The sequence below is a fragment of the Paenibacillus allorhizosphaerae genome (assembly GCF_042659105.1).
GTDB lineage: Bacteria > Bacillota > Bacilli > Paenibacillales > NBRC-103111 > Paenibacillus_G > Paenibacillus_G allorhizosphaerae.
The window spans coordinates 230,566-288,236 of record NZ_JBHSRV010000007.1; the positions used below are offsets into that span (position 1 = coordinate 230,566).

General features: G+C 47.1%; 52 protein-coding genes and 5 tRNA genes (2 of these 57 only partly in view). 17 read left to right on the top strand and 40 right to left on the bottom strand.

Features of this window, described 5'->3' with window-relative positions; all coding sequences use genetic code 11:
- Nucleotides 1-373, bottom strand: partial view of an AAA family ATPase gene (locus ACFQI7_RS24255; protein ID WP_218100138.1) — the 5' portion only. Its footprint begins 170 nt before the window's first position; only the first 373 of its 543 coding nucleotides appear in the window; it begins with the start codon at nt 371-373; its stop codon lies beyond the left edge, outside the window.
- Nucleotides 374-859: 486 nt separating this feature from the next.
- Here ACFQI7_RS24255 and ACFQI7_RS24260 point away from each other — a divergent pair, with 486 nt between their 5' ends.
- Entirely contained in the window at nt 860-2,065 is a 1,206-nt protein-coding gene (locus tag ACFQI7_RS24260) for a YecA family protein (RefSeq protein WP_218100139.1), read from the top strand.
- Nucleotides 2,066-2,110: 45 nt separating this feature from the next.
- Nucleotides 2,111-3,517, top strand: a complete 1,407-nt coding sequence (locus ACFQI7_RS24265; RefSeq protein WP_218100140.1) for an MFS transporter — start codon at nt 2,111-2,113, stop codon at nt 3,515-3,517.
- A gap of 243 nt (nt 3,518-3,760) precedes the next feature.
- On the opposite strand, the gene ACFQI7_RS24270 is transcribed toward ACFQI7_RS24265, so the two are convergent.
- The 4 genes from ACFQI7_RS24270 to ACFQI7_RS24285 all read right to left on the bottom strand — a co-directional run bounded on the left by ACFQI7_RS24270 (nt 3,761) and on the right by ACFQI7_RS24285 (nt 7,067).
- On the bottom strand, nt 3,761-4,588 hold the full coding sequence (locus ACFQI7_RS24270) for a 1,4-dihydroxy-6-naphthoate synthase (RefSeq protein WP_218100141.1): 828 nt from the start codon (nt 4,586-4,588) through the stop codon (nt 3,761-3,763).
- Nucleotides 4,585-5,292, bottom strand: a complete 708-nt coding sequence (locus ACFQI7_RS24275) for a futalosine hydrolase (RefSeq protein ID WP_218100142.1) — start codon at nt 5,290-5,292, stop codon at nt 4,585-4,587. Before ACFQI7_RS24275 ends, ACFQI7_RS24270 begins: the two co-directional genes overlap by 4 nt.
- A gap of 117 nt (nt 5,293-5,409) precedes the next feature.
- A complete protein-coding gene (locus tag ACFQI7_RS24280; RefSeq protein ID WP_218100143.1) occupies nt 5,410-6,603 on the bottom strand; it encodes an MFS transporter in 1,194 nt (397 codons plus the stop codon).
- Between the two features lie 29 nt (nt 6,604-6,632).
- Nucleotides 6,633-7,067 (bottom strand): MerR family transcriptional regulator, encoded by a 435-nt coding sequence (locus ACFQI7_RS24285; RefSeq protein WP_218100144.1) that lies wholly within the window; start codon nt 7,065-7,067, stop codon nt 6,633-6,635.
- Nucleotides 7,068-7,292: 225 nt separating this feature from the next.
- Between ACFQI7_RS24285 and ACFQI7_RS24290 the strand changes: the two genes are divergently transcribed.
- The 5 genes from ACFQI7_RS24290 (at nt 7,293) to ACFQI7_RS24310 (ending at nt 12,074) form a co-directional block, all read left to right on the top strand.
- Nucleotides 7,293-8,864, top strand: a complete 1,572-nt coding sequence (locus ACFQI7_RS24290) for a spore germination protein (protein ID WP_218100145.1) — start codon at nt 7,293-7,295, stop codon at nt 8,862-8,864.
- A gap of 14 nt (nt 8,865-8,878) precedes the next feature.
- On the top strand, nt 8,879-10,078 hold the full coding sequence (locus ACFQI7_RS24295) for a Ger(x)C family spore germination protein (RefSeq protein WP_218100146.1): 1,200 nt from the start codon (nt 8,879-8,881) through the stop codon (nt 10,076-10,078).
- Between the two features lie 4 nt (nt 10,079-10,082).
- Entirely contained in the window at nt 10,083-10,325 is a 243-nt protein-coding gene (locus ACFQI7_RS24300; protein ID WP_230415141.1) for a hypothetical protein, read from the top strand.
- 2 nt (nt 10,326-10,327) lie between these two features.
- A complete protein-coding gene (locus ACFQI7_RS24305; RefSeq protein WP_218100147.1) occupies nt 10,328-11,425 on the top strand; it encodes a GerAB/ArcD/ProY family transporter in 1,098 nt (365 codons plus the stop codon).
- A gap of 91 nt (nt 11,426-11,516) precedes the next feature.
- A complete protein-coding gene (locus ACFQI7_RS24310) occupies nt 11,517-12,074 on the top strand; it encodes a GNAT family N-acetyltransferase (protein ID WP_218100148.1) in 558 nt (185 codons plus the stop codon).
- A gap of 145 nt (nt 12,075-12,219) precedes the next feature.
- Here the strand turns inward: ACFQI7_RS24310 and ACFQI7_RS24315 are convergent, their stop codons facing one another.
- Both ACFQI7_RS24315 and ACFQI7_RS24320 read right to left on the bottom strand, forming a co-directional pair.
- Nucleotides 12,220-12,531, bottom strand: coding sequence for a hypothetical protein (locus ACFQI7_RS24315; protein ID WP_218100149.1), 312 nt, complete (start codon nt 12,529-12,531; stop codon nt 12,220-12,222).
- Between the two features lie 202 nt (nt 12,532-12,733).
- Nucleotides 12,734-12,961: a DUF1128 domain-containing protein gene (locus ACFQI7_RS24320; protein WP_218100150.1), complete on the bottom strand. Its 228-nt coding sequence runs from the start codon at nt 12,959-12,961 to the stop codon at nt 12,734-12,736.
- Between the two features lie 130 nt (nt 12,962-13,091).
- Here ACFQI7_RS24320 and ACFQI7_RS24325 point away from each other — a divergent pair, with 130 nt between their 5' ends.
- Nucleotides 13,092-13,493 (top strand): secondary thiamine-phosphate synthase enzyme YjbQ, encoded by a 402-nt coding sequence (locus ACFQI7_RS24325; RefSeq protein ID WP_218100151.1) that lies wholly within the window; start codon nt 13,092-13,094, stop codon nt 13,491-13,493.
- A gap of 79 nt (nt 13,494-13,572) precedes the next feature.
- Here ACFQI7_RS24325 and ACFQI7_RS24330 read toward each other — a convergent pair whose 3' ends face one another.
- The 3 genes from ACFQI7_RS24330 to ACFQI7_RS24340 form a co-directional block, all read right to left on the bottom strand.
- A complete protein-coding gene (locus ACFQI7_RS24330) occupies nt 13,573-14,160 on the bottom strand; it encodes a TetR/AcrR family transcriptional regulator (RefSeq protein WP_218100192.1) in 588 nt (195 codons plus the stop codon).
- A 66-nt stretch (nt 14,161-14,226) separates the two neighbouring features.
- Nucleotides 14,227-14,868 (bottom strand): YigZ family protein, encoded by a 642-nt coding sequence (locus ACFQI7_RS24335; RefSeq protein WP_218100152.1) that lies wholly within the window; start codon nt 14,866-14,868, stop codon nt 14,227-14,229.
- Between the two features lie 190 nt (nt 14,869-15,058).
- Nucleotides 15,059-16,414, bottom strand: coding sequence for a glucose-6-phosphate isomerase (locus ACFQI7_RS24340; protein WP_218100153.1), 1,356 nt, complete (start codon nt 16,412-16,414; stop codon nt 15,059-15,061).
- A 138-nt stretch (nt 16,415-16,552) separates the two neighbouring features.
- Between ACFQI7_RS24340 and ACFQI7_RS24345 the strand changes: the two genes are divergently transcribed.
- Nucleotides 16,553-17,824, top strand: coding sequence for an NAD(P)-binding domain-containing protein (locus ACFQI7_RS24345; RefSeq protein ID WP_218100154.1), 1,272 nt, complete (start codon nt 16,553-16,555; stop codon nt 17,822-17,824).
- Nucleotides 17,825-17,930: 106 nt separating this feature from the next.
- Here the strand turns inward: ACFQI7_RS24345 and ppnP are convergent, their stop codons facing one another.
- The 4 genes from ppnP to ACFQI7_RS24365 form a co-directional block, all read right to left on the bottom strand.
- The gene (gene ppnP / locus ACFQI7_RS24350) at nt 17,931-18,248 is read right to left on the bottom strand and encodes a pyrimidine/purine nucleoside phosphorylase (protein ID WP_218100155.1); all 318 of its coding nucleotides are present in this window, start codon (nt 18,246-18,248) and stop codon (nt 17,931-17,933) included.
- Nucleotides 18,249-18,360: 112 nt separating this feature from the next.
- Complete coding sequence (gene tkt / locus ACFQI7_RS24355) at nt 18,361-20,367, bottom strand: transketolase (protein WP_218100156.1); 2,007 nt, start codon at nt 20,365-20,367, stop codon at nt 18,361-18,363.
- 389 nt (nt 20,368-20,756) lie between these two features.
- On the bottom strand, nt 20,757-21,647 hold the full coding sequence (gene purU / locus ACFQI7_RS24360; RefSeq protein ID WP_218100157.1) for a formyltetrahydrofolate deformylase: 891 nt from the start codon (nt 21,645-21,647) through the stop codon (nt 20,757-20,759).
- A gap of 36 nt (nt 21,648-21,683) precedes the next feature.
- Nucleotides 21,684-22,811, bottom strand: a complete 1,128-nt coding sequence (locus ACFQI7_RS24365; protein WP_218100158.1) for a deoxyribonuclease IV — start codon at nt 22,809-22,811, stop codon at nt 21,684-21,686.
- A gap of 146 nt (nt 22,812-22,957) precedes the next feature.
- Here ACFQI7_RS24365 and ACFQI7_RS24370 point away from each other — a divergent pair, with 146 nt between their 5' ends.
- On the top strand, nt 22,958-23,392 hold the full coding sequence (locus ACFQI7_RS24370) for a DUF2621 domain-containing protein (protein WP_218100159.1): 435 nt from the start codon (nt 22,958-22,960) through the stop codon (nt 23,390-23,392).
- A 102-nt stretch (nt 23,393-23,494) separates the two neighbouring features.
- On the opposite strand, the gene ACFQI7_RS24375 is transcribed toward ACFQI7_RS24370, so the two are convergent.
- A complete protein-coding gene (locus ACFQI7_RS24375; protein WP_218100160.1) occupies nt 23,495-24,889 on the bottom strand; it encodes an S-layer homology domain-containing protein in 1,395 nt (464 codons plus the stop codon).
- Between the two features lie 141 nt (nt 24,890-25,030).
- A complete protein-coding gene (locus ACFQI7_RS24380) occupies nt 25,031-25,219 on the bottom strand; it encodes a putative motility protein (RefSeq protein WP_218100161.1) in 189 nt (62 codons plus the stop codon).
- 160 nt (nt 25,220-25,379) lie between these two features.
- Between ACFQI7_RS24380 and ACFQI7_RS24385 the strand changes: the two genes are divergently transcribed.
- Entirely contained in the window at nt 25,380-25,658 is a 279-nt protein-coding gene (locus tag ACFQI7_RS24385) for a hypothetical protein (protein ID WP_218100162.1), read from the top strand.
- Nucleotides 25,659-25,842: 184 nt separating this feature from the next.
- Here the strand turns inward: ACFQI7_RS24385 and ACFQI7_RS24390 are convergent.
- Nucleotides 25,843-25,925, bottom strand: a tRNA-Leu gene (locus ACFQI7_RS24390).
- Between the two features lie 146 nt (nt 25,926-26,071).
- Here ACFQI7_RS24390 and ACFQI7_RS24395 point away from each other — a divergent pair.
- The 4 genes from ACFQI7_RS24395 (at nt 26,072) to ACFQI7_RS24410 (ending at nt 29,592) form a co-directional block, all read left to right on the top strand.
- Complete coding sequence (locus ACFQI7_RS24395; RefSeq protein ID WP_218100163.1) at nt 26,072-26,434, top strand: DUF2500 domain-containing protein; 363 nt, start codon at nt 26,072-26,074, stop codon at nt 26,432-26,434.
- A 260-nt stretch (nt 26,435-26,694) separates the two neighbouring features.
- A complete protein-coding gene (locus ACFQI7_RS24400) occupies nt 26,695-27,525 on the top strand; it encodes an AraC family transcriptional regulator (protein WP_218100164.1) in 831 nt (276 codons plus the stop codon).
- Nucleotides 27,526-27,667: 142 nt separating this feature from the next.
- Nucleotides 27,668-28,693, top strand: coding sequence for a MerR family transcriptional regulator (locus tag ACFQI7_RS24405; RefSeq protein WP_218100165.1), 1,026 nt, complete (start codon nt 27,668-27,670; stop codon nt 28,691-28,693).
- 203 nt (nt 28,694-28,896) lie between these two features.
- Complete coding sequence (locus tag ACFQI7_RS24410; protein WP_218100166.1) at nt 28,897-29,592, top strand: class I SAM-dependent methyltransferase; 696 nt, start codon at nt 28,897-28,899, stop codon at nt 29,590-29,592.
- A gap of 167 nt (nt 29,593-29,759) precedes the next feature.
- Here the strand turns inward: ACFQI7_RS24410 and ACFQI7_RS24415 are convergent, their stop codons facing one another.
- The 6 genes from ACFQI7_RS24415 to ACFQI7_RS24440 form a co-directional block, all read right to left on the bottom strand.
- Nucleotides 29,760-31,268 carry a sulfatase family protein gene (locus tag ACFQI7_RS24415; protein ID WP_218100167.1) on the bottom strand — a complete coding sequence of 503 codons (1,509 nt, stop codon included), beginning with the start codon at nt 31,266-31,268 and terminating at the stop codon, nt 29,760-29,762.
- 273 nt (nt 31,269-31,541) lie between these two features.
- Nucleotides 31,542-31,624, bottom strand: a tRNA-Leu gene (locus ACFQI7_RS24420).
- 201 nt (nt 31,625-31,825) lie between these two features.
- Nucleotides 31,826-31,897 (bottom strand) — tRNA-Glu (locus tag ACFQI7_RS24425).
- 338 nt (nt 31,898-32,235) lie between these two features.
- Nucleotides 32,236-32,323 (bottom strand) — tRNA-Ser (locus ACFQI7_RS24430).
- A 9-nt stretch (nt 32,324-32,332) separates the two neighbouring features.
- A tRNA-Asn gene (locus tag ACFQI7_RS24435) sits at nt 32,333-32,408 on the bottom strand.
- Between the two features lie 18 nt (nt 32,409-32,426).
- Entirely contained in the window at nt 32,427-32,903 is a 477-nt protein-coding gene (locus tag ACFQI7_RS24440) for a SprT family protein (RefSeq protein ID WP_218100168.1), read from the bottom strand.
- 146 nt (nt 32,904-33,049) lie between these two features.
- On the opposite strand from ACFQI7_RS24440, the gene ACFQI7_RS24445 reads away from it, so the two are divergent.
- The gene (locus tag ACFQI7_RS24445; protein ID WP_218100169.1) at nt 33,050-33,403 is read left to right on the top strand and encodes a hydrolase/acyltransferase; all 354 of its coding nucleotides are present in this window, start codon (nt 33,050-33,052) and stop codon (nt 33,401-33,403) included.
- Between the two features lie 135 nt (nt 33,404-33,538).
- A complete protein-coding gene (gene cmpA / locus ACFQI7_RS24450; protein ID WP_218100170.1) occupies nt 33,539-33,676 on the top strand; it encodes a cortex morphogenetic protein CmpA in 138 nt (45 codons plus the stop codon).
- Nucleotides 33,677-33,759: 83 nt separating this feature from the next.
- Here cmpA and ACFQI7_RS24455 read toward each other — a convergent pair whose 3' ends face one another.
- From ACFQI7_RS24455 to ACFQI7_RS24535, 17 genes are all read right to left on the bottom strand, one after another.
- On the bottom strand, nt 33,760-35,985 hold the full coding sequence (locus ACFQI7_RS24455) for a Tex family protein (RefSeq protein ID WP_218100171.1): 2,226 nt from the start codon (nt 35,983-35,985) through the stop codon (nt 33,760-33,762).
- Nucleotides 35,986-36,223: 238 nt separating this feature from the next.
- Nucleotides 36,224-36,574, bottom strand: a complete 351-nt coding sequence (locus ACFQI7_RS24460; RefSeq protein ID WP_014649298.1) for a type II toxin-antitoxin system PemK/MazF family toxin — start codon at nt 36,572-36,574, stop codon at nt 36,224-36,226.
- 3 nt (nt 36,575-36,577) lie between these two features.
- Entirely contained in the window at nt 36,578-36,859 is a 282-nt protein-coding gene (locus ACFQI7_RS24465) for a CopG family ribbon-helix-helix protein (RefSeq protein ID WP_218100193.1), read from the bottom strand.
- Nucleotides 36,860-37,277: 418 nt separating this feature from the next.
- The gene (gene alr / locus ACFQI7_RS24470) at nt 37,278-38,474 is read right to left on the bottom strand and encodes an alanine racemase (protein WP_218100172.1); all 1,197 of its coding nucleotides are present in this window, start codon (nt 38,472-38,474) and stop codon (nt 37,278-37,280) included.
- Between the two features lie 343 nt (nt 38,475-38,817).
- The gene (locus ACFQI7_RS24475) at nt 38,818-40,167 is read right to left on the bottom strand and encodes an outer membrane lipoprotein carrier protein LolA (protein WP_218100173.1); all 1,350 of its coding nucleotides are present in this window, start codon (nt 40,165-40,167) and stop codon (nt 38,818-38,820) included.
- Between the two features lie 133 nt (nt 40,168-40,300).
- Nucleotides 40,301-42,415, bottom strand: a complete 2,115-nt coding sequence (locus ACFQI7_RS24480) for a sulfatase-like hydrolase/transferase (protein ID WP_377517748.1) — start codon at nt 42,413-42,415, stop codon at nt 40,301-40,303.
- Between the two features lie 7 nt (nt 42,416-42,422).
- Nucleotides 42,423-43,805 carry a hypothetical protein gene (locus ACFQI7_RS24485; RefSeq protein ID WP_377517750.1) on the bottom strand — a complete coding sequence of 461 codons (1,383 nt, stop codon included), beginning with the start codon at nt 43,803-43,805 and terminating at the stop codon, nt 42,423-42,425.
- A gap of 450 nt (nt 43,806-44,255) precedes the next feature.
- Entirely contained in the window at nt 44,256-45,557 is a 1,302-nt protein-coding gene (locus tag ACFQI7_RS24490) for an NAD(P)/FAD-dependent oxidoreductase (RefSeq protein ID WP_377517752.1), read from the bottom strand.
- Nucleotides 45,554-46,486 carry an NAD-dependent epimerase/dehydratase family protein gene (locus ACFQI7_RS24495; RefSeq protein ID WP_218103591.1) on the bottom strand — a complete coding sequence of 311 codons (933 nt, stop codon included), beginning with the start codon at nt 46,484-46,486 and terminating at the stop codon, nt 45,554-45,556. Before ACFQI7_RS24495 ends, ACFQI7_RS24490 begins: the two co-directional genes overlap by 4 nt.
- A gap of 58 nt (nt 46,487-46,544) precedes the next feature.
- Nucleotides 46,545-47,645 carry a CDP-glucose 4,6-dehydratase gene (rfbG, locus tag ACFQI7_RS24500; RefSeq protein WP_377517754.1) on the bottom strand — a complete coding sequence of 367 codons (1,101 nt, stop codon included), beginning with the start codon at nt 47,643-47,645 and terminating at the stop codon, nt 46,545-46,547.
- The gene (gene rfbF, locus ACFQI7_RS24505; protein ID WP_377517756.1) at nt 47,635-48,444 is read right to left on the bottom strand and encodes a glucose-1-phosphate cytidylyltransferase; all 810 of its coding nucleotides are present in this window, start codon (nt 48,442-48,444) and stop codon (nt 47,635-47,637) included. The genes rfbG and rfbF overlap by 11 nt, the downstream gene beginning before the upstream one ends.
- A complete protein-coding gene (locus ACFQI7_RS24510; protein ID WP_218103569.1) occupies nt 48,441-49,430 on the bottom strand; it encodes a glycosyltransferase family 2 protein in 990 nt (329 codons plus the stop codon). Before ACFQI7_RS24510 ends, rfbF begins: the two co-directional genes overlap by 4 nt.
- Nucleotides 49,431-50,426, bottom strand: coding sequence for a lysylphosphatidylglycerol synthase transmembrane domain-containing protein (locus ACFQI7_RS24515; RefSeq protein ID WP_377517758.1), 996 nt, complete (start codon nt 50,424-50,426; stop codon nt 49,431-49,433).
- Nucleotides 50,427-50,445: 19 nt separating this feature from the next.
- On the bottom strand, nt 50,446-52,653 hold the full coding sequence (locus tag ACFQI7_RS24520; protein WP_377517760.1) for a hypothetical protein: 2,208 nt from the start codon (nt 52,651-52,653) through the stop codon (nt 50,446-50,448).
- A gap of 126 nt (nt 52,654-52,779) precedes the next feature.
- Nucleotides 52,780-55,143 carry a glycosyltransferase gene (locus tag ACFQI7_RS24525; RefSeq protein WP_218103559.1) on the bottom strand — a complete coding sequence of 788 codons (2,364 nt, stop codon included), beginning with the start codon at nt 55,141-55,143 and terminating at the stop codon, nt 52,780-52,782.
- Entirely contained in the window at nt 55,140-56,345 is a 1,206-nt protein-coding gene (locus tag ACFQI7_RS24530; RefSeq protein WP_377517762.1) for a glycosyltransferase family 4 protein, read from the bottom strand. Before ACFQI7_RS24530 ends, ACFQI7_RS24525 begins: the two co-directional genes overlap by 4 nt.
- Before the next feature lie 11 nt (nt 56,346-56,356).
- A protein-coding gene (locus ACFQI7_RS24535) for a methyltransferase domain-containing protein (protein ID WP_377517764.1) crosses the window boundary here: on the bottom strand, nt 56,357-57,671 show its 3' portion. 11 nt of this gene lie beyond the right edge of the window; only the last 1,315 of its 1,326 coding nucleotides appear in the window; its start codon lies beyond the right edge, outside the window — the gene reads right to left on this strand; its stop codon occupies nt 56,357-56,359.

The following is a 57,671-nucleotide window of genomic DNA, read 5'->3' on the forward strand; positions in this document are numbered from 1 at the left end:
CTTCTCTCGCTGCAACCACGTCCGCTCTCGGGCACAGGACGACAACATATAACGGCCGGCTCCGGACATAAGCAATAAAGTCATGCAGCAGCGGCCCGATCACGACGTCCTGCATAACGACGGAAAAGCCGTTTTCGCAGTAGGTGTCCGCAGCTTGCGCCGTTAACCGGTACCGCAGACGAAGCTGCTCCAGCTGCCGCTCGTCGGCGTTCGGATGCACCTCTTGCCGATCGTTCACGATCATCTTGCGGAACAAGTCCCCTCTCAAATGAACCGACGAAGCCAATCGTTCCGACAGCAGCTGTGCGACGGTCGATTTCCCGCTGGCCATGATGCCGGTTATGAGCACCATCCGTTGTTCGCTCCATGCCATGCGTTATTCCCCTCCTGCCTCATTTTCTCTAAAGATGTACTTCCTATCAGTATAGTTATTTTTCCCCGCCGGTTGTAGGAATCGTTACGTTATACTTAAACTCTCCGACAGCACCCAGACGCTCCATTCGCAAATAAAGTTCCAAATCGCCGGTACGCGGCTCTCGTTGCAAGCGCTTAGCATCAGCACTGCTGCTCAGCTCCGATGAATCGGGCGTCAGTCAGATGAGCATAACATATTATATAGTAGTAACTTAATGGATGCCGTTTTTCGCAAAAAGAATCAGTAATATTTATCCAATAACTACCTATATAAGGGAGTATATATCCCATCGGCACCTGCAAATCGCGTCAGAAAAGCATTTCCTGTTGGCAAATTGTTCGTTTTAAAGTAATCTTGATAGATGACGGGCGATATATGGATATCCCACCCTATTCGCAGTAATCGCGAATGGGGGTTTTAACTGTTCGGAAAGGATGAGTAAGCATGGTCAAGAGCCTGAATGCAGCCGACCAGAAGAGGCTGCTGGAAGCCTTGGAGAAGGCCAAAGAAACAAGAAAAAAAATGGGGGCTAAGGAAGAGGAGCAGCGCTGGCTGCCGTTCGAAGAACCGCTCGACCTCGCCAATTGCCTTGGGAAATTGACAAAGAACGAATTGTCGACCATTCGGGGCCATTTGGATATAAAAGGAGTAAGCTCGCTGAAGAAGCAGGAGCTCATCGAGAAGCTGGTAGACAAACTGTCGGCCATGCTGCCCGTTCTGCTTGGCAAAATGGATGAAACCCGTTACCGGATTTTGAAGCAAGTCGCAAGCCGCGGCGGTCGTGCCTTGCTTCTCCTTGAACCGCAGCAGCTCGATTACTTCAAGCAGCGGGGCTTGCTCTTCACGGGAACGTATAAAGGAAAACGCACCCTGCTCATGCCCCAGCCGCTCGCAAAGAGCTTCGAAGCAGCGGACAGCCCCTCCCTTCGCGAGACGGTTCACCGAAACACGGAATGGATTCAGCTCACGCAAGGGATGCTGTTTAACTATGGCACGCTCAACATTGCCGAGCTGGACAGCTTGATGAAGCAGCATACGGGCACGAATCTGAATTTGGATGCGTATGTAACGGTCATAGAGGACTCCTTGCCATTCTATAATGGTATCAAGCGAAGCGCTCAAGGGTACTCTCATATTCGCGTTTGGGACGATGAAAAAGTGAAACAGGAGCACCAGTCCAGACCCGATTTGCCGTTCTATCCGTTCACGAAGTCCCAGTTGAAGCTGGCCGGTGAACCCGATTTCGTCGACCGGAATGCTACATTCCAAGCCTTTTTCGATTTCATCAAGAATCATTATGAAATATCGTCCGACGAGGCAGACCATCTCGTGGAAGAATGCGTATATGCCATCCGGAACGGGGAGTTGCCCAATCGGCTGCTCGAATATATGCAATCCCAGATGGACATCAACGACCTGGAACTGCTCAAAGCGTTTATGGCGCATATTATGATGCTTCACAATTCGACCCGGCAATGGGATCTCAAAGGATACGCGCCCGACGATCTCTCCGCTTCCCGCAACGGGAAATCCCCGACACAACCAACGGCCAAAGCGGACGTAATCGATCTGGCGGCGAAAAAAAACGTGGGCAGAAACGACCCTTGTCCTTGCGGCAGCGGAAAAAAATATAAGAAATGCTGCGGATAAGTAATCGATGATTCCTACTAAGGATAGGTGGAGAACAAAATAAATATGCAATCACAAGCAGCCGGCAAAAACAATGAAGACGCGGCGCCGTCAAACCGGCTCGTTCAGGCGCTTTGTTTCGTGCTTTTTTTCTCGGTGATGAACGCTACGATGTTTAATGTGGCTTTGCCGGACATTGCTGCGGAGTTCCGGCTCGCACCTTCTGCGGTAAGCTGGACCGTCACCGGCTATTCCGTTCTGTATGCGCTCGGTTCTTTGCTGTTCGGCAAGCTGGCCGATAAATATCCACTCAAGCAGCTGATTACCATCGGTTTGCTGCTGTTTTCCGGCGCGTCCGCCGTCGGTTTTTTCGCCGATTCGTATGCGCTCGTGCTTGTGTGCCGGCTGGTACAGGCGGCTGGCGCATCCTGCGTCCCGGCTTTGGTGATGCTTATTCCGGTGCGGTTTTTCCCTCCGGAACAGCGGGGCCGGGTCATGGGCGTGATCGCATCGACCATCGCTTTCTCCTCCGGACTCGGTCCGATTGTCGGCGGATTTATCGCAGGTCATTTTCATTGGAACGGTCTGTTTCTCATTTCGCTGCTTGCGCCGGTCGCGCTGCCGTTCATCCGCAAGTCGCTCCCGCACGAGGAAGTTCGTACGGGGGAAAAAGTGGATTTGATCGGGGCGGGGATGCTTGGGGCAAGCGTCGCTTCGTTCATGCTGTCGGTCACTCAGTTTAGCCTGGCTTGGCTTGCCGCAAGCGCCGTTCTGGCGGCATGCTTCTTCTTGCGAGTTCGCAAAGCTCCCCACCCGTTCATCCGGTTGTCTTTGTTTCGTATTCCCGGCTTCGTTCACGGCCTGATTATCAGCTTCATCGCTTTATTCTCGGTATTCGGCATTTTTCTAACGACACCCATGATGTTAAAAGCGATGCATAACCTGGATGCGCAAGCCATCGGCTTTGTTTTGTTTCCAGCGGCCATGCTTGCTGCGGTGATGGGACGGCTCGGCGGCAAGCTGACCGATTCCCGGGGCAGCCGGTTCGTGCTGCTGCTTGCGTTCAGCCTGTTCATTGCAGGTCTAGTGTGCCTTTCGTCGTTTACCGGCTTGTCGCCGTGGATCATCGCTTTTTGTCTGCCGCTGATCAATGTCTCGTTTACGTTCGCACAAGCCGCCTTGGCCAAAATCGTTTCCTCCACGCTGCCGCGCGAGCAAACCGGAATCGGTATGGGCGTATACAATCTGGTCAACTTTTTGTCCGGCGCCATCAGCGGAGCGGTATTGAGCAAAACGGTGGAGTTCGACTGGGCCGCCTTGAACGTGAATGCCGTCGGAGCGTCTTCCACGTACGGAACCGTATATTTGATATTAGCCGGCATTCTTGTCGCCAACATCATTCTTGTAAGCATGAAGCTCGAAAAGCCGATTGACGCCGTTCGGACGATACAGCGGAGCAGCGCCAACGGGTAAACGAACGATACACGTTAACGGCGACCATAACGATTCAAAGCATGGATTCATGCATGAAATAAAAAAATGAGCGCTTCCCGCTATCTTGGGAAGTGCTCATTTTTTTCGTTTATCAACAATCGCTGCAGCCGTAAGGGATCGGTAGGTTCGCCGCAACGCCTTGGCAGAAGCGAGCGGAGTAGCGGCGATCAGCCGTCCGTCGATTGCGCCGCATGCTTACTTCTTCCCACTGCCGTCACCGTATCAGCGCAGCAGCGCCAAATCTACCTTCGGTACAAGCCCTTCCTCTGCAGCCCGGCCGAGCAAAGCCGTTACGGCCGCATATCCGTCTTCGCCCAAATCGGCGGTAAATCGGTTAACATACAGATCGATATGCGCTTGTGCCACTTCCGGAGACAGCTCCTGCGCATGGCTCATCACATACGACCGGGATGCCTCCGGGTTTGCCCATGCATATTCGACCGAGGCGCGAATCCATCCGGCGAGCGCTTCCCGGTCCATGGAACGGCGGGCGATAATCGCCCCGAGCGGAATCGGAAGGCCGGTGTCAGCTTCCCACCAGTTCCCCAGATCCGAGAGCAGCGTCAGCCCGTATGTAGGATAAGTGAACCGGGCTTCGTGGATCACAAGTCCCGCGTCGATTTTTCCATCCCGCACGGCGGGCATAATTTCATGGAACGGCATCACCACAATTTCGCCGACGCCTCCCGACACATTTTGTGCCGCCCAGAGACGGAATAACAGATAGGCCGTCGAGCGCTCGCTCGGTACGGCGACGCGTTTGCCGGACAATGCCGCAGGCTCTGTCGCTTCTTTCGCCAATACAAGCGGGCCGCAACCTCGTCCTAACGCCCCTCCGCAAGGCAGCAGCGCGTACTCGGACAGCACCCAAGGAAGAGCCGCATACGAAATTTTGAGCACTTCCGGTCCGCCCGGTTGAGCCGCCAAATTGTTCGTAATGTCGATGTCGGCGTACATGACGTCAAATTTCGGCGCACCGGGCACGAGCCCGTGCACCAAGGCATGGAATACAAACGTATCGTTCGGACATGGAGAAAAAGCAATATTCATGAGAACACCTCCGCTATGATGGAACTTACCGTTTCCAGCGCGTCCAATGCTTCCTTGATTCGCCATGCGGACCGGTCGCGCGGGCCGACCGCATTCGAGACGGCGCGAATTTCGAGGATGGGCAGCCCGAAGTGGCGGGCTGCGACGGCTGCGCCATAGCCTTCCATCGCCTCGGCCGCTGCGCCCGGCACCCGCCCGGACAGCTCCAAAGCTCCCTCCGCGGTGCCCGTCACGGTCGATACCGTGAGCACCGGGCCGGAGACGGCGGGCAACCCGGCGGCCAGCAACGCCCCTGTCAGGCGAGCCGCCGAGCCGCCGTCGACTTCAGCGCGAGCCGAGCCGAAGCCCAGCTCGTCCAAGCTGATGAAGCCATCCGGCGATTGCGCCCCTAAATCCGCGGCGACGATCTCGCTCGCAATAACGACCGTGCCGATCTCGGCTCGTCCGGCAAACCCGCCGGCAATGCCGGCATTGATCACAAGGCCGTATCCGGCTTTGGACAACGCCAACGCCGCGGCCGTACGAGCCGCGGTCGCCGCCGAACCGACGCCGGACACGATCACGTCAATCCGGTCACACTTACCGGCGAGACCGCGCTCCACCGCCTCTTTCTCCGCGGCAACCGAGGTGACGATCAGGATACGCGTTCCCGCACCGGATAGGCCGGTAACGTCGGTCGTTCCTATTTGTGCATCCAAGCTCATTTTATTCGATTCCCCTTATCGGCGTATCTTGACTCGTTCCTGTAACGATCTAAAGGACCAACGCTTATTAGTAATAAGGTACTCCGAACTTCTCTTCATGTAAAGAGGAACGGCCCGTTAATGCGCCGAACCCGCACGATCGATATGCATCAAGTGCTTGCGATTGATCCAGATGAACAACACCGATAAGAGGACAAAGCCGCCTCCGACAATGAATGGAACATGCGGGTTGAACACTTCGGCAAGCTTGCCTGCCATCCAAGGCGCCGCCGCGCCACCGAGAAAGCGGAGAAAACTGTATGCAGCGGAAGCCGTAGAGCGTTCGACCGGCGCGGATTGCATCACGGCTGTCGTAATGAGCGTATTGTTGTTGCCGAGAAAAGCGCCTGCAATAATGACCGCGGCAATGACGATCCCCTTCGCATCGGTCCAAATCCCCATCGCGAGCAGCGTAACGGCGAACAACAACAGCATGGCGATCATCGATTTGATCGTTCCGAATTGTTTCTCCAATCGGGGCGCCACAAACACGGAAGTCACCGCGAGCAAAAGCCCCCATCCCAAGAACACATATCCAAGCCCGCGTTCCTTCAAGTGCATGACAAACGGCGAATACGCAAGCAAAGTGAAAAAGCCGAAGTTGTACAGCAAAGCCGTCAGGCCGAGCGTCAACAAACCGCGGTATTTCAGCGCACGGAACGGGTCCAGCAGCGAGCTTTTCTTTTTGACGACGTTCTTCGTTCTGGGCATGATAAACAAAAGGAACAAGAAAGCGATAACCATCAGTACGCTTACCCCGAAGAACGGTCCGCGCCACGAAATGGAGCCGAGTTCTCCGCCGAGCAGCGGCCCTACGGATATGCCGATGCCGATAGCCGCCTCATACAATATAATGGCTTGTGCCGTGCCCGCCGTCGACAAAGAGACGATCGCGGACAAAGCCGTAGCGACAAACAGCGCATTGCCGAGCCCCCAGCCGCCCCGCAAACCGACCAATTCCCAAATGCCACTCGACCATCCGCCAAGCGCCGCAAATAAAGCGATAATAATAATGCCGCAGAGCAGCGTGTTTTTCACCCCGAGCCGAGTAGATATGACGCCTGTCACGAGCATGGCTACCGCCATAACAAGATTGTAGCTGGTAAACAGCAAAGTGACCTGGCTTTGCGAGGCATTCATTTTTTCGGCGATCGCCGGCAAGATCGGATCGACCAGCCCGATCCCCATAAATGCGATAACGCAAGCGAAAGCAACAGCCCATACCGCTTTCGGCTGACTTAACATGTTTGTTTTTCCCACTGCTCGTTCCATTGCAACGCATTCTCCTTTTTGATAATCATTTATTGCCCTTCCCCGCTCTCTCTGGCAATGGCCTGTTGAACCCGCAGATGAAATTGCTCCACTTCATCGCGTATTTCAATCATTTTCATTAGCTTTTCGTTAATAAGTCGCAGCTGGTTGCCGACGACCGGTTCAATCTCCAGCAGCTTCTTGAGCTTCTCGCCCTGGTCTTCCGTCTGTCTGTAGCCTTGCCGATAACTATCCAATTGTTCGCTGATCCCGATATAGGTTTGCAGCTCTTGCAAGGAAAACCCCAACACATCGCGAGCGTTAATCAGCCGCTTCAGCCGTTCGATATGCTCGCGCGTGTAGAGCCGTATGCCGCCGTCGCTTCGTTCCGGAGGGGGCAGCAAGCCGATTTCCTCGTAGTAGCGCAGCGTCCGTTTCGTCAACCCGCATTCCTTGGCTACTTCATCGATTTTGTACTTTTCCAAGCGTATCCTGCTCCTTCCGCGCAAATCAACGTTTCTTATCATAATACAACTTAACGTTAACGTCAACGTTAAGTTTTACTTTCGGCTTATTTTCTTTTCGTTTTTTTCTTCGTCGCCGGCATGCACAAAGGATTTGTTTTATTACTATCGTGCACTGTGCGGATATATTTCATTCCGATGGAAATAGTAAGGAAAGTTATATCGGTTGATTAAGGTGGTGGAACGATGAAATCGCTCAGCAAAATCGTGCGATATTTGTTGGATCGCCCCTCGCGGCAATTCGACACGCAGGCTCAAGGCCATGCCGTCAAGCAAACGCTCGCAGCTTCGCTTCGCGACAACTTCGAGCATATTCAAGGCACCTTTGGCGGCAGCACCGATGTCGTTATGCAAGAAATGACCATTAACGATACTCATCCGCATACGATCGGAGTCATATACATTCATGGGATGGTTAGCCCTCAAGCGGTACAAAATTTGATCCTGGACTCGATTCCATCCGATCCTGGCCCGTTCTCGCTGCAAACGCTGAAGAACGCCATGACCGCTCTTGGCAAGGTGCAGGAGATTACCGATCTGCCATCGCTGTGCCGCGCCATTTTGTCCGGTTCCACCGTTATCCTACCGGATGGCTGGGCACTTGGTTTGGCTGCGAATACGCAAGGGGGCGAGCATCGTTCCGTTGAGGAGCCCTCTTCCCAATCGGTCGTCCGCGGCCCCCGTGAAGGCTTCACTGAGCAGATCAACACGAATACGGCGCTGATTCGCCGCAAGATCAAAGATCCGAACTTGTGGCTGGAAACGATGACGATCGGCCGCATTACCCAAACCGAAGTTGCCCTTATGTACATCAACGGCATTGTGAACGACAAGCTAGTGGAGGAAGCCCGAATCCGTCTCGGGCGCATCGATATTGACGGTATACTGGAGAGCGGCAATATAGAAGAACTGATTCAGGACGAAACCTATACCCCATTTCCTACCCTGTACAATTCGGAACGGCCGGATGTCATTGCGTCAGGCTTGATGGAAGGACGCATTGCGATTCTGGTGGACGGCACACCGTTTGTCCTGATGGCGCCCGCGTTGTTCACGCAATTTTACCAATCGGCGGAAGACTATTATCAACGAGCCGACTTCGCTACGCTACTGCGAATTTTAAGATACGTATGCTTCTTTATCTCTTTGCTCGCTCCCGCCCTTTATATTGCCATCACCACGTTCCATCAAGAACTATTGCCAAGCTCGCTGCTGTTCAGTCTGGCGGCGCAGCGCGAAGGGATTCCTTTCCCGGCATTTGTCGAAGCTTTGCTTATGGAAACTACATTTGAGATTTTGCGCGAAGCCGGCGTCAGGCTGCCCAAAACGGTCGGACAAGCGGTTTCCATCGTGGGGGCGCTGGTCATCGGCCAGGCGGCCGTTGAAGCCGGTCTCGTGTCGCCGGCAATGGTCATCGTGGTTGCGATTACGGCCATATCCAACTTTGTCATTCCTTCGTTCAACATGGGCATTTCGATCCGTATTTTGCGATTTTTGCTCATGCTTTTTGGGGCCACGTTCGGGCTATTCGGCATAACCGTAGGGTTGATCGGCATTGTGCAGCATCTGTGCAGCATACGCTCCTTCGGGGTACCGTACATGTCTCCCATGGCACCGTTCATCTCCGAAGATCAAAAAGATACGATTATTCGTTTGCCGCAGTGGGGATTGTTAACGCGGCCGCGATTTATAAGCCAAAAAAACATATACAGGCAAAATAAAGACCGTCCTGAAAAGCCGGAACGAAGAAAGCCGTAAACGAGGTTATGAACATGTGCAAACCCACCGTTGTCTGCTGCCTTCTGATCGTTGTCGCCGCCGCGCTCTCGGGCTGCTGGGACCGGCGTGAGCTTAACGACCTGGCCATTGCCGTCGGACTCGGGCTTGACAAGCAGGAGAACAACATCAGAGTGACGACACAAATTGTAAATCCGGGCGAAGTAGCCACCAAGAAAGGCATGGGAGGATACAGTACACCGGTCAGCACGTTTAGCGCTACAGAACCGACTATATTCGAAGCCATCCGAAGGCTCACGACCATTGCCCCGCGCAAAATCCTTTCTTCCCATCTTCAGGTGCTCGTAATCGGAGAGGCGCTTGCTCGACAGGGCATTGCTAAGGTCATGGACGGCATCTCCAGAAATCACGAGTTTCGTTCCGACTTTTATTTGGTCATTGCCAAGGGAGACCGCGCCGAGAACATTTTGCAAATATTAACGCCCGTCGAAAAAATACCGGCAAGCAAAATGTTCAATTCGTTGGAAATTTCCGAAAAAGCATGGGCGCCTACAGTCAAAATGCCGCTGGACAAGTTTATTTCCGATTTATCGAGCCCGACGAAAGATACGGTCCTGACCGGCGTCCGCATCACCGGAGCCCAGGAAACAGGTAAAACCAAAGGCAACATGAATCGATCCGTTCCGCACGCCAATTTGCAATATGCCGAGCTGGCGCTATTCAAACGGGATAAACTGATCGACTGGTTAAGCGAGCAAGAAAGCAAAGGGTATAACTACATCATGGGCAACGTAAAAAGCACGATCGGCCATTTGTCCTGCCCCCGGGGCGGCGCCATAGCCGTCGAGGTGATTCGGACAAAATCGAAAATCAAGGGGAAGGTCGAACACGGCATTCCGAAAATTACGATCGATCTGTATGTTGAGCAGGACATTGCCGAAGTGCTCTGCAGCATGGATGTGACCAAAACCGAAACGATAGACCAGTTGGAAAACATATCGAAAAAAACATTGGCACATATCGTTCAGTCCGCCATAACGGTGGCCAAAAAAAACAAAGCCGATATTTTCGGCTTCGGAGAAGCCATTGAAGACGCCGATCCCAAAGCCTGGACGGAAATGAAGAAGGATTGGGACCGGCGTTTCGCCGATCTGGATGTTGAAGTCCGGGTCGAAGTGCAAATTCGGCGTCTGGGCACAACGAACAATTCACTGATGGAAGAAGGGGAGGAATAGTCTGATGTGGTCGGTAGCGGGTATTCTCTTGGCTGGAGCGCTTATCGCATTCATCGAGGCTCCCTATCTCCTGAAGCACAATCGGATTAAGGAGCTTGGCGTTTTTGCGGGCTTGCTCTTGTTCGGCATTACGGTGAGCGTACTGCAAAGTATGAGAGTCCCTCTGCCGAATCCGCTGGACTGGATTACGGCAGCCCACCAGCCCATCAGCGATTTCATCTTTCGATTACTGGCCAAGGGGGAGTAAGTATGATTGAAAAAGGCAAAATCGGCGTCCATCAATTTACGATATTAACGGTACTCTTTACGGTCGGCAGCTCGATTCTGATCGCGCCTTCCGGGCTTGCTCACGACGCTAAGCAGGATGCATGGATCGCGGCGGCCTTAGGGCTCGGCGTCGGGCTGCTTACGATCTTGTTGTACAACCGAATTACGGTCCGCTATCCTTCCAAAACATTAGTGGCATGTTGTCAGGAGGCGTTCGGGGCATGGGTCGGCGGGTTCATTTCATTTCTGTACTTTGGCTATTTCTTCATGTTGGCCGCGCTCGTGCTGCGCAATATCGGCGACTTTATGACGACGCAAGTACTGCCCAATACACCGATTCAATTTATTCATGCCCTGTTCCTCTTCGTCGTCATTATGGGACTCCGCAACGGACTCGAGACGATCACCCGGACTGCGGAAATCTTTTTACCGTGGGTATTATTCTTCTTTCTTATTATGGTCGTGCTGCTTCCGCCCAAGTTCGATTACCATAACTTGCTGCCCGTATTCGGCTATGGGATGAAGCCGACCGTGCGTGCGTCCATTCCCTTAATCAGTACTCCTTATATGGAGCTTATCGTATTTTTAATGATTTTCCCGCACGTTTCGAACGCACCTAAAGCGAGGAAAGCGTTTCTGGCCGGTACATTCATAGGAGGAATGCTGCTGGTCGTTATCGCGCTCCTATCCATCCTCGTGCTCGGAAGCGAATTAACGGCAAGACACCTATACCCGAGCTACAGTTTGGCTAAAAAAATCAGCATAGGCAAATTTTTGGAACGGCTCGAGGTCGTCATGGCAGGGATTTGGTTTATTACGATTTATTTTAAGCTCGCCATATGCTTTTATGGTTCCGCGACAACGCTTGCCGAGCTATTCAAACTGAAAGAAGTCAAACAGCTGTATTTGCCGCTGGGCATCATCATCATCGTTTTTTCGGTGGTTGCCTACCCTAATATCGCGTATTTTATGTTATTCGGTTCCAAAATCGACTTTCCATATTCGTTTCCATATGCTTACATAATCCCTTTCGCGTTACTCCTTACCGCCCGGTTTCGTAATAAAAACATGCGTCAATGAACCGCACGTAAAATAGGACTCCAAAGATTCCGTAACGAAACATATAATGAAGAAAGGGTAGGCAGCACAGTGTCAGTGTGGAGGTGTAGCGATGTTCAAGTACAAAATCGATTCCGAGGTTGAGCTCAAGATGTTGGGAATGCAGGAAGCGGAAGCGCTGTTTCGGCTCACGGACGCGAATCGGCAATATCTTCGCGAATGGATGCCTTGGATTGACGAAACGAAAACATCAGAGGATACCCGGTTATTCATCGAGGGAACACGGAAACGCTGGGCGAAGGGACTCGGGATCGCAACAGGGATTGAATATCGCGGAGAGCTGTGCGGAGTCATCGATTTGCACGGGCTTAGCTGGACGAACCGCAAAACCGCGGTAGGCTACTGGCTCGGGGCATCGTTTCAAGGCAATGGCATCATGACAAGAGCATGCCGGGCGATCGTCGACTATGCAGTCCACGAGCTGAAACTGCACCGGATCGAGATTTGCGCGGGAATACATAACGTCAGAAGCCGCGCGATTCCCGAACGGCTCGGTTTTCAGCTGGAAGGGATCGCAAGGGGAGCGCAGCTGCTCTACGGCCGTTATATCGATCTGGCCGTATATAGCGTATTGGCGGATGAATGGAGCGAAAGCGCCAGAAGCCGGTAATGCGCCATGTTCCGGGAATTCCCCGCGGCTGCTACCCTAGCTGGCCTTGTCGGGGTGAGCTTCGCTTCCTACACAAAACAGCCCGGCTCTCGTCAGCAAAAGCTGCGTAGAACGGGCTGTTTGTCATGATTCCGTTTACGAGAAGTTAAATAAAGAATCCCCCGCCGTAACCGTACGGATAACCGCCATAGCCATAGCCGCCAAAGCCGCCATAACCGCCATAACCGCCGTAACCGCCGTAAGCATAAGGGGCCGTTCCGACGGCGAGCAGATCGAACAGTACGAGCGGAAGAATGGCTGACGTCTTTACTTGTTTTCCTTTGCGGGGAGCAACAAACAGCTTGCTGCCGCTAATGCGGACCAGCTTGCCTTGTACGACGGTGCCGTCCTTCTTCACTGCGTAAATTTGTTTGCCGATCAGCATCTGGACATCCTGCTTGCGAACATGGTTTTGCATGCGTGTGCACCTCCAACTTTTAGCGTCGGGCCAGGCCCTTGTAATTGTCGTCACCGATCGATGACGGTCAACGGGTGTTAACGCTATATTGTACGGAAGGCGCGACATTTGTGCCTGTATAGCTGTCCGTAGCAGGCAAAGATGTGCCGCTGTCCTGACGGCTGTGGTCTAGCTAAGAGCCCGGCTATCCGGGCTAAGCGGTTTACGCGCGCCGCAGCCGGCCGAGCTCCATTGTGATCGCTTCAATCTCGCTGATGCTGAACTGATTCTTGCTGGCAACCATTTCGTAAATATCGCGCAGGTCGTCGTACTGCTCGTCGTTGAGCTGCGACGCCTTTAGTGCGGCGCCTGTAGCCATGCGCAGCTTCTTCTTGATCTCCTCAATCATATATTCGGTGTTATCCATTGTGTTCACATTCAAATCCGCCATGTTCCGATCCCATCCCTTTCTCCAGAATTGTTCTGTTTCAGCTTGAATCATTGTACCACGTTTTGTGATTCGGCGCCCTGTACTATATAATGGGGGCACCTGCAATCCGCTTACGACTAAGGAGGTCTATATGATACATACGCTGCAACTTCGAACCGAAGAACGGGATGAGCTAATCGAAATTACGCGAGAAGTGCATGATTTATTGAAAAAAGAAGCGCTGGAGGATGGCCTCGCCGTCATTTATTGCCCGCACACGACGGCTGGCGTCACCATTCAGGAAAACGCCGACCCTGACGTTAAGCGAGATGTGATTATGCGGCTTGATGAAGTGTATCCATGGGAACACCCGAAGTACCGGCACGCCGAAGGAAATACCGCTTCGCATCTGAAGGCGATGACGGTAGGGAGCTCCCAAACCGTTATCGTCTCAGGCTCCCGTCTCCTATTAGGACGCTGGCAAGGCATCTATTTTTGTGAGTTCGACGGCCCGCGGGACCGCATTTGTCTGGTAAAGTTTATGCGCGGATAAGCGGGCAAGCGTCAATGCTTCAAAGCATTGAAGTGTAAGGCTGCGATGATTTCCGAGATTGCGCGTTGTAGGAGAGTAATTATCCTCGCAGCCCCTCGCACAAATATTTGACATGCGACTCGGCAAGCTTTTTCACGTCTTCGTAAGCCTGGTTGTAATGAATGTTATACGATATAAATCCGTGCAGCGACATAAACAAACTCCAGGGCAAACTGTACATTTTCTTTTCGCTCATCGGCTGTTTGGCCACGACCGCCCGTACGACCGTAGCGAACAAATCCAGACTTTGAGCCTGCTCGGTTCGCGAGTAACGCTGAAGTTCCGGATCTTTAATCATGAACATGATTTCGTAATGATTCGGATTTTCAAGGCCGAAACGGACAAACTCGAGCATCAACCTTTCCAACTGCGCCAGATCGCCGAGACGCGTTCGACTCAGCATTTCCCTCTGCCTTTCGAGCAGCATATTGAAGTCATCCGTAACCAAAGCATAGAACAGCTCGGCTTTTTCCTTGAAATGGTAATACAACGCACCGTGACTATAGCCCATCGCCTTTGCAATGCTGCGCATCGTTAAAGCGTGATAGCCGTGCTCGATGAAGAGTTGCCTCGCCTCATCGAGAATTCTCTCACGGCTCAACTCCTGTGCAACCGCTTTTCTCGCCAATTTCCCGCACTCCCCTTTGCGCAAGTTAGCTTCATCTATATTCAAGGCTTTGCCGGCTCCCCTTGCTCAGGGCAGCTCGGCGTGCTCTATATATCGCTCATCACTCGGAACAATGACACCTTGACCGTGGGTCAAATCGGTCATCCAATTTATGAAGGTTTCGGACTCCGAAGCAAGCGGCAGACAGCAAAGCGTCACTTTATCGGTAAATGCCGTTTCCCCCATCAGCATCCTGCGTCCCCTAAGTTCATTCTCGACTTTCCCCAATAGCGTATAGTCGATTTCCACCAGCACTTCTTGATGCAGTACTTTGTAAACTTGCTGCGCCGCCGACAACCCGGCCACCGCGCCGTCCGTATACGCGCGAATCAAGCCTCCCGCGCCAAGCATAATGCCGCCAAAGTACCGTGTGACCACGACGGCGACGTTTTTCAGCCCCTGGTTTTTGATGACCTCCAAAATCGGTTTGCCCGCCGTCCCGCTCGGTTCGCCGTCATCGGACGCCTTCTGGATCTCATCGCGCTCTCCGATCATGTAAGCGGAACAGTTATGCGTCGCAGACCAATGCTCTTTCTTGATGCCTTCAATATACTCGATGGCTTCCTCTTCGGATGCAACCGGCTTCGCATGACCGATAAAGCGGGACTTCTTGATGACGATTTCCGCTTGTCCCGGTCCTTTGACCGTTCGATATTGCATCAGCGCCATCGTCTTGCTCCTCCTTCCTTATCTCTTCTTCAGCTTTCTGTGAAAATTTTGCAAAAAAAGCAGCCACCCGAAGGATGAACCGCTCTTTTCGCTATATGCCTGAAATTCGATTTCAACTCGCGAAACCGTAAGAGAAGCTTTTTTCAATGAACCAGCCTTCCCGCAACCCGGGCTTTGATCGGAAACGTTCTTATTCGGACAATCTCGCCTCAAGCTCCGCTTTTTCTTTCTCGTAACCAGGCTTGCCGAGCAGCGCGAACATATTTTTCTTATACGCTTCGACGCCCGGCTGATCGAATGGATTGACCCCGAGCAGATAGCCGCTGATGCCGCATGCTTTTTCAAAGAAGTACACCATGTACCCGAATGTATACGGGCTGGTGTCCGGCAACGTTACGATCAGATTCGGCACGCCTCCGTCGGAATGGGCAAGCATCGTTCCCTGGAACGCTTTTTTATTGACGAAATCCATCGTCTTGCCGGTTAAGAAGTTAAGCCCGTCCAAATCTTGCGGATCGCTGCCGATCTCGATATGTTCCGTCACCTGCTCTACCTGGATGACCGTTTCAAACAGGTTGCGCGAGCCTTCCTGAATGAATTGGCCCATCGAATGCAGGTCCGTGGAGAAATCGACGGAGGAAGGATAAATGCCCTTGTTGTCTTTGCCTTCGCTCTCCCCGAACAGCTGCTTCCACCACTCGGATACGTAATGCAGCGACGGCTCGTAGTTGACAAGAATTTCGGTCGTCTTGCCCTTGCGGTACAGCGCATTGCGCACGGCTGCATATTGATATGCTTCGTTCTCCTGCAAGCTTGGGTTCGCGTACGCCTGACTCGCATCCGCCGCTCCCCGCATCATCGCTTCGATATCGACGCCCGCCGTTGCAATCGGCAGCAGGCCGACCGCCGTCAGCACCGAGTAGCGCCCGCCGACATCGTCCGGGATCACGAAGCTTTCGTAGCCTTCTTCCGTCGCCAGTTTCTTCAGTGCGCCCTTGGCTTTGTCCGTCGTAGCGTAAATGCGCTTTCGCGCCGCTTCCTTGCCGTACTTCTTCTCCAGCAGTTCGCGGAAAATGCGGAATGCAATCGCAGGCTCCGTCGTCGTTCCCGATTTGGAAATGACGTTGACGGAGATGTCTTTTCCCTCAAGCAGTTGAAGGAGATGCGTGACGTATGTAGAGCTGATGTTTTGCCCGACGAAATAAATTTCCGGCGTCTTGCGCTTATCCTTGGGAAGCAAATTGTAAAAGCTGTGGCTGAGCATCTCGATCGCCGCTCTCGCCCCGAGATAAGATCCGCCGATCCCTATCACCACAAGCGCATCGGAGTCGGATTGGATTTGCTTTGCCGCCTGCTGAATGCGCGCAAATTCCTCTTTATCGTAATTGACCGGAAGGTCGATCCATCCGAGATAATCGCTGCCTGCGCCGGTTTTCTCATGAAGCTGCTCATGCGCTTTCTGCACCGCCGCCTCCAAATAATCCACCTCGTGCTTCGCGATGAAGCCGAGCGCTTTGCTGTAATCGAAACGAAGCTTGCCGCTCATTGAACTAAATCCCCCTAACCTTAGTCTTTTGCTGTATATTCACTTTTCAATAGCATACTTCACTTTACCTCGGGAAAGCAAGTGTCCAATTCACAGTAAAGCGATGAAATGCTACAATCAGTGGAAGAGGTGATATTATTGAAGAGCATCGGTTTTATCGGGCTGGGAACCATGGGTAAACCTATGGCCGCCAACCTATTGAAAAAAGGCTTCTCTGTCGCCGTATATAATCGTTCCGCGGAGAAAGCGGATGATTTGGTGCTCCTGGGCGCAAGGGCGGCTCATAGTCCGGTGGATGCTGCACTGGAAGCGGACGTCGTGATTACAATGCTCAGTACGGAGCATGTTGTTCTGGACACGGTATTCGGGGAGAACGGGATCGTCCACAGCCTGCGGCCCGGACAAACCGTTATCGACTGCAGCACCGTATCGCCGGAAACGAGCCGAAAGCTGAATGACGAGTGCGCCGCACATCTGGTCGATTTCCTGGACGCGCCTGTTGCGGGAAGCAAGCCGGCTGCAGAGAACGGGACACTCGGCTTTATGGTCGGCGGGCCGGAAGAGGCGCTGGAGAAGCATCGGGATGTGCTGGAAGCGATGGGGACGACCATCGTCTACATGGGACCGGCCGGTTCCGGCTCGTATGCGAAGCTTGCGCATAATACGATCGTCGGCATTAACGCCGCAGCGCTCGTAGAAGGACTGTCGATGGCCGTTAAGGCTGGACTCGATCCTGCGAGTTTTCTGAGCATCGTGCAATCCGGAGGCGCCAACAGCAAACAGGCGGAGCTGAAAGGCCCGAAAATCATCGACCGCGATTTCAGCAGCCAGTTCTCCCTCGGCTTGATGCTTAAGGATCTGATCTTGGCGGAGGACGTAACGAACCGGTTCCGCATGCCGGCCCCCATGCTTCGCGCCGCCGCCGGACTGTTCCAGATGGGATACAGCAAAGGGCTAGGCGACGAAGACTTGAGCTCGGTCGTCAAATGCTACGAGGATTGGATTCATGCCGAGATCAGCGGCCGGCTTTCCGGCGGACAAGCCTCCGAGAACGGAGAACGCCGCAAAAGCGCGCGAATCCGGATGAACATCAGGCTCCATCTGTCCGTTTATCAATGGGAGCAAGAAGGTGCCTTCTCCGGGCAGCTGATTGACGGAACGCTGGAAGATTTATCCGACAGCGGCATTCGCATTTTATCGGAAACGCCGCTTGCCCGGGACATGTTCATCGTGATCCATTTCCCGCAGGAAGCCGACCTCCCGCCGGTCACGGCGCGCATCATCCGCATCGATCAGGAAGAGAACCAATTCCGTTACGGCTGTATGCTGTCGGGCCTGTCGCCGCATGTGCGGCTCAAGCTTGAGCAGTATATCCACAGCAAAACCGGAGAACCGGGTGCAGCCTATTAAGTGTTAAGCCTGCATGCTAAAACCCCGCAAGACGAAACGGCGGCACTTCCAGGAGAAGCGCCTTCGTTGTCTGCGGGGTTTATTCATTTCGTCCGGCCCGAATGATTTACTCGGCGATATAAGAGCAGCAGTAATCCGTCACGGTCTTGATCTCGAGCTTGAACTTGCTGTTCGCCGGCACGGTAAATTCACCCGTACCGTTAATGTGCAGCCATTCGCTTGCGCCCGGAAGCAGCACCTTCAGCTCGCCTGCCATAATTTCCATAATTTCTTTGGCATCCGTACCGAACTCATATTCGCCCGGAAGCATGATGCCAAGCGTCTTCTTGCTGCCGTCGGCAAACAAGACGGTGCGGCTGGTCACTTTGCCGTCAAAGTAAATATTCGCTTTCTTCACGGCGGTTACGTTCTCGAATTGGGACATGAAACGGATTCTCCTTTATGCATTAATGAACGCCGGGAAGCTTCGGGCCACTTCGGGCTCCTGTCGTGTTAGCCCGAAGCGGCCGATCGCCATCCGCGGCGTCCTTCCGCAGTTATTTATTCAAAAGCTGTTTCACTTGGGAAACGACATTTTCAACCGTGAAGCCATACTCGCGAATAACGACCGGTCCCGGTGCGGAAGCCCCGAACTTGTTGATGCCGAGCACGCTTCCCTGATCGCCGACGTAACGGTCCCAGCCGAACGAGTGACCCATTTCCACCGCAAGACGCGCTTTCACGTCCGGAAGGATGACCGAATCTTTGTACTCCTGCGGCTGCTTGTCGAATAGCTCCCAGCTCGGCATGCTGATCACGCGAACCGCGATGCCTTCCTCTGCCAGCTGTTTCTGCGCCGCTACCGCGAGCTGCACTTCCGTACCTGTTGCCAGGATTTGCGCTTGCGGCTTGCCGCCTGGCGCATCGGAGAGCACATACGCGCCGCGGTTCACTGCGCCGTTCTTCGTGCCTTCGAGCTGCGCAGCGGCCTGACGGGAGTAGATCAGCGCAACCGGACCGCGCTTGTTCTCCACGGCATAGCGCCATGCGGCGGCCGTCTCGCTGCCGTCCGCAGGACGAATGACCGTCAGCCCCGGGATGACGCGGAGCGCTGCGAGCTGCTCGATCGGCTCGTGGGTCGGGCCGTCTTCGCCGACGCCGATGCTGTCGTGCGTGAATACGTAGATCGCCGGTACGTTCATGATCGACGCCAGGCGAATTGATGGACGCAAGTAGTCGGAGAATACGAAGAACGTACCGCCGAATACTTTCAGACCGCCATGCAGCAGCATGCCGTTCACCGCCGCGCCCATGCCGAACTCGCGCACGCCGAAGTAAATGTTGCGGCCGCTGTAATCTTTGGCCGTCATTTGTCCGAGGCCTTTCATATGCGTCATCGTGGAAGATTCCAGGTCAGCGGAACCGCCTACGAGCGCCGGCGTGTTTTGGGCAATCGCGTTCAGCACGATGCCGGAAGCGGTACGCGTGCCTTTGTCCGCCGGGATGTCGGCCGGAATATCTTTGTCCCAACCTTCCGGCAGGTCGCCCGCTACCGCGGTTTCGAACTGCTTTGCCAGCTCTGGATAAGCACTTGCATAGGCCGCAAACTGCTTTTGCCATGCTTCGTACGTTTGAATGCCTTTTTGCTTCACATCGGCGAAATGCGCGCGCACTTCAGACGGCACATGGAAATGCTGGGCATCGTCCCATCCGTAAGCTTTCTTCGTAAGCGCCACTTCGTCCACGCCGAGCGGGGAACCGTGCGGGCCTACATGACCGCCTTTGCCCGCTTTGTTCGGGCTGCCGTAACCGATAACCGTCTTCACTTCGATCAGTGTCGGACGGTAGTCCGCTTGCGCAGCCAGAACCGCTTTGTGAATCGCGTCCAAATCGTTGCCGTCCTCGACGCGAAGCACTTGCCAGCCGTAGCCTTCGAAGCGCGTCGCTACGTTCTCGGAGAAGGAAAGATTCAGCTCGCCGTCGAGCGAAATATCGTTCGAATCGTACAATACGATCAGCTTGCCGAGCTTAAGGTGGCCCGCAAGCGAAGCGGACTCGGAGGAGATGCCTTCCATCAGGTCGCCGTCGCCGCAAATGACGTAAGTATAGTGGTCGATCACGTTAAATTGATCGCGGTTGTATACCGCACCCAGGTGCGCTTCCGCCATCGCCATACCAACGGCCATGCCGAAGCCTTGGCCAAGCGGACCGGTTGTCGCGTCAACGCCGGCCGTATGTCCTACTTCAGGATGCCCCGGGGTCAAGCTCCCCCATTGACGGAACTTTTGCAGCTCTTCCATCGGAAGATCGTAGCCGCTCAGATGCAAAAGGCTGTACAGCAGCATGGAGCCGTGTCCGGCGGACAGCACGAAACGGTCCCGATTGATCCAGTTCGGCTGATCGGGGTTGTGGTTCATCACTTTGGCGAACAGCTCGTACCCCATCGGCGCAGCGCCCATCGGCATGCCCGGATGTCCGGATTTCGCCTTCTCCACCGCGTCGATTGAAAGCGTACGGATCGTATCCACAGATAATTGTTCGATCGATTTGTTTGTTACCGTCATTGTTATCCTCCTACGTTGTTGTTTTCTCTTAGCACACGAGCCCCTAGTAGTATAAGTATACACGACTTCGTTCATCTGTCGAACAAAGTTATTGTTCACGTGTGCATTGTCGTTTATTTAAACTTGCCTTATTGTACCATTCCCTGTCCCAGTTTGCCATAACAAACCGCTAAACATACGTGAAAATTTGTTCAAATTGTGTGCATTTGTTCAGACTGCTTGCAAGGGGTGGTGCTGCCGCTGGGCGCGCTCGCTTTAAAGCGGCGCAGTCCGCAGCCGCACCAAGCGGCCGGAGCGCCCTCGTGGCAGCGGCGCGCCGTACGCAACAAGCGCAGATCCGCAGGCTCCTGCGAGCATCCTGGATCTGCGCTTCTTGGCCTCGACCGACTCTAGCTGAACACCACGGTCTTGTTCTGGTGCACGATGACGCGATCCTCCACATGCCAGGACACGGCGCGCGCCAATACCGTCCGCTCGATGTTGCGGCCGATCCGTTTCAGATCGTCCACATTGTCGCGGTGACTGACCCGCTGCACATCCTGCTCGATGATCGGGCCGCCGTCCAGCTCCTCGGTCACGTAGTGCGCCGTTGCGCCGATGATTTTGACGCCGCGATTGTACGCTTGCGCGTAAGGCTTGCCGCCGACGAAGGCCGGCAAGAAAGAATGATGAATATTGATGATCCTGTTCGGAAAATGCTCGATGAATTTCGGCGAAATGATCTGCATGTACCGGGCCAGGATGACGGCATCGACTTGTCCGGAAACCAGCTCCAGTTGACGCTTCTCCGCCTCCGCTTTCGTCTCGGCCGTAACCGGGATGTGATGATAAGGGATGCCGAGCGGCTCGACCAATCCCCGCATGTCGTTATGATTGCTGATGACCATCGCGATCTCCGCGTCCAAATCGCCGGACTGCCAGTGCCACAGCAGCTCCAGCAAAGCGTGCTCTTCCTTGGATACGAAGATGGCCAAACGCTTCTTCCGGCTAGCTCTGGTCATGCTCCACTCCATCCGGAACTTGGCCGCTACCTCGGCAAAATCGGCCTTCAGCTGCGCACGGCGCTCGTCCAGGTTGTCCAGGTCGAATTCGATTCGAATGAAGAACAGCCCGCCTTCAGGGTCCATCGTATATTGGTCCGATTGAACGATGTTGGCTCCGTGTTCGAATAAAAACTGCGATACTGCCGCTACGATGCCGGGCTGATCCGGGCACGATACAAGCATGCGCGCCCGGTTGCTCAGATCGGCGCTTTTCGTTGGGGTTACTTTCTGAATCATTGTTTTGTGTCTACTCCTTCAGATGCTATTCCATACTTACACGGTCGCAAGCACATGCTCGCCTGCGAACCAGGCGGTCAAACGTTGATTCACCTGCTCCTCGTTAAGCTCCGGCAGCAGGCTCTCGGCCAGCACCATATCGTACAGCCGCTCCATCGGTTCGCGACCGTCGGCTTTTTTCGCTTTCGCGTCGTTTTTCAGCACATCCCATGTTTGCAGCACGTATTCCCGCGCTCGGATATCCTGTTTGGAGAAGAAGTGCTCGAGCTTCTCCACATCGCTCAGAAACTCATCGCCGAAACGCTCTTTTACCGTACCGCCGAGCAGCGCGATTTCCGCCTCGTACATCGGACGCTGGCTGTTGTCTTCCTTGCCGATCCATGGCGTTTCCAAAATAAACGGCAAGTGCTTCAGCTTCTCATGATGCACGACGCCGTGCATCGCTTTGAAGCCGATCCAGCCCGCTCCCACAGGGGCATGGCGGTCTTTGCCGGCGCCTTTCGGATTTTTGCTGTCGTTCAAATGGACGACCGCCAGCCGGTCAAGTCCGACGGTGCGGTCAAATTGCTCAAGGACGCCGTCCAGGTCGTTCACGATATCGTAGCCGGCGTCGTTTACGTGACATGTATCCAGACATACCGTCAGCTTGCCGTTATCCTCGACCTTCTCGATGATCGAAGCCAGCTCCTCGAAGCTGCGGCCGATCTCGGTTCCTTTGCCCGCCATCGTCTCCAGCGCGATATGCACGCCCGTGTCTTTGACTCCGGCAAGCACCTCGTTCAAGCCCTGAGCGATTCTGGCGATGCCGTATTCCGCATCTTTATCCGTATAGGCGCCGGGATGGAGCACGATCTGCTTCACGCCGATATAATCCGTACGGCGAATCTCTTCCTGAAGGAAGCGGACCGCCAATTCGAACGTATCTTCTTTGTACGAACCGAGATTGATAATATACGGGGCATGGACGATAATTTCGCCGATGCCGTGCTTTTCCATGAGCGCTTTGCCCTCTTCGATGTATTGGTTTTCAATCGGTTTACGCCGCGTGTTTTGGGGCGCGCCGGTATAAATCATGAACGTGCCGGATCCGTAAGTTACGGCTTCCTCTGCCGCATTGAGCAGCCCTTTGTCGGAAAACGATACATGCGAGCCTATCTTGATCATAAGCAAGAATCACTCCTTTTTTATTCACTTTTATTATTTTACTAGGATTGCCGCAAGAAAGCTAGAATAGGAAAAGAATACCTTTCGATTCGGCCGTTTTCGTAATGGCTTGTTTTGAGGTATAATGGGAGCGAGGTGACCTTTCGATGAATTCCGTGCACACCGGGTTTATGTGGTTTATATTTTTTTGGGTATTCGTGCTGCTGTTTATGATGTCGGTCGGCGGCTATTTCATGTTCCGCAAATTTTTCAAGGTGCTTCCCAGAGAAGACGGCAAATCGAAGCTCGATTGGCAAAATCATTACGTCGAAGCTTCCCGCCATTTATGGGACGATGAAGCGAAGGCGTTCCTGGAGGTGCTCGTCGACCCCGTACCCAGCCCGTTCCGGGATATTGCGCGCCATTCCATTGCGGCGAAGATCGGACAGGTCGCCCTGGAAGACCATGCGGACCGCGTCACGCAGGAGCATTGCATCAAGGGATATATTTTGGCTACGCCGAAACGGGACTACAAGAGCTTGACCTCTTATCTCGATAAAAAACAAATCGACTATTCGCCATACAAGCATATGCTGCAATAAGGCAAGCTTCTGACCGACACGTATCAGTTACGTTCGTTCTTGAAAATGCAAAGGCCGTCCGTCCCATATTCCGGGGACGCAACGGCCTTTTCGCATACTGTTCTATTTTTTCTTTTTGACCGGTTCTTCTTCGAGCAGGCTGACCGATAAGGTGACGTTCAGCTCGCCGCGTACGTTCGGGTCCGGGCTCCGTTGCTGCGAACGAAAGCCGACAATCGACACTCCGGCCACCGATAGCGTCAGCGGGAACTCCTCCTGCTTCACGAAAGCGATCTTTCCGTCCAAAATGATATACAGATCCACTTTCTCCTTGGACTTCAGATCAACGGTCAAATACTTTTTCCCTTTTGGCTGCACCGCCGCTTCGAGCTCGCCGTTATTCCGCACATCCTTGACGATGACGCCCTTTTCGTTGAAGTAGTCCTGCACGCGGATGATCGATTTATCGGACCAGGACGAATTGCTCCCGCCCGTTCCCCCTCCGGATCCGCCCCCCGGCGGGATGATCACGTTGCTGTCGGGGTTATTGTTAAACGTTCCGCCTCCGGACGATCCTTGCCCCGCCGTTCCCGGATTGGTTGATCCGCCCACAGGTCCGGTGCCGTCCAAATTAATGGAAGAGTAATCAAACAGCCAGTCGTTTCTTTCCAGGAAATGGTAAGCCCGATCGAGAATCGTTACGGCTTCCGCTCGGGTTACCGGTTCTTGCGGGCGAAAAAATCCGAACTCATCCGGCGTCATAATACCGTTCGCCTTCAGGCTGGCCAGCGCCTTGGTCTGCACGTTCGAAAGCGGGTCGCTGCCGAGCGTGCATTCCTCGCTCTCGTGTTCGAGCATCAGCGTAATGTAGAGGTCGTCGCTGTCTACATTCATCAAGCCGTTCGCCATATAGCGACCGTCCGCTGTAGCGGCATCGTACCCTGCCTGGCTCGCGTATATTTTCGTCGGGATATCCTTGAGCTCCGAAACGACCGAGCAGGCGACCGTATTGTCGAGCCGCCAGTCGATCAGCCGGTTATCGAAGAAAGCATACAACAACTGCGCCAGCTGCAGCCGCGTGAGCGGCTTATCGGGGCGAAACGCAAGCTCGCCGCTCCGGTTCAGCCCATAGCCGCCGACGGAAAACGATGTATCATACAGCTCCGAGATTTCCTTATAAGCCCAATATTGCGCAGGGACATCGGCAAAGCCGCCGATTTTCCGCGGACCTTCCACATACAAATTCGGCCGGTATCTGTCAAAAAGCCGGTACACCATCACCGTCCATTCCGCTTTGCTGACCGGCAGCTCCGGGCGAAAGCGGCCGTCGGGGTATCCGGTTAACACTTGTTTATCCGCCATGAGGCCAATCGAGCGAACCGCCCAATCGTATCGCGCGTCCACATCGGAGAAGCTGGCTTCTGCTCGAACGGTCTGTGACGGCCAAAGCGATAGCATAACGGATGCAATAAGCATTGCGACAAGCAAACGTCGCATCGGTAAGGAAAGCCTAATCAAATGAATTCCCTCCATTCTCTCATCATCTATATCGGATGATCGGAAGGAATTTGTTACCTTTCGGAAAACAAAAAAAACAGCCCCGGACAAGCTCGGCGATTCGCCGGCGTCTGTACGAGGCATTGCAGCGCAATGATTCCGCTATATACGTATATCCAAACTTTTTCCCAAATACGGATGCTGAGCCGCCGCAAAATCGCGCAGCAGCGTCGCCGCTTGTGCCGTCTGCACATCCTTCATTGTATCCAACAGCGTTATACCGATCGCCTGCTTAAGCAGATCGCCGCCGTTTACCGCACTTAGTGCCGCGTTCACATTCACGAGTCTCACCTTTTCCCCGATCCTATATTTGATTATAGTATACGAGATATGCCGGTTCGCGGCAAGAAAAAAGGAATACCCCCTTGCTTGCAGAATGTTTAGTAAACGGGTGTTTTGTACGAAGCTGCTCGATCCTGTCGCGAGCAAGCTATATTGCGAGGTGAGTGTGATGGCTTTTTATAGCCGGGAGCTTGTTTACGGACTAGTCGCGGCCGTGATCATACTGGCATTGATCTGGATCGTCGCTTCAAGAAAGCGCAGCCGCAAGGGACCGACTCCTCTGCAACGGAAAAAGCTGTCTTTGCAAAAACAAAGCTGCTCCTATTGCAAGCAGAAAGTGAGTCCCAAGGAGCTCACGTTTTATGCCGGCCCCGTGCACGGCAAAGTCGTCGGCGTGTGCCGAAAATGCAAGCCGCAAGCGGAACGGCAGTCTCTGGCGCGGTTATAAGTCTCGGGATTCGTAACAGAAGCTTCGACCGAAGTCCTTCAAAGCAGCCAGAACGTTTGTATCGGATTTTTTTCTTGGTGCAGACCGCCGCAGCATGCTTTAATGCTTTATCGTACTTTAAACCATTTGCGATAATAATAAAAGACGCCTTATGCAATAAGGCGTCTTTCTGCGCAATGATATATGCGGTTGAGAGGACTCGAACCTCCACGGGCGTAAGCCCACTACCCCCTCAAGATAGCGTGTCTGCCATTCCACCACAACCGCGTAATGTTGTCATTATATCGCGTTCCGGAGCAAGAGTAAAGTGGATGCTTTCGGCAATTTCGATAAGCTCGTTCTTGAGAATCGTGTAACTTTTTTTCCATCCGCGCGTCATTATTATAATGATTCAGATTAGGAGTTGATGAGATATGTCGTTTGGCGGGCCGCCTCCCCTATTTTCTTTCTTTTTCACCCTCATCCCTGTACTCGTTGTTGGCATCTTTGTGTTTGTCATCGGCAGAGGCCTGTTCACTTGGATGAAAAACAATGCCAGCGACCAGGTTGTCACCGCGGCAGAAATCGTATCCAAGCGTACGCTGGTCAGCGGAGGGAGTGGAGATACTTCCGCCCATACCACGTACTATGTGACGTTTCAATTCGATAACGGCAATCGCGTCGAGCTTCGTGTCCGGGGCACGGACTACGGGCTTATGGCCGAAGGTGATCAAGGACAGCTTGCATACCAGGGAACGCGGTTCCTTTATTTCAATCGCGTTGGTACCGGGCTTTAACGAGCGGTTCTGTTACGATTCCCCCAAGCCGCAGCTAGCAGAGCTTCACCGGGCGCCATCATCTTTCCTACGCGCGAATCGTAGCCGGAAGTTACGGCGCTGCACGGTCCGTCGCGCCCGCTCGGTGTACTAGCTGCGCAGCGCCCCTCCCTCTCCATATATCAATATCATCCATAAACCGGATTGCAGATTGCGCGTTTGTCCCATATCATCGATAATATTCAATATATCAACGATCTTGCTATATGGGTGGTGGCAACTTGAAGAAAGAAGTATTGCTGTGCGGCTACTCGTACCACACGAGCAAATTTTATACAAGCCACCGGGGTCAAGGTCTCGGCAGTTATTTGATCCGCCTGCAAACGGAGGGTACAAGCCTTGTAACGGTTAACGGGCGGGAAAGCCGGCTTGCCGCGGGGGATGTGCTGCTGCTGCCTCCCGGAACACTCTACGAATTACGAATCGGCGAAGAGCCGCCGGGCGACGCATCCGCTGCCAAAATCGCCAGCGGCGATTATTATTTATTTTGCTTGAATGATCAGATCTCCGAGTGGTGGAACCGCGCGCCGCGAAAATGGAAGTATCGTATCGAGCCGAACGAGATGCTGCTGTCCTTGTGGAAGCAGCTGATTTTGGAAAAGTACCGGCTCAGTGAGGATAACCGCGAATTGACCGCTCATCTGCTTGGCGCCTTTTGCCTGTACTTGGACCGTGCGATCAACGAAACCGATCCCTCGCATAACCGCCCCTATACGGCCGCCCGCATGAAGCGGTATGTCGAAGCGCATGCGATGGAGACCTTTACGCTGGAGGACGTGGCCAAACACGTCGGCCTGAGCGTTTCGCGAGCCGTTCACTTGTTCAAGGAAAGCTACGACAAGACGATGATCCAGTATGCGATGGACATTCGGTTATCCGGGGCGGTGGACCGGATGAACTATACCTCGATGACGCTTGGGCAAATATCCGACAGCTGCGGGTTCAAGAGTTATACGTTTTTCCACAAAGCCTTTAAGGAGAAATACGGCATATCTCCGGCGGCATACCGCAGTAAAGTGAAAGAGATGCAGCCGGTGAGCCGCGATAAATAAATGATCGTTGTTGGCATGAGATGTTTGGTGGACCTTCCTTTGGTCTGTACATTCACGTTACGGCAAAGTTTACCGTTACGTCATCTAGCTTGCTAGCGATTGACTGATAGGAACGAATCCATGAAAGGAATACATCTCATTCATGCAAATCAAGGAAATAGCCGCAAAGCTGAATATTTCGCCGCGAGCGATCCGTTTTTATGAGGAGAAGGGGCTTATTCATCCGGCCAAATCGGCCGAGAACCAATATCGGTCTTTTACGGAAAACGATGTGTGGAAGCTTCAATGCATCATAGCCTTGCGGGAAGTCGGCATGAGTATAGAGGATATTCGGCTGGCGTTAATCGAGGTCGATGCGGGCAACCAAAGCGAGCTATTGTCGCTGCTGGAGATTCAACGATCGGTGATGTTCTCGCAGTGGTTGGAGCTGAAACAAATGGTCGAAACGACGGATCAGATGATTGCGATGGTTAAGCAGAAGCAAACGCTGCCGCTCGCCGATGTATATACGCTGGCCGAAGGTTCCAAGCGACTTCGCGAGCTGCGCAAAAGCTGGCATGACCGCTGGAACTTCGACAAGCTGGCCCCGCTTCACGATGAACGGGTTGCCAGCGGCAGCGGCGCCGATTATCGCAACTATGACGAAGCGCTCACACAAACGATGCACTGGGTTGCGCCTGCGCAAGGCGAATACGGGCTGGACATCGGCACGGGTACGGGGAATTTGGCAGGTCGGCTTCTGATGCGGGGCATTCGGATGGCGGCGATCGATCAATCCAAGGAAATGCTGAAGCATTGTCTCCGCAAGTATCCCGGGCTCGAGACGAAGCTGGGCAATTTCCTATCGCTTCCCTTCACGGACCGGCAGTTTGACTTCATCGTATCCAGCTACGCCTTTCACCATTTGACCGATGAAGAAAAGATGCTTGCACTCGCGGAAATGAAACGTGTCCTGAAGCCGCACGGCCGTATTTGCATAACGGATCTCATGTTCGAAAATGAAGCGAAACGGAGATACCCTGAGCCGGCCCACCCCGCAGATGAGCGGCACTACGCTGATGTTTCGCGCCTGATCGACTGGTTTGAAGCGAACGGATACCTCGCCACCTATAAGTTGCTGGACGATATGCTTTGCATCCTGTATGCCGTTCCAATTTGGCGGCAGTAGTCGTGTGGTTTGCTATGAAACCTCATACAGTGCCCCGCTGCGACGCACCGTTCGTAGTATCGTTGAATAGCCGTGCCGGGATTATTTGTTTCCCTGACCTCCTCCATCTAGCGCTGCCGGCTCAAAATCGTACTTGACCTTCTCGCTGCGTGAAGCCGTAGGCTGTTTGTTGTAGCGAATAAATAGTTGAGGAGGTCAACACGATGCCTAACCACACTGACATTTATAACACACAAGCCGACACGTACGAGCAGCTCATATCAAAGCAGCGCAGTCTTCTTGATAGGATCGAATCTGTAAGACCGATAGGAGGGCTGGACGTGCTCGACCTAGGCGCAGGTACGGGAAGATTTTCTGCGATGCTGGCGCCAAAAGCCCGGTCGCTCGTTGCGCTGGATGCCTCGGAAGCGATGCTTCGAGTGACGGCAGCCAGGCTGGCTGAGGCCGGACATGCCAACTGGAGGACGGGTACGGCGGATCACCGGAGCTTGCCGATTGCGGACAACTCCATCGACCTGGTCGTGTCCGGCTGGAGTATCTGCTATATTGCGAGCAGCAACGTCCCGAACTGGGAGCGCAATCTGCAGAAAACGATGGACGAAATTGACCGCGTCTTGAAAAAGGACGGGACCGTCATCATTTTCGAAACGCTGGGAACCGGCGTGGAGCAGCCTCAGCCTCCGGACTTCCTGAAAGCCTACTACCGGCAGCTTGAAGAGGCTTACGGTTTCACCCATGCCGCGTATCGGACCGATTACCGGTTCGAGTCGCCGGAAGAAGCTGAGCGGCTGACCCGCTTCTTCTTTGGGGATACGCTTGCGGAAGTGGTACGGCACAACCGGTGGAGCGTCGTACCGGAATGTGCAGGAATGTGGTGGCGGCACCGCGCAAAGCAGTAACACGTTCTGGATCGATAGCTTCTAAAATTGATGAACGGTTGGGAATGCGCTTCGATGAAAATCATTTATTTTAACGGAGGCTCATGTCCTTCGGCTTTACCATCCTGCCGCGAAAAGTTTAACAAAAAGGAAGAAGCTCTTGTGCTTCTTCCTTTTTGGCCGTTCGTTCAAGCATGCCATATCCGCGGCATTGCCAGCGGTTCTTTGCCGAGCTCCGCCCAAACGTATTTGAGCAGCAGTTCCGCTTTTAAAGAGGCATGTTCCGGATCGTCCCACAGATTGCGAAGCTCGCCCGGGTCCTCCTGAAGATCGAATATTTCGCCGTATGTTTGGTTGTAGTACACCGTGATTTTATAACGCTCATCCACATACGTCTTCTGATGGATGGTCGTCGGCTCATGCCGGAACTCGCATATCGCGTGGTCGCGAGCCCGCTCCCGCTCCCCTGTCCAGACGGCGCTTTGATCTACACCGGTCATCGCAGCCGGCACATCGATCCCGCAAAAGCTCAGCATCGTCGGTGCCAAATCAACAAGCGACTGTATAGCGGCAGTTCGCTTCCCTTCCGGCACATGCCCCGGATAGCGCACGAGGAACGGCAGCTTAATCAAGTCCTCATAGTGGAATCCGCCCTTATGCTGAAGCCCGTGCTGACCGAAGAAATGACCGTGGTCGGTTGTGAAGATGACCACCGTATTGTCCGCCAAGCCGAGCTCGTCTAGCTTGTCGAGTATTTTGCCGATATATTTATCCATCAGACTGATCATCGCATAATAGGTTGCTACAATCCGCTTCCGTTCGGCCTCCGGCATCAAATGCGAGCGGTAGCCGTGCACGCCGAAGCCGCTCTCCCGCAAATGGCTGAAGTCCGGCTTTTCCTGCTGCGTCATTCCGAAATGCGGCGGATTGCGATCGTGTTCCCCCGGCGTGATTGCCGGGATCGAGAGCTTCTCCGGGTCGTACATCGTATCCCACGGCTCCGGCACCAAATAGTCCGGATGCGGATCAAAGAAACTCGACCAAAGGAAAAACGGCTGATCCTCTTCCTTATATTGTTCCAGCAGCGCATTCGTCCGCTCGGCAATCCACGTATCGTAATGGTATTGTTCCGGAATCGGCCATTTATGCCGTATTTTCTTATCCATCGTACCGGTCGGCGGCAAAAAATAATCCCGCCAGTTGCTGCAGCCCTTCTCCTCCATCCAAACGGCGTAGTGCTGGCCGACATGAGCTTCGTTCGCATGATTGCGCGCGAGCTCGACATGGTCGAAGCCGTAAAACGGACCGTGGAACGTCCGCCAAAAGTCCAAATCCTGCAAGACCGGATACGATTCCAGCGATGAATATTGCTCCGTTTCTTTCAGCGGCTGAAAATGCGCCTTCCCGATCAACGCCGTCTTATAGCCTGCTGCTGCGAAATCTTCTCCGACCGTATGACGGTCTTCCAGCAGCTTCGTCCCAAGCGTCCAGGCGCCATGCTGGCTCGGGTACATCCCTGTTATGATGGACGCCCGCGTTGGCGTACAGGTCGGATTCGGACAATAGGCGCGGGTAAAGGTCGTCCCTTCCTTAGCCAGCCGGTCCAAGCTAGGCGTGCGTAACTCCGGATTGAAAGCCCCGATCGTGTTCCAGTGCTGCTGATCGCTCGTGATTAACAAAATATTCGGCCGCTTCATTCGAACAACTCCCCGGTTTCCTGGATTTGTGTGCATGCTTCTTTCGATTACTTTTAGATTACCTCGAATTGGTATAAAAGGGAATGTCATAATGTATTTTGCAAAATGTCAGGTCGGGCACCGGTAAGGAGAGTTGAAGCGGAACTGATCGATTCGGGGCGGTAGGCTTCCCGCGGCTATTGCGTGATCGCAGGACGGTCCAGCTATGCAGGTACCTTGTTCGACAAACAGTAAAAAAGCCCGCTCGCGCGGGCTTTCCCAAAAAACAATCTATGCGGTTGAGAGGACTCGAACCTCCACGAGCGTACGCCCACTACCCCCTCAAGATAGCGTGTCTGCCATTCCACCACAACCGCGTATTAAAAATAGCAGGAGGCTGAGACTGGGCAGCTTACGCTTCCGAAGCCAAGCTCCGACGAACCCGTCGGGTTCTCATCCCCTGCTTTTGTAATGACCCGTAGGGGATACTCTCCGTTTCACTCCGAGACTGCGCAGCTTACGCTTCTGAAGCCAAGCTCCGACGAACCCTTCGGGTTCTCATCCCCTGCTTTTTATAATGACCCGTAGGGGATTCGAACCCCTGTTACCTCCGTGAAAGGGAGGTGTCTTAACCCCTTGACCAACGGGCCACGCTTGTTATAAACGCCGTCTTTTTGAGCGGCAAGTGTTATTATATCGGAGTCGACACGGATTGACAACCCTTTTTTCTATTTTTTTTGAAATCGAAATACGAAGTACGGATTTATACTTGCCCCCCTCTCTTACCCTCTTACTCCTGTATACAACAAAAAAAACGCCTTTCGGCGGTTTCTTTATTATACGGAGAGAGAGGGATACTCGCGCTTCGCTCGCGAGACTCCGCAGCATCTACTCACTGCTCCGACGCCCCCTCTTCTCGGGTTCAAACCCCTCTTTTACTCCCGTATATAACAAAAAAACCGCCTTTCGGCGGTTCCTTTGTTATATACGGAGAGAGAGGGATTCGAACCCTCGCACCACTTACGCAGTCTAACCCCTTAGCAGAGGGTCCCCTTGAGCCACTTGGGTATCTCTCCAAGAAAAAATGGCTCCCCGAACAGGACTCGAACCTGTGACAACTCGATTAACAGTCGAGTGCTCTACCAACTGAGCTATCAGGGAATGACAATCTTTAATTTATCATGAATGTTTCTTCAAGTCAAGTTGATGCAGCTTCAATTTGCCCTTGCAATAACCGCACACATATTTCCTTGGATCGGCCTTCCGTTTGCGCATATATTCAGCACGGCAGTTCACGCATACCAGCTTGTAGCGATACGGCTCCTTGCGCTGAAGCGACGACGGAAGCGATTTGCAGTACCGCGTCCCGCCCACTTGGTCGAGCAGCCGCTTAAAATCTTCATCCCGGTGCTGGTACCCCTGCTTGAGCAAATGCAAGTGGTAATGACACAGCTCGTGCTTAATGATTTTCTCCACATCGGCTGCCCCAAACTGTTCATATTGCAGCCAACTGATCTCGATATCGTGCGTCCGGGTAAAATATCGCCCCCCTGTCGAACGAAGCCTTCGATTAAACCTCGCCCGATGTACGAAAGGACGTCCAAACGACGACAGCGAGATTTGCTCCACCCACAGCTGCAGCTGTCGGTCATCCATCAGCTCTCCCACCCTTGGTTTTCTAGTATCTCTCTAATGTTCTCACTTGAATTGTAACCACTGCTTAGGCTACACTGTCAAGTAGGAATCATCAATATCGGACGTTCTAAGACACTTTTCCCCTTATGAGAGGAGCTTTTCCAACCATGTCTAAAAAGTATGCATTGCTCAAACAAAGTGAGACGATTGAATTTGTGGAAATGCCCGCTTCCCATATGTACCAGTTGGCTGCCCTGAATCAGCGTCTTCATAAAGAAGTAAGCAAGTTGACCGCAAGCAGTGTGCCAGCGCTGCCCAGCTTCATTGCGGAATTCGACAACCTGGAGATCGTACATCCGGATTACAAGCTTCACAACGGGTTGGAATACATCAACCGGTTGGAGCAAACGTTTGCTTCGATTCAGGAAAAAGAATACCCGCTCGTCTCCTTGCTCACGGAAATCCGCGCGCTTCAAGCACAGCTGGAGCAGTGGTATGAGGACGAGGAAGAATTCGCGTAAGCTGCCTCTATTCCATTAGGAGCAATCGATTGATTTTGCAAGCAAACCATACCGTTTGGGACCTGCACCGTTATCTTCTGCCGCCCATATGTTATACCAAAGAGAAGGCAGCTAGAACGGAAGGGACTGATCGTCTTGCCACAATGGCTTTGCAACCAGTTAATGCGAGCGTTTTACAATAAAAACCGCCGGCAAATCCGACTGCTTAACGATTGCTGGTTTTTTTACCGGACGAGAAAAAGCGACGGCGAATCGTCGACATCTGAATTGTAATCATAAAAAAACGAATAGAGCATCAGCGCGTCGCAAGAAGGGCAGTGCTTTTCCTGCGCCGGCGCATGCTCTATTTTTATGCGTTAGGAGGGCTTTTTCATCGTAAGCCCTACGCGGCCTTTCTTCAAATCAACATTGAGCACCCACACCGTAACGACATCACCGACGGAAACGACATCCATCGGATGTTTCACGTAAGAATCGCTAAGCTGTGAAATATGCACCAGCCCATCGTTCTTAATCCCGATGTCGACGAAAGCGCCGAAGTCAATGACATTGCGAACGGTGCCCTTAAGCTCCATGCCCGGAGACAAATCCTCGATTTGGAGCACATCCGTACGGAATATCGGCGCTGGCACGTCTTCCCTCGGATCGCGTCCCGGCCGCTGCAGCGAATCCAGAATATCGCGAAGCGTCGGCACGCCAACGCCCAGCTTCGGCGCGAGTTCCTCCGGCTCAAGCCGCTGCAGCATTTCCTTCAGCTGCGCGCTGCCGAGCTGGGACAGCTCGAGCTTCAGCTCGCAAAACAGCTTGTCCACCACGTCGTAAGACTCCGGATGAATCGGCGTATTATCCAGCGGACTGTTCCCTTCGCCGATCCGCAGAAAGCCTGCGCATTGCTCGAACGCTTTCGCCCCTAGCCGCGGCACCTTTTGCAGCTGAGCCCTGCGCTCGAATTTCCCGTTTTCGTCGCGGTATTTCACGATGTTTTTAGCCAGGGTGCTATTAATCCCCGAAACATAGGAAAGAAGCGACGGCGAAGCTGTGTTTACGTCCACACCGACATGGTTTACCGCAGACTCTACGACAAACTTGAGGCTCTCCTCGAGCCTTTTTTGCGTGACGTCGTGCTGGTACTGGCCTACTCCGATCGCCTTCGGCTCGATCTTTACCAGCTCGGCCAGCGGATCTTGGAGCCTGCGCGCGATGGAGATCGCACTTCGCTCAGCTACATCCAGCTCGGGGAACTCGGTCTGGGCAAGCTTCGATGCGGAATACACGCTCGCACCCGCCTCGTTCACGATCAAATATTGCAGCTTGCGTGATTTCACCTCACCGATCAGCTCCGCAACAAACTGCTCCGTCTCACGCGACGCCGTACCGTTACCGATAACGATCAGCTCGACGCTATATTTATCGATCAATTTTTTAAAAGCCGCTTTCGCTTCCGCAACCTTATTATTCGGCGGCGTCGGATACGTGACGGCGATTTCCAGCATTTTGCCCGTATCGTCCACGACCGCGAGCTTACAGCCTGTCCGGTAGGCCGGGTCTACGCCCAGTACCACTTTCCCTTTGACTGGGGGCTGCAGCAGCAGGTTGCGAAGATTTTCGGCGAATACTTCGATCGCCTTCTCCTCGGCTTTCTCCGTCATTTCATTCCGAACCTCGCGTTCGATGGACGAAGCGATCAGCCGCTTGTAAGCATCCTCAATCACAGCTATCAGCGTCTCGCGCACGACGGACGGGCCTTTTATATACTGCTTTGCGATGTAGTCATGGATTCGTTCTGTCGGAACTTCGAGGTACACTTTCAGCACCTCTTCCCGCTCCCCGCGGTTAATCGCCAATATGCGATGCGGCGGCAGCTTGCGGACCGGCTCCTGATATGCATAATACATCTCGTACACGGACTCTTGATCCGCATTTTTAGCCTCCGTGCGAAGGATGCCTTGCTCGTATGTTTGGCGGCGTACCCAAGCTCTCACCTTTGCGTCGTCGGCGATCTGCTCCGCGATAATATCCATCGCGCCCTGTACCGCTTCCTCGGCAGAGCCAACGCCTTTGTCTTCGCTCACATATTTGCCGGCTTCCGCCATTACATCGCCCTGCTTCGGCTGCTTCAACATCCAATCCGCAAGCGGTTCGAGTCCCTTTTCCTTGGCCACGCTTGCCCGCGTCTTCCGCTTTTGCCTGTACGGCCGGTACAAGTCCTCCACTTCCTGCAGCTTGACGGCGCTCTCGATCGCGGAGCGTAGTTCGCCGGTCAGCTTGCCTTGCTCATCGATGAGTCTTATGACCTCCAGCTTGCGGTCTTCCAAGTTTTTAAGATATGTATGTCGCTCCTCGATGTCCCGCAGCTGGTTTTCGTCGAGCTCTCCGGTCATTTCTTTTCGGTACCTGGCGATGAACGGAATCGTGTTCCCCTCTTCCAGCAGTCCGATCGTCGTCCTTACGCGTCCCGCCGGCAGCTGGAGCTCCGCCGCAATCTGTTTTAAAATACGCTCATGGATCGCCGTTTTCATTTCATCCGTCAATTCCACGTGTGCTCTGGCTTCGTCTGCTTGTACCGCTTGTTCTTTGGCCATCCGCTGCTCCTCCTACATTGCAACTGTTACATCAGGGTGCTGATGTCAGTTGTCAATCTTACATTGCAACTGTTACATCAAAGGTGCTGATGTCAGTTGCCAATCAAACATTGCAACTGTTACATCGAGGTAGTGCTGTCAGTTGTCAATCAAACATTGCAACAATGATATCAGGGTTACCGCTATCCATTGTCAAATAAAAAACGAGGGTATCAACCACCCCCGCCTCGAAGATTCATTAGAATTCGATCAGTCCAACGCTAATCTGCAATGCATCATCGACCTTGCGCATGGTTTCTTCATCCAAGTGCGTAATTTTATCGGTGAGCCGTTGCTTGTCAATCGTCCGAATCTGCTCCAATAAAATGACCGAATCCCTGTCAAAACCGTGCGCTTCCGCGTCAATCTCCACATGCGTTGGCAGCTTGGCTTTTTGAATCTGCGCCGTAATCGCCGCCACGATGACCGTGGGACTGAAGCGATTGCCAATATCATTCTGAATGATCAGAACCGGACGAATACCGCCCTGCTCCGAACCGACAACTGGTGACAGATCCGCGAAAAAAACATCGCCCCGTTTGACAATCAATCGTCACACCCCGCTCACTAGACGGTCCAGCGTATGGTCCGCATCTTCCTCCGCTTGAAATGCCTCCGAGGCCATGTGTAGGTTGATCTTCGCCATCTCCATGTACCCGCGCTGCATCGATTCGCGCAAATGACGCTTTTTCCGTTCCAACAGGTAAAGCTTCATGGCTTGACGAATGAATTCACTGCGATTGGAATTTTCTTTCTCAACCAGATGGTCCACTTCCTGCAGCAAATAATCCGGCAAACTGATCATGATACGCTTTGTGTTATGCGCATTGGACACCTGAACATGCACCCCCAAAAACAATACAAACACCTATTACCACCAGTATGGCAAACTCCCAGTAAAAATATACAAAGTGAGTATATGCTTAAAGTATAGCAAGTATGTTATACCGTGCAATGCATTCGCAAAAGTATTTTATATACATATTCGCGGTAAAACAAGAAAATCCTCTCATCGGTTAAAAAAAGTTCGATGGCAATTATACCCAAACGAACGATTCGTTGCCTCTTTCGCCATTTGGCGGCAGCCGGTAGTGGGGTCCGCCATACCACCACCAAATACCAGCAGAGTACTACAACGAGGCGATTGCGACCCTGGAGCGACGTTTGTCAGTATCGGGCAGCACTGTCGGTTTCCCCGTTCCGCATCACTTATCTGCAAGTAGAGACCAAGGTCCCGTTGTTCCATCGATCAACTATTCCGGCTGTTCCCATACGTGATGAAGCAGCGGGTTCACGGTCAGAAATACGCGGCCATCCTTGATGTATACTCGCGGCACTCTGTGCGAGATCATGCAAGTCACTTCGTAATTGATCGTACCGAGCCAAGCCGCGTGATCCTCCGACGTAATCCGCCCGTTCCCCTGGCAGCCGATAATGACTACCTCTTCTCCAATAGAAATATCGTCAAGCCCGGTTACATTCAACATACATTGATCCATGCAAATTCTGCCAACCACCGGCATGCGTCTTCCCCGAACCAGTACTTCCGCTTTGCCGGTCAGCATTCGAGAAAAACCGTCCGCATATCCGATCGGCAGCGTCGCAATCGTCTCTTCCGTAACCGGCCGATATATTGCTCCGTAACTTACGCCGGCACCGGCAGGCACTTTTTTGACCATCACTACGCCTGATTTGATACTAAGCACAGGCTGAAGCTCAATGCGGCGCTTGTTAACTTCCTCCGAAGGGTACATTCCGTACATGCTGATCCCGAGCCTTACCATGTTGAAGGTCAAATCGGGCGTATCGATTGCCGCAGCGCTGTTCCCTGCATGAATATAAGGAAATTCAACGCCTGCCCGCCGAAAATGCTCCACCACTTGCGCAAACTTGTTGTGCTGCTCGTAAGTGTAGCTTTTATCCGTTTCATCGGCACATGCATAGTGCGTGAACAAGCCCTCAACACAGAGCCCCGGAAGCTGCCTTGCCCGTTCAATCAAAGCGATGGCGTCTTCCACATCCGTTAGCCCGATCCTATTCATGCCGGAATCGATCTTGATATGCGCTTTTAACGGGCGCTCATTGCGTTTGGATTGCCCGATCTTCTCCCATGCATTCAGCAGCTCATGCGTATATACATTCAGCGTTATATCGTGCTTCCAGGCCGTCTCCAATCCTTCGGGAGGGGTGTACCCCAGCACAAGGATCGGCGCCGTAATGCCCGCTCTGCGCAGCTCCAAACCTTCATCCAAAAACGCTACCGCAATATAATCAACGCCGCATTGAAGCGCCTCCCGGCTTACCTCCACGGCACCGTGTCCGTAAGCATCCGCTTTGACTACAGCCATCATGTTCACGTGCTCGGGCAGCACTTTCCGGAACTCTCCCAAATTATGCCGCAGCGCGTCCAAGGAGATTTCCACCCGAGTGGGCCGGTAAAACGAATCCATACCCTTTCACCTTCTTCAGTCTCATTGAGCACGACAGTATCGTGGAACGCGCACCACTATCGGTTTTAACCAGCGAATGGGCGCTTCCCTGCGTGCAATATCCCCATGTTAATCCGTTCCGCCGCGCACTGTCAACGAATAAAACAGTAACAATTCCGTTCGTCAGTATTTACCAGCGATTTTGTAACGACGTTTTGTGTGCAGAAGTATTTCGTGTGTCCCTGTAAAAAGCGATTGGTGATCGTTTGTAAATACAAATATTTTCACGCCAAATTGAAGTAAAAAGCCTCGCTCCCCGAATGAAGATTTCTCATCGGAGAGCGAAGCTTTTTCGATTACCTGCTTATTTGCCCATCTCACCTTGCACCGCTTGTGCTACCTTGATCATTTCCTCTGGAGGCAGATCACCCGTCGACAAACGGAACTCTACACCGTCATACGTCCAGGTGAGCGTTTTCTTAGCGTCGCCCGTCACTACGCCCAGCGTAAAACCGAGATCCATAATATCGCCCGGCAAAATCGATACTGTCTGCGCTTGCGGACGCGACTCCGTCAACGTGTAGTTGTATTTCCCGGAATAGCGCAGCATGACCCCTTTGTCCTCACCCAGTTTGATTTCGGTTACATCCTGCTTCTTCACGCCTGTAGGCATATATCTCGGCTCGATAATGCCGAACGATTGCTGTTTCTGCCCCTCGGTAGTCGCACCCGCTGTTGCACCGTTATTGCTGCCGGTTGCTGCGGCAGATCCACCGCTTGTTCCTGCACTGTTGCCGGTTGCTCCGGTGGCATTGCCGTTCGCCGAAGCCCCATTGCTGTTAGTAGCTCCGCTATTGGAACCGGACGTCGTTCCGGCGCTTGCATTAGACTTATTATCGGTCGGCGCGGTTGCGCCATTATTTTTGCTTGTTCCATTGCCCGTGGCCGTCTCTTTGCCTGTTCCCGTGCTTGTTGTAGCTTTGGCGTCCTCTTTGCCTTGTGCCGTTTCATGCGTGCCTGCTGCCGAAGCTGCGCCGCTACCTTGCGCCATCGTCGGCAACGATTTGAGGTTCCAGCTTGTCATATTGCGCTGCATGTCGAAATAATCTTTCTCGAACTTCGTTCCAAATTCAAATTTGTCGAAGTTCACTACCATCATCACGTTGGCATTTTGATCGGAAACTTCCACATGCTGCGGCGCCAAGTTTTTCTTATCGAGCCATACTTTTTGACGTGCCAGGGAGCCATTCTGGTAGTTGGCCACCACATCGAAAATATACGCTTTTTCATCGGATATGAACTGGCGCTCGTTATCCATGATGATGCTTTGTGCCAGCGACTGATATAAGTAGGCTTGCCCTTGGTTCTCCGGCCAGTCGCTTTGGAAACGGAAGCTTTTGTTCAAATGTGGGGTCAAGACAAACACCCCATCATCATTGCGAAGCACAATCTGCGTAATATCCTTCTTTGCGTTCGTGAGCGAAATCCGGTAATACGACGGTGCCTGGAAGCAAACTTCCACCGCATACTCCTGCGGCTCTTGTCCCGTCTTGAGCGTCATTTGACCGATGCCATGATAGCTGGTCAGCTTACTCATCGTCCCGTCCAGATCCTTCACTACCGAGCCGGCGTCTCTTTTCGAGAGGCCGCACCCGCTCACCACTACACTTAAACAAACCATCACTAGGGCCACTACCCACGTGAACCGCCGCATAACTCCATCCCCTCCACCACATGATCAAGCTAACTGATAACATGTCTATGTGGGGACTTGGACAATTATGCAGACAAGGTTTGGGGAGGAAATAAAAACTCCTATAACGGGTAGGTTATAGGAGTTGGATGTATTATTTAATCTCATCAATAACAAGAGATTGTAAAGCTAGTGCAAGAACTCGTTGATCGTCGCTCAGCTTCATATCAAAAGGAGATACGGCATCAAGAAATTCTAAATTGCAATGAATAACATCATCATTTGTCAATTCTTTGGGGATTTTAACTTCCCAGCCCCCTTGCGAAGTTATATCCCACTGCGTTAATAGTTTCCCATCTATTTTTACATTGACTCTTTGATGAGTAACTTGTCCAGCAAGAAAAGGAAATCCAGTGATTTTAAGAATTAAATCTTTATCAGCTTTTTTTACCGGAATGGAAAGGGAAGCCCCTTTTCCATCGGTCCATGTAAAGCCTTGTTCAGGAGTGCTAAAACCCCAAATTTCATACTTTGTTGTGTCGCCACCAATACCAAATTTTGATTGATTCCCATACTCGTAGGTTGGTGGAGGACTAAAATTAAGTCCTTCTGACGAATATTTTCGGTACGTCGGTATCCATGAATCTTTGTTCCAGCTGTAACCGTTAACCGCATATTCCGTCATCGTCGGAAGATATTCTTTATTCCAATATTCATGCTCCCAGGAATAAAACATAAAGCGACGTTGCCGTTCATCATCTTCCTTAAGTGTTAATAACGACTGTCCCGGGAATTTTTCGTTAATCCCTAATTCAGAAACGATGGTACTTGAAATGTCGGATAAAGAAGCCGGTACTTTTGAGATTTTCAGTTGCCCAGTAGCATTCATAGGTTTATACAGCATTAATGGAAGTCCGGATGCAACGACCGAATTATTAGTATAGTTGGCGTCATTTGCCGTCCCTGCATTAACATTAACTTTTTCACCGCCTCCATGGTCCCCAATAATAACAATAATGGAGTTATCATAAACTCCTATACGCTTTAAATCGCCCAGGAATTTTTCAGTGATTTTTAATGCAGCGTTTGCTTTTGTCTTATACCCCTCTCGGCCTTCAAGCTTTACTCGCTCTAGTTTTTCATTAAGGTTATAAGGGGGATGTGCACCTTCCAAATGATAAAATTTAAACGTTGGATTCGTTTCCCCAACTTGTGATTTTTTCTCGGCTCTCTCTACAAAATTAACGTCACGGCCGTGCTGCTCCGGGTCTTTATTTAAAACATCCACTTTGTAAAAATATTTTTTCAAGAAATGAGGTACGTATCTAAAGAAGGTCGTTTGATACAAGTCTTTGACATAAGTCGTGTTGGCTAATGTGAAGGACTTAATTTTTGAAACATTCGATGCCGTCTCCTCAGATGGGTATACGGTCTGAGTAACCATCGGATAAAGTCCTACATTAAAGTTGTGCTTTCTAAGAACTAATGGAATCGATTGCGTTAAGTATTTTTCTTTCACAAACTGTTGCATGGGTACCGAGTTGTCATAGTACTGGCCAGTTAAAATAAAGGGAACCGAAGCATATGTTGTAGGAAATCCGCCTACTGTATTGGGGTAATAAGTAAACCCAGACAACATATTTTTGTATTCCGCGTTCTCACTAATTAACTCAGAAAAAAGATCCGTTTGAAACGTATCCAGCAATAAAACAATTACATTCTCTTTGGCCGAAAATTTAAATTGATTTGTTTCATCGTACACATACTTCTTAAATTGTGGTTCTGGCGGAGCTTGAACCCATGTATAAGTTAATGAGATTACTTGTAATAAAATAAAAAACAAGCTTCCCTTTTTTATTAATTTATAAAAAAAGTCTGTTTTTATAAATACAAGTATTAAAAAAATAACCCAAACTGAAATATCGATTAATCCATTACTCGTATATTTCTCCCAGGGTATTTCTTCACCATTGAAAACACCGTACTTCCAAACTAACACGTTCCCTTGTATCCAAAAAAGAACACTTATCATAAAGAAGACTGTTATTATTTCTTTGTATAATTCTCCCTTTAAATGAGATAATATTAAAAAAATTACTGTTGCAACAATGAAAAATACAAATAAAATAATCGGTATGATTTGCGGTACAGTAAACGCATATTCAATATGATTGGCTTCATATATAGAAAGTGGGCCAACTACAAATAAAGTAAGTGCTAGAAATATCGAAACTAAAATCGACTGGTTTCTATTTTCGACGGAATTCATAATTTAATCAAAATTCCTTTCGCTCTTTCTGAAATAAATATATAGTTCTTTCCGAATCAGGAATCTTGATCGCTTCCTTCATTGTGAAAAATGAACGAAACTCTTTTTCAAAAGAATTCTGTGTATAATCTTCAAAAATATCTTTGCGATTCGTTAACATTTTTTCTACTTGAGAATCGGTTTTTGGAACAAATTCTATTATTAATGAATCACATATGTTATTAAAGAACGTTGCTATTTTACTTAAAGGAATATTTGCACTAATAACTAAATGATGAATTAATGCCAATGCCATAACAGTATCAGGTAATCCTCGGTTGATTATCGAAAGTCTCTCATTATTCGCCCAACCGATGTTCGGGCTAGGGTTTGTTAAGTCAAGCAAAAGCGGCAGTATGTTACTTTCTTTATTATCCTTAACTTGCAGATAGTTTTTGCTCACTGCAATGGGATCAATATCAAATGAAATTGTCCGAACTCCCTTTGAACTTGCGATCCTACTGTAATGTCCGGTATTAGCCCCTAAGTCCCATAGAAATTCGGGTGATATTTCTTCTAAAAATCCTTCGATTACTTTCCCCTTGAATTTGGCTGCTTCATCAGAATAGTTAGTATTGCTATAATAATTGCCCCATTCCGTTTCAACAGATTTACATTCAAGCTTCTTTAAATAACTTTCCAAATTATCTAATAGGGCCAAAAGCGAGTGTTTACTAACTTTCTGTTGATTTATAATCTTTTTATTCGTACTACCGTAATGTTTCTGACTTTTTGCATGCAAATGAATATGGGTTAACACTGTAAAATTAAAATAAGTTTTTTTGGGCAATATCGCACTTGCCAAATCCAATGGTAATCCATCGATATAGTTCTTTAATAAATCGTTTAATCTAATGTCCACTTCGTTCATTAAGACTAGAGGAGCAAAAAAATGTTGGATAAACTGTCTGTAAGCAACCCAAGGATCGCCTTCGTTATATGTTTCGAACGATAGTGTGTCTATAAAAATGGGTTTACCGTTATGAAATTGCACATTATATCCGCTGGCATCTTTTAACGTCATATTATACTGCAATGCTTTTTTTTGTATATTTAATGTTAATAATGCTGCATCTTTCAATTGATGGAAAGACCATTCATATGGGTAAGAAATAAACTCTATTTTTAATGGTTGAATGATTTTATAGCACTTTTCTTCAACCGGTGGTTCCACGGATGATGCTTCTTCATGATGGATAAGCAGATTTTCAGAAACGAGTTCTTGATACAATCCCGAACTCATTAAACGCAAATAATCATTTTCATATATTTTGTTAATTTGTCTATAAACTATTCCATTATTCTGAAATACAAATCCACTTGGATCGCGAAATGAACTAGAAATTATCATTTATATATAGCACCTATTTCTTGAGAAATTTTAGAAAAGATGTGCGAATTTTAAACCACATCATTTTAATGGAGAATGCAATTCCCAACAAAGTAGCTATAATTACCTGTAAAATATAGCTCCCAGTCCCCGGATCAATATATGCATGTGCAGTCTTTGTGCTAATTAAATAAAAACCAATAGAAAATAATGTGAGCTCCGAAATTAAAAAATATTTTTTCATATAGTTCTCTCCTATAATTATCTTATTTATTACTATTGTATTATGAAATCATTAAATTTTCTTTACGACGTCAAAATTCTACACTAATCTTCAGATTCTAGCAAATAGTTTTTAATTACAACATCTCAATGAGTTTAAATAAACGACAAAAAAGGCCAACTAGAAATTCTAGCTAGCCATACATACCGATAAATATTGATATTGAATATAGATTACTAATGGTTATTTTATAATTTTGCCATAATTTCAGATACCTGTTTACCTAATTTCACACTAAAGTTCATGCCCCTATCATTAGGATAAATTTGTGATGTATTAGCTAAAAATAGCCCTTCAATAGGAGTTTTATATGACGGTTTTATTTTAGAATATTTCATTGGCCATATTGGTTGAGCATATCGGTCTCTAGAAACTACAAAATCTTCAATCATTTCTTCTTTAAAGTCCGGATAGATTTTCTTTAGATGCTTAACATACTCAATTGCAATATCCTCATTTTTCATAGTTAATAACTTATCATTAACACTTAAATACTTTGAAAAGTACAAAAGAGTCTTTCCACTGTAATTCTCAGAAGAAATAAAATTGGTGTGCTCGATTAAGCCCCCAAACGGAATTTGATTATCACTGATATTCAACCAATAAATATCACTTAATTTCTTGTTGATTGTCATAAGAGCTACAAGTGCGCAATCGTATTTAATTTGCTTTAAAGGTTCTTTATAACTTTCTGGTGCACCTTTAATTAAGTCAATAAATACTGGTAACGCGGCAGTACATAAAACATAGTTATATTCCAGTAATTCGTTGTCGACTTTCAATCCCTTACATTTATTATTTTGTATAACTATTTCCTCAACATTTGCGTTTAACTTTATGTTTGCGCCCCGTTTTTTTATGACTTCCAACAATTTTTCGTTAAAAGTATGAAAACTACTTTCCATATAACCTAATAATTCCTTTTGGCCACCATTTGTACGAGATCTGAACCGTTGTACAATTCTTTCCCAAATCCAGACTGCAGGAATTTTGTTGTAATTTTCTCCAAATTTAATTCGAAGCATCGGTTTCCAAATTACATTCCAAACTTGCTTGCCTACAATAGGCACCATAAAATCTTCCGTCGTCATATTCTCCATTTTTTCAACATCTTTATATCTTGAAATAATTATAGTTGAAAGACCAAACCTTATTCTACTTAGAAAACTTAACGGATCAAATTTAAGAAGATCAAAAGGAGTTGTAAAAGGATATATTTTTCCATTACTAAAAAATCCAGTTTTTGTTTCTTTCCATATTAACTTATCTTCCAAATTCAATTCATTGACTAAATCCAAATAAAAATTATCATGTGTAAATATGTGATGATAGTATTTTTCAATTAACGTATCACCAACTTTTATTGTACCTGCTAAACCTCCTATATCATTACTTCTCTCGAATATATCAACTTGAGCATTTAAAAATTTCTGAAGGTAATATGCCGCAGACGTCCCTGCAATACCACCACCAACAATCGCTATTTTCATTCGATAGATCCTCCAGTATGATATTCAATAGTTCTTTTGAGCCCTTCCTCTAGTGAGATAATTGGTCTCCAATTAGTCAGATTTAATATTTTTTCATTATTACATGAAAAAGACATTATTTCAGTTTCCCGATAGGGTAATGCACCAATATTTATACTTGACGATGAATTAGTTAACCTTTGGATAAGCTGTATTACTTGTTTTAACGAATATTCTTGCCCGGATGAAACATTAATTATTTCCCCTGCTAATGATGGCATTTTACTAATTTCAATAAGTGCTCTGATCAAATCTTCTATAAAAAGAAAATCTCTAGTTTGTTCACCTAATGACATATCAAAGCTAGTTCCAGCAAGTAAACTTGTAATGGCTTGATGTATAAAAAAACGTTCTTTTTGTCCAGGTCCATAAATTAATGAAGGTCTAACTGTTATTATCGGTATATTATAAAGATTGAAGAACATTTTGCACAGTATTGTTGCAGCAGCTTTGGTCCCAGAATAAATGGATATTGGACTAGGCATTTTTTCTTCAATGAATGGTTGGTCAATGAAGCCATACTCTTCACAACTTCCAATATTAATAAAGCAATCAATGCTTAATTTATTTTTTTGTATCGATGATAAAATATTTGTTGTACCGATAATATTGGTTTCCATTATTTCTTCAAAGTCCAGTATACTTCTACTGGGATTTATATCGGCAGCTAAATGAAAAATAATGTCGGGATTTATTTGTAAAAGGAGTTCTTCAACCATAACTTTATTTTTAATGTCACACTGAAACCAATTTCTTTGACTCTTCTCAGCTCGAGAAGTTGCAAATACATTAGTACAACCTATGACGTTTAATAAATATGAATAGAGTTTTTCCCCGATAAAACCAGAAGCACCTATTATCAATATCTTCTTATTATCATAGTGTTTCATAAATCTCCTTTAAAATAAGAAGACCTGTAACCATAGTTAAAGGCCTCCTCATGTTAATTTATTTTATTGCCCAGTCATTATTATTTCTAATCCCACATTCATTATAAAAACTTATTTGTTCTTTACAAAGTTGATATACATTTTCTGTATTATAATTTTTATACCAATCGCAAGTTAGTTTAATACATTCTTTGATATTCAATGAAGGTTTCCATTTTAAAATAAAATTAGCTTTACTGCAATCAAGATTAAGAAGCTTTGCTTCATGTAACTGACCATTAGAAGATACATCGTCCCAGGTTCCCTGAGGGAAATTAAATAAAACAGTAGATACGACTTCTTTTACCGTGATTATAGATTCATTCGTTGGCCCGAAGTTCCAATTGCCGATAAATTTTTCGGGGTCAGAAAGTAACTTCGATCCAAGACTTAAATAACCGCTTAAAGGCTCTAAGACATGCTGCCAAGGCCTAACGGCATAAGGATTTCTGACCTGAATTGCTATATTTTCTTCAATTGCTCTTATGCAATCCGGTATGATCCTGTCTTTAGACCAATCGCCACCACCAATAACATTACCTGCACGAACAGAAACAACCGCTTTTTTATGTGTTTCGAAATTTTGCGGATTAAAAAATGAGTTGGTGTATGAATTAATAATTAGCTCTGAGCAGCCTTTTGAAGCACTATAAGGGTCGTACCCACCCATAGCGTCGGTTTCTTTATATCCCCATACCCATTCCTTGTTATCATAACATTTATCACTTGTTACGTTTACTGCTACTTTTACAGATTCACACTTTCTGATACATTCCAACACGTTCACAGTACCCATAACATTGTCTTCAAACGTTTCTCTTGGATTTTCATATGACAAGCGTACTAATGGTTGAGCAGCTAAATGAAATACAACCTCTGGTTGATATTTTTGAAAAACGGATTCTAATTTGGCAAAATCTTTAATGTCACCACGGATATCTACAATTTCTTTGTCCAACCCAGCCAAAACAAAATTATCTTTATCCGTATAAGGGTCTAATGCGTATCCAATTACTTCTGCACCTAATTCTTTTAACCAAATCACTAACCAGGACCCTTTAAAGCCAGTGTGCCCAGTAACCAACACTTTTTTGTTTTTATAAAAGTTATTAAAAGACATTCGCGTTCCCCCACTTTTTCCACGGGGCACTTTTTTCTTGCCACAATTTATCAAGGTATTGCATATCTCTTACGGTATCCATACATTGCCAAAAATCATCATGTTTATAAATCATAAGTTCTCCGTCTGACGCTAATCTTTCTAGTGGTTCTCTTTCAAAAATGCAATCTTCATCTTCGGATACATAATTAAACACTTCTTTGTTAAATATGAAAAATCCACCATTAATTCTACCTTCCGATGTTTGTGGCTTTTCACTAAAACTTTTAACCTCATCACCATCAACTAACAATTCACCAAATCTTGATGGCGGTCGAACACCTGTAACTGTGCCGATTTTTCCATGGGATAAATGGAAATCAAGTAATCTATTGATATCTACGTTACATACTCCATCTCCGTAGGTTAGCATAAAGATATCCGATTGAATATACTTCTCGATTTGTTTAATTCTTGAACCTGTCATCGCTTCTTCACCGGTGTTGGCTAATGTAACTTTCCAACTATTCTCTTCATGTGTACTATGCAATCGAATGTTCTCTTTTTTGCCCAATTCCACAGTGAAATCACTATTCATACATTCATAATTTAGAAAAAAGTCTTTAATAACATGTCCCTTGTAACCTAAACAAATGACAAAATTATTAAAACCATGATAAGAGTAGCCTTTCATAATATGCCACATGATAGGCTTTTCTCCAATTCTAACCATGGGTTTAGGAATAGTTTCAGTCATTTCTTTAATTCTAGTTCCTTTACCCCCACACAATAAAACAACAGGAATATCTCTATAATTCATCCTTTCTCCTCCTCTAACGTTGCCGCTGCTTCGAGTATGTGCTGCTCCTTAGGTTGCCTTGTAATTAATTCTCTGACAATGTATCTCGGTCTTCCCTTAACCTCATTAAAAATTCTAGCAATATACTCTCCAATAATGCTAAGAGACAACAACTGAATAGCTCCCAAAAAAAGTATTAAAACAATTATAGTAGAAAACCCATAAGGGGTCTCAGGATAGATAAAATGAAGGACAATATAATAAACTATGCCTAACAATGACACCATGGTCAATATAAGAGACAAAGTAGATATCCACTCTAATGGCTTATATGAAAAGTTATATATCCCCATTTTCGCCCATTTAAAATTCGCAAAAAAAGGAATACTAGTATTTCCCAAATTCCTATCGTCTCTTATATACTCAACACCAATTTGCTTATATCCGATCCACGATCTAATGCCTCTGAAAAAGATTTCGTTTTCTTTTAATTTCTTTATCTCATCCACTACAATACGATCTATGAGACCAAAATCCCCTGCATCTAACGGCATCTCTATATAAGACATTTTCTTGAATATCCTATAAAACATCTTATACCCGATTCGTCTTAGTATAGAACCCTTTCGTTTCGTTCTTACGCCATAAACAACTTCATAGCCTTCTTCCCATTTTTTGATGAACTCCAAAATTAATTCAGGGGGATCCTGGATATCACCGTCAATGATAACAACAGCATTACCATTTGCGTAATGTATTCCAGCCATAGTGCTTGGCTGAGAACTTCCGAAGTTTCGAGCCATAGTAATTCCCATGACTCTTGCATCCAGTTCATTTAATTTTCTTATTTCCATTACGGTGTTATCTTTACTACAGTTATCGACATAAATTATTTCGAAATCATAATCGCATTTATCAAAGGTATTACAAATCCTTTCGTACATTGGTCTAATATTTAACTCTTCATTATACACCGGCACAACAATTGAGATTACTCCTTTAAGCATTTAAGCTTCTCTCCCATTTCCATCTTTACTCATTTTCGTTAATTGAGTTAATGAAATACCTTCTTTTAGTAGAAATAAAAATCCTATTAATGTAATAGGTAAGTATTGAAAGACCCTCAAAATCAAGGCGTAACTAAGAGAGATTTCTTTAGATATTCCAAATACACTAAGTGCTTTAGTAATGAAATATTCAAACGTACCTACATAACCTGGAGATGAGGGAATCATAATACCCAAATTAACTACAACTAGTGTAAAGAAGGCTAAATATACTGCGCTATTAAAATCAAAAGCTTTTGCTAATGCATAAAACAAGTACGCTTCCATAGACCATATTACTATAGAATAAACAGCTATAGGAACTAATTTTTTTTTGTCTTTTATAGTATCAAAACCATCAATAAATTTTTCAATGATATCATCTATCTTTTTGTTGAATTTACCGGGAAGCACTTGGATAAATAAGTTGATAAACGATAATGTTCTTTTTTTAAATACCACCAAACAAAAAATGAACACTAAAGCACAAAAAAAGAATAACGTCGTAACTAATCCTATTTGCTTAACCCAACTTGGAAATGGATACAAAATAGCTGTTACTCCTAAAAACAAAAGTAATGTGATTCCATCATATATTCTTTCTAAGATTACAGTTGAAAAAACCGCTGTAGCACTAATGTTTTCTTTCTTACCCATCAAATAAGCTCTTACAAATTCCCCTATTCTTAGTGGCAATAAATTATTGGCCATATAGCTTATACAAATAATAGGGAATAATCTGTTGACTCTTACCGTTTTTATGTTTTTTAAAATGATAGCCCATCTCATACTTCTAACCCAGTAACTAAGAATTTGGATTATAACTGCTGGTACCAAGATTAAATAATCTAAATTAATTATAATATTCCAAACATCACCAAAATCAATTCCATTCAACACAATATAAATTAATATTACGCTAACCAGTATGCCAGTAAGAAGTTGAATTTTTTTCACGATTTATTCCTCTTTAATTTTAATTTTTTATAGAATAATGGAAATCCACTAAACTAAAACCTAGTTGTCTAGGATCTCCACCCACTTTCACTACCTCTCCTAAATATTTAAGTGTAATTGAACCTTCTCCAGCATCGATAGGAATATTAATATTAATTGGATTTGGAACATTAGGTTGAATATTAATTTTATTTATCAAATTATTTTTATATAAAATCTCTATGTCTTTACTATCTTTTATCGTAGGCGGAAGCCATACTATAAATGTTAGTGATAAAGTTTTTTTCACATCAAGTGTATTGATTGTTTTAATATGAATATCTCCACTACTCCAGTACCATTTATGCTCTTTATTTTGCTCTAATGAGTGGACACCAGAAACTATGTCGACATGAACATTATCCTGTAAAATCTCCATACTCGCTGCACCTGACTGTGAGTTTGGTTTATATATAAGAGTTACAGCGTCTTTTCGTAATTCGGGCGTACGATCATTAGGCGCTAGCATATGATTTATTGAAGGAACTTTAGACCAGTCACTAACTAGAATATGATCCCTAAGTATATAACTCAACACATTTGTATGTGTATTTAAATTATCAGGGACTATTATATTAATTGGTCTCTTCTCATTTTTCAGCATTTCATATAATTTGTAGTATTCATTTAACGGATTAACTTTATTACCAGTATAACTTCTTACTGGAGATGTGTTAACATAGTCAAAATAATATGTCAACATCATGTTTAATGAGATGAAAGTAAGTCCTAGTAGATAAGTCAACTTTCTAGTAATGCCTGATTTATAATAGAAAAACATTATACCTGAGCCAACGAAGGAAGGAACAAGAACAAATAAGTATTGTACAGTTTTATAGATATTCCATGAATGGCCTCTAACTGCCGTATTCCAAGGATTATGGGCAACAAAAATAAAGTAGAATAACATAAGTAAAAAGGAAGACGATAAACAATAGAGAATAACGAATTCTCTAGATAATTTATTTCGACTAAAACCTATAACTATTAGGATAACACATAGCACTGTGAAGAAAGAAAGAATTAAGTTTATTATAGGATATTTATTATATAATGAACCATCATTCATAATCGGATGAAGTGATAGTATAAGTTGTACATAATTCCATAAGGTATAGTCGATATGATGGCCCACTACAGCAGAAAGTTGACCTTTTATTGCTTGAAAAGCTTTAATTAATGCAATATTACTTAAGAGAATAGCACATAAAACAATAACACTACTTTTCAATAGGAGACTTTTAATATCTTTATCTTTATATAATAGATATATAAGTACCGCAAACATACTAATAAATGCGAACGGTACTAACTCACTATACGTAACTACTAAAGCCGCTATGGATATTGAAGATAATAATATGTGTTGTATTCTACCAGTATTGTTAGAATAAGCAATTATCATAAAAGTAAAAACTAAGACAATTATCACCATACCATATGCTTGGGGAAAAAATGCATTAATAGTATTCTGAATAGGTATTCCAATATGGAGTGCAGTAAATAATACAATTATTGTCAACGCGACGTTGCTTAGTTTCATTACATATTTGTTAAATAACCAGATTGCAAGAACCAACATAAATTGCCCAATTGCAAGAACCGAAATGTACAAATCCAAAGAAAAATGCCTACTAAAGATAGCAGTTATTAAAGATAAAAAGAATTGGGAGCCCATTCTATAGCCCATAACTTGATATAATTTCATTTGTGTTAACCATGGGCTATTAGCATCAGGTCGTGCCTCATCGAAGTAGCTATGAGTCAATAGATAGTCAGAGATAGAAAGGTATGTGAAAGCATCATTATAAAGATTTATTGCTTTGAATATTAATACTGGACTAAGGATAACAATTCCAGAAACAAATGCAAGACTGACTAACATTATTATATTTTTTGATGGTTGCCAACTAGACAGGTTTTTTGTACGAATCTCCCATGCTAAAGCTATCAAGCTCAAAAAAATAGATATTCCTAAAATGTAAATAGAGCTTCGTTCAAAGGTTAATCCAATAAAGCTTGACCAAGAACTAACTAATATTAGCCATAAAAATCCCAACAAAAAAGAAAGAACGAGCTTGCTATCTTTAAAAATGCCCCTGCCAAAAATTGAAGCTAACCAAATCCCTGAAATAAAAACAATCAATAAAACACAGACATAATATACAATATAAATCAATAAATTCACCTTCGTCTTTTATCTCTTTATTATCAATATATTCTTAAATAAATCATTAATGATAATAAGTCGGCTGAAAAAAATGACGTATTTAAATCGTCTAGTATGGTATATCATACTAGATATCACTCTCCGCTAAGTTGATGATAGTATTTTACTTAGATTCCCGGCAACTATACCAAAATCATGAGTTTCCTTCATATACTTTTTTGCATAATATCCCATCTTTTCACGAAGCAAATCATTATTCGTGAGTTCCAACAAATAAGCAAGCAACAACTCATTCTCATACTCATCAACGTCGACTTTCCATACACAATCATCTGGATATTCTATATAAGAACCGACATTCGATACTATACATGGAGTGCCATATCCTAAACTCCTTACCAATGTTGCAGAAGTCTCACCAAAAGTAGGCCATCTCAAATTGATACATATATCAGACGCTATAATATATTGTTTGAAGACATCTAATGTTGGGCCTTTAATTAGACTAACGTGCTTATTGAAGTCTAAATGTTTCGCTGCTTTATTTATATGTTGTTCCATCTCGGTACTACAATGACCTACAATATTAACGTGTATATTGTTATTCGTCTTTACTAATTCCGATAAAGCCCTTAGAATTACTTCTATTCTTTTATTTGGAATTACATTTCCAAATATTCCGATAGAAATCTTATTACAATCCAATCCTAAGTTCCTCTTGAACTCTTTCTTATTAACGTTTGATTCGTCCATCAAGATACCACTCGGTATAACAGTAATAACGCCTTTAAAGTCAGATTCAATCTCAATTTTCTCCTTAACCCAATGACTATGCACTAACACTTGATTACTCAACTCTACTACTTTTTTAAACATAGGGAATTCTTGATCATTAGGATAAGAAGCCTGATTTAGTAGTCTATCACCAGCTGCACTTCCATCCTGACCATGACAATAAGTTAATTCATTCACAAAACCGATCTTGTCGCCGCGCAAATATTTAGTATACATGTAGAATCCGTATAAATTAAGATCATGCAAAACTACATACCCTGGATAATCAATCATAGCATTATATATCCAAGAGTGTAGTTCATTATTCCCCATGTGGTACATTCTTAGTTTTATTTTTTCTAATCTTTCATAATTCGTCGTATAATCAAAAACTTCGAAATTTCGGGAAATAAAAGGGTTCTCAGGAGTAATACCATTTACAAATATTTTCACATCAAAAAAATGTCTTAGTTCTGTTAATAATTCCTCGCTATAATCTGAAATTCCTGAAGATTGAGGATTCAAAGGACTAAAGAAAGCTAATTCTAATTTATCTAATAGTTGTGATGCAGATTCAAATGAAGGGTATACAAGGTTATGAAAAACTTTTAGACTATCTAAGGTTGTTTTACTCCAACTAAACATTTCAGCTTGCTTAACGCCTTTAGTTTTATACGTCTCGGCAAATCCCTTTTCTTTAAGAAAAGAGTTAATAGCCGTAGCCATTGATTCATCATCATTAACATCAACTATAATGGCCGCATCTCCTGCTACTTCAGGAAGTGATGAACTGCTAGTTGTTACTACTGGCGTTCCACAACGCATAGCCTCTAGAACTGGCAAACCAAAGCCTTCATAAATAGATGGAAATACGAATACTTCGCATTCTTTATATAAAGCTACTAAACTATCATCACTTACAAAGCCTAAATATATTATTTGATCGGGAGTAATCCCCTTAGTTGTTGCATATTTGATGAGTTCTTCTCTTTCTGCTTCTTGTTTTATACCTGAAATGACCAATTTTATATCCGGAAATTCCCTAACGACTTGAGAAAACGCGCTAATTAAACCCTTGTTATTTTTTCTAGGATCATAACCGGTAAGGGAATATATAAATGGAGAGGAAATACCTAATTCTTTATTTATTAAAATTTTCTCATTCCCAGCACGTGACGCTTCATAAAGCTCTTCGTTTGTAGAAGCGTAAATAACATGAATTCGATCAGGATCAATTCCAAGATAGTTTACAAGATCTTTTTTTGAAGCCTCGGAAATTGTAAGGATACAATCGGCTTCAGCAATTAGTTTGCACCTAGAATCGTACAACCGTTGAATGTGTTGTGACCAATTATTATAATAGTGATCTTTCATTACTAAGGGGATTAAATCATACACTAAATAAGATTTTTTAATATTCACGCTCGTTATGTCTGGAACCTCAATGTCAAACATATGAGGGCTAGTAAAGTGTATAACGTCAATATTCTTTCGCTCCAGAAATTCCTCTAATGAATATACTTCCCAGTTGCGGTCTTCCATAATTCTTTGATCAAAATCAATAAATTGACTTGCGAAAGTAAATTCCCACTGCTCATTTTTTCTTCTCATCAAGTAATATCTATGGCTGCTATCTTGGTTAATAAGGCCTTTAATCCAGTTGTAAGTATAGATTCCAATTCCTCTATTTTTCTCAGGAGTATATAAAGTTTGAATATCAATTAATATTCTCATTTGATAAGACCCTCTCTTTGAAATCCCTTACTTACTAAAAAATTAATTATTCTCTCTGCAGTTTTAGGCCATGTATAATACTCTTCAACATACTTTTTTCCATTCATAGCCATGGATTTTGCCTTCTCCGAATCAGCTAATATGGACTCTAATGTTTCTTTGAAAGATGTATAGTCTTTGTAATATAAGCCCCCTTGACTTCTATCACAATGACCTTTAGTAACAGCGCAATCCTCATGCACGATAACCGGGGTATTACATAACCAACTCTCCATAATAACTATTGAAAAACTCTCCATTAATGAGGGTTGTATCAAAGCTAAAGCACCTGCAATGGAATCATACTTTTCTTCATCACTAACTTCTCCTACATGAATAATATTCTTAGAGGCTTTCATTGTTTCAATAATTTGTTCTTCTCCCTTACCAACAAACACTAATTTAATACTATTAGAGTTATTTTCAGTAAATTGATTAAAAAGTTGTATAAGTTGTGGCACATTTTTACCGGAGACTTGTCTACCTACATATACAAAGTAATCTCCTTGTATTCCATATTTATTCCTGAAATTGTCCGCATTCGGTGAATAATCAAATTCCACACCACCACCTGAAACAACGCAAGAATCAGGATCTAAATTATATAATTTCGAGGAGAATTCTAATTCTTCAATAGTATTTAGAAGGAGCCCCTGTACTCTTGAAAACATATCTCCAACAGATTTAAAATAGGCCATTCCTTCATCATGAAGGCATGGAATGATAAAACTATTTTCCGGTTTCAACCTACTACCCCAATAAGTTGTGCCTGCAAGGTACGGTATAAATAAAAATATATATTCGTTTTCCGATTTATTAATAAATTCATACATAGAATCGCTATTGACAGTCTCATGCATTAATTGCATCTCTTGTGCATAGCTAAGGATTTCCCCATGTATCAATTTCCCCATAAGTTCATCGTACAAGGATTTATTCCTTTTTCTAAGAGGAAACCTTCTTACACGGAGGCCACTAATGACTGAAACTCCTTCTTCATAGTAGTCTGAACCCCAATCCCAAAACGAATCTTTGCCACAAGTAGTCAGAATCTCTACTTGACAACCTGCATTTTGCAAACTTTTCGCAATGCCCCCCGCAAATCTTTCTGCTCCACCGGATATGTTGTCGCTAAACCATGGAGTAACAACGCCAATTTTCATAAACTAACTCCTCATTGTTTCGATAATATTAATGAAAAATTATAATATTCTTGAGGATTGGTACTTTCTATCGGGCCGCTTAAATAAGAATTAACAACAGAAAAACCTACCTCACATGCAAGATATTTATATGTTTCATGAAACATCGGCTTTTCGTGTGTTGGGTCTAGATAGTAAAGATTATGCATAACATGTGGTGAACTTATATTAGGTGTCTCTATTATCAATATACCGTTAGATGTTAATTTACTATAACATAATTTGAAAAATTTTATTTTTAATGGAGCCGGCAAATGCTCAACAACATGGCCAGTAAACACGCCATCAATACTATTATCGTCCAAATTTTCAAGATAGTTTATTGCATCTGCCGTGTATGCGGTTAAACCATTTTCATTACAAATACGTACTAATTCAGGATCCGAATCAATGCCTATCCCTTTAATATTATGATCTTGAAGTAATTCCAAGAAAAAACCTTTGCCACATCCAATATCGACAACATTATTACAATCCAGGAAATGCGGAATGTATTGTTCGTATATCCCTTTCACTGTTTCACGGTCGGCACTAAATCGCTCTGCAAACTTTGAGTAGTCAAAATCAAGATAAGTATTTTTCTTGAGCTCCTCAAGTACTAAATTAATTTTGGCATCAAGGTTTATTGTATGACTTGCAGCTGCTTCATCTAATTTATGAATGATATCTTGTTCAAGAACAGTAAAGTTCGAGTTTATATCGTTAATCCCTTGGTGAACGATTGCATGATCTGATTTTATATCATTAATATCTTGTTGAAGAGTTGTATGATTCGATTTTATATCATTAATATCTTGTTGAAGGGCTACATTTTCTGATTTTATTCCCGCAATTAAATGGGCAAATTCAGAAACTTGGTTTTCTAACTCAGTATTTTTATTTATTAGGTGCAAAATCAGCTTATTCTGTTCATTAACAATTTCAACGGCTGAATTCAAACCGAACCATATATCATTATTTAAATGTTTCTGCTGATTAATGAAGGTGTCCGCATACCACTTAGTAAATAATCTTGCCCCAAACCGCCTAATCGGAACGACGATTTTTCCTAATAATTTATATCTTGAAACTAGATGAGGTTCTAAAAATGCAACTGGTATATTAGGAGTAATTCTGTAGTTCAATTTTTTCAAACTTATTTGCAAAGACGATAAAATTCGGGAAAGCTCCTCGTCATTACTCTCAAATGGCTTTTCTATTTCCTGTTCAATTTTGATCTCCTCAATGGTTTTCTTTTGTGAGCGCACGCCATTTCTTATTTGATTCATAATGAACCCAGGAGTAATC

Excerpts from the sequence above, each read along its gene's own strand:
- ACFQI7_RS24260 (WP_218100139.1), top strand. The coding sequence starts at position 860 with ATGGTCAAGAGCCTGAATGCAGCCGACCAGAAGAGGCTGCTGGAAGCC.
- ACFQI7_RS24265 (WP_218100140.1), top strand. The coding sequence starts at position 2,111 with ATGCAATCACAAGCAGCCGGCAAAAACAATGAAGACGCGGCGCCGTCA.
- ACFQI7_RS24270 (WP_218100141.1), bottom strand. The coding sequence starts at position 4,588 with ATGAATATTGCTTTTTCTCCATGTCCGAACGATACGTTTGTATTCCAT.
- ACFQI7_RS24275 (WP_218100142.1), bottom strand. The coding sequence starts at position 5,292 with ATGAGCTTGGATGCACAAATAGGAACGACCGACGTTACCGGCCTATCC.
- ACFQI7_RS24280 (WP_218100143.1), bottom strand. The coding sequence starts at position 6,603 with ATGGAACGAGCAGTGGGAAAAACAAACATGTTAAGTCAGCCGAAAGCG.
- ACFQI7_RS24290 (WP_218100145.1), top strand. The coding sequence starts at position 7,293 with ATGAAATCGCTCAGCAAAATCGTGCGATATTTGTTGGATCGCCCCTCG.
- ACFQI7_RS24295 (WP_218100146.1), top strand. The coding sequence starts at position 8,879 with ATGTGCAAACCCACCGTTGTCTGCTGCCTTCTGATCGTTGTCGCCGCC.
- ACFQI7_RS24300 (WP_230415141.1), top strand. The coding sequence starts at position 10,083 with ATGTGGTCGGTAGCGGGTATTCTCTTGGCTGGAGCGCTTATCGCATTC.
- ACFQI7_RS24305 (WP_218100147.1), top strand. The coding sequence starts at position 10,328 with ATGATTGAAAAAGGCAAAATCGGCGTCCATCAATTTACGATATTAACG.
- ACFQI7_RS24310 (WP_218100148.1), top strand. The coding sequence starts at position 11,517 with ATGTTCAAGTACAAAATCGATTCCGAGGTTGAGCTCAAGATGTTGGGA.
- ACFQI7_RS24315 (WP_218100149.1), bottom strand. The coding sequence starts at position 12,531 with ATGCAAAACCATGTTCGCAAGCAGGATGTCCAGATGCTGATCGGCAAA.
- ACFQI7_RS24320 (WP_218100150.1), bottom strand. The coding sequence starts at position 12,961 with ATGGCGGATTTGAATGTGAACACAATGGATAACACCGAATATATGATT.
- ACFQI7_RS24325 (WP_218100151.1), top strand. The coding sequence starts at position 13,092 with ATGATACATACGCTGCAACTTCGAACCGAAGAACGGGATGAGCTAATC.
- ACFQI7_RS24335 (WP_218100152.1), bottom strand. The coding sequence starts at position 14,868 with ATGGCGCTGATGCAATATCGAACGGTCAAAGGACCGGGACAAGCGGAA.
- ACFQI7_RS24340 (WP_218100153.1), bottom strand. The coding sequence starts at position 16,414 with ATGAGCGGCAAGCTTCGTTTCGATTACAGCAAAGCGCTCGGCTTCATC.
- ppnP (WP_218100155.1), bottom strand. The coding sequence starts at position 18,248 with ATGTCCCAATTCGAGAACGTAACCGCCGTGAAGAAAGCGAATATTTAC.
- tkt (WP_218100156.1), bottom strand. The coding sequence starts at position 20,367 with ATGACGGTAACAAACAAATCGATCGAACAATTATCTGTGGATACGATC.
- purU (WP_218100157.1), bottom strand. The coding sequence starts at position 21,647 with ATGATTCAGAAAGTAACCCCAACGAAAAGCGCCGATCTGAGCAACCGG.
- ACFQI7_RS24365 (WP_218100158.1), bottom strand. The coding sequence starts at position 22,811 with ATGATCAAGATAGGCTCGCATGTATCGTTTTCCGACAAAGGGCTGCTC.
- ACFQI7_RS24370 (WP_218100159.1), top strand. The coding sequence starts at position 22,958 with ATGAATTCCGTGCACACCGGGTTTATGTGGTTTATATTTTTTTGGGTA.
- ACFQI7_RS24385 (WP_218100162.1), top strand. The coding sequence starts at position 25,380 with ATGGCTTTTTATAGCCGGGAGCTTGTTTACGGACTAGTCGCGGCCGTG.
- ACFQI7_RS24395 (WP_218100163.1), top strand. The coding sequence starts at position 26,072 with ATGTCGTTTGGCGGGCCGCCTCCCCTATTTTCTTTCTTTTTCACCCTC.
- ACFQI7_RS24405 (WP_218100165.1), top strand. The coding sequence starts at position 27,668 with ATGCAAATCAAGGAAATAGCCGCAAAGCTGAATATTTCGCCGCGAGCG.
- ACFQI7_RS24410 (WP_218100166.1), top strand. The coding sequence starts at position 28,897 with ATGCCTAACCACACTGACATTTATAACACACAAGCCGACACGTACGAG.
- ACFQI7_RS24415 (WP_218100167.1), bottom strand. The coding sequence starts at position 31,268 with ATGAAGCGGCCGAATATTTTGTTAATCACGAGCGATCAGCAGCACTGG.
- ACFQI7_RS24440 (WP_218100168.1), bottom strand. The coding sequence starts at position 32,903 with ATGGATGACCGACAGCTGCAGCTGTGGGTGGAGCAAATCTCGCTGTCG.
- ACFQI7_RS24445 (WP_218100169.1), top strand. The coding sequence starts at position 33,050 with ATGTCTAAAAAGTATGCATTGCTCAAACAAAGTGAGACGATTGAATTT.
- ACFQI7_RS24455 (WP_218100171.1), bottom strand. The coding sequence starts at position 35,985 with ATGGCCAAAGAACAAGCGGTACAAGCAGACGAAGCCAGAGCACACGTG.
- alr (WP_218100172.1), bottom strand. The coding sequence starts at position 38,474 with ATGGATTCGTTTTACCGGCCCACTCGGGTGGAAATCTCCTTGGACGCG.
- ACFQI7_RS24475 (WP_218100173.1), bottom strand. The coding sequence starts at position 40,167 with ATGCGGCGGTTCACGTGGGTAGTGGCCCTAGTGATGGTTTGTTTAAGT.
- ACFQI7_RS24480 (WP_377517748.1), bottom strand. The coding sequence starts at position 42,415 with ATGAATTCCGTCGAAAATAGAAACCAGTCGATTTTAGTTTCGATATTT.
- ACFQI7_RS24485 (WP_377517750.1), bottom strand. The coding sequence starts at position 43,805 with ATGATAATTTCTAGTTCATTTCGCGATCCAAGTGGATTTGTATTTCAG.
- ACFQI7_RS24490 (WP_377517752.1), bottom strand. The coding sequence starts at position 45,557 with ATGAAAATAGCGATTGTTGGTGGTGGTATTGCAGGGACGTCTGCGGCA.
- ACFQI7_RS24495 (WP_218103591.1), bottom strand. The coding sequence starts at position 46,486 with ATGAAACACTATGATAATAAGAAGATATTGATAATAGGTGCTTCTGGT.
- rfbG (WP_377517754.1), bottom strand. The coding sequence starts at position 47,645 with ATGTCTTTTAATAACTTTTATAAAAACAAAAAAGTGTTGGTTACTGGG.
- rfbF (WP_377517756.1), bottom strand. The coding sequence starts at position 48,444 with ATGAATTATAGAGATATTCCTGTTGTTTTATTGTGTGGGGGTAAAGGA.
- ACFQI7_RS24510 (WP_218103569.1), bottom strand. The coding sequence starts at position 49,430 with ATGCTTAAAGGAGTAATCTCAATTGTTGTGCCGGTGTATAATGAAGAG.
- ACFQI7_RS24525 (WP_218103559.1), bottom strand. The coding sequence starts at position 55,143 with ATGAGAATATTAATTGATATTCAAACTTTATATACTCCTGAGAAAAAT.
- ACFQI7_RS24530 (WP_377517762.1), bottom strand. The coding sequence starts at position 56,345 with ATGAAAATTGGCGTTGTTACTCCATGGTTTAGCGACAACATATCCGGT.